59 protein-coding genes and 1 pseudogene (1 of these 60 running past the window's edge) are annotated in these 57,671 nt (G+C 36.0%); 20 read left to right on the forward strand and 40 right to left on the reverse strand.

Translation table 11 applies throughout. From position 1 onward, the window contains the following. Positions 1-104 precede the first annotated feature (104 nt). Positions 105-533, forward strand: a complete 429-nt coding sequence (locus LRP83_RS18020; RefSeq protein WP_230498097.1) for a VOC family protein — start codon at positions 105-107, stop codon at positions 531-533. A gap of 48 nt (positions 534-581) precedes the next feature. Here LRP83_RS18020 and LRP83_RS18025 read toward each other — a convergent pair whose 3' ends face one another. Together LRP83_RS18025 and LRP83_RS18030 are read right to left on the reverse strand one after the other, a co-directional pair. Continuing rightward, on the reverse strand, positions 582-941 hold the full coding sequence (locus LRP83_RS18025; protein ID WP_230498098.1) for an ArsR/SmtB family transcription factor: 360 nt from the start codon (positions 939-941) through the stop codon (positions 582-584). A 14-nt stretch (positions 942-955) separates the two neighbouring features. Next, the gene (locus LRP83_RS18030) at positions 956-2,725 is read right to left on the reverse strand and encodes a SulP family inorganic anion transporter (protein WP_230498099.1); all 1,770 of its coding nucleotides are present in this window, start codon (positions 2,723-2,725) and stop codon (positions 956-958) included. Positions 2,726-2,918: 193 nt separating this feature from the next. Here LRP83_RS18030 and LRP83_RS18035 point away from each other — a divergent pair, with 193 nt between their 5' ends. Further along, positions 2,919-3,206, forward strand: a complete 288-nt coding sequence (locus tag LRP83_RS18035; RefSeq protein WP_230498100.1) for a DUF6509 family protein — start codon at positions 2,919-2,921, stop codon at positions 3,204-3,206. 69 nt (positions 3,207-3,275) lie between these two features. Here LRP83_RS18035 and LRP83_RS18040 read toward each other — a convergent pair whose 3' ends face one another. The 4 genes from LRP83_RS18040 to ku all read right to left on the reverse strand — a co-directional run bounded on the left by LRP83_RS18040 (position 3,276) and on the right by ku (position 7,860). Beyond that, positions 3,276-4,163: an NAD-dependent epimerase/dehydratase family protein gene (locus LRP83_RS18040; RefSeq protein ID WP_230498101.1), complete on the reverse strand. Its 888-nt coding sequence runs from the start codon at positions 4,161-4,163 to the stop codon at positions 3,276-3,278. Between the two features lie 110 nt (positions 4,164-4,273). Next, the gene (locus LRP83_RS18045; RefSeq protein ID WP_230498102.1) at positions 4,274-5,218 is read right to left on the reverse strand and encodes a nucleoside hydrolase; all 945 of its coding nucleotides are present in this window, start codon (positions 5,216-5,218) and stop codon (positions 4,274-4,276) included. Positions 5,219-5,367: 149 nt separating this feature from the next. Continuing rightward, positions 5,368-6,858 (reverse strand): glycerol kinase GlpK, encoded by a 1,491-nt coding sequence (gene glpK, locus LRP83_RS18050; RefSeq protein ID WP_230498103.1) that lies wholly within the window; start codon positions 6,856-6,858, stop codon positions 5,368-5,370. A gap of 105 nt (positions 6,859-6,963) precedes the next feature. After that, complete coding sequence (gene ku, locus LRP83_RS18055; protein ID WP_230498155.1) at positions 6,964-7,860, reverse strand: non-homologous end joining protein Ku; 897 nt, start codon at positions 7,858-7,860, stop codon at positions 6,964-6,966. 320 nt (positions 7,861-8,180) lie between these two features. On the opposite strand from ku, the gene LRP83_RS18060 reads away from it, so the two are divergent. Beyond that, positions 8,181-10,019 (forward strand): DNA ligase D, encoded by a 1,839-nt coding sequence (locus LRP83_RS18060; RefSeq protein ID WP_230498104.1) that lies wholly within the window; start codon positions 8,181-8,183, stop codon positions 10,017-10,019. A gap of 34 nt (positions 10,020-10,053) precedes the next feature. Here LRP83_RS18060 and dapF read toward each other — a convergent pair whose 3' ends face one another. From dapF to LRP83_RS18090, 6 genes are all read right to left on the reverse strand, one after another. Continuing rightward, positions 10,054-11,028, reverse strand: a complete 975-nt coding sequence (gene dapF / locus LRP83_RS18065) for a diaminopimelate epimerase (RefSeq protein WP_230498105.1) — start codon at positions 11,026-11,028, stop codon at positions 10,054-10,056. An 89-nt stretch (positions 11,029-11,117) separates the two neighbouring features. Next, positions 11,118-11,867, reverse strand: coding sequence for a hypothetical protein (locus LRP83_RS18070; protein ID WP_230498106.1), 750 nt, complete (start codon positions 11,865-11,867; stop codon positions 11,118-11,120). A gap of 128 nt (positions 11,868-11,995) precedes the next feature. Then, positions 11,996-12,775: an ABC transporter permease gene (locus LRP83_RS18075; protein ID WP_230498107.1), complete on the reverse strand. Its 780-nt coding sequence runs from the start codon at positions 12,773-12,775 to the stop codon at positions 11,996-11,998. Next, entirely contained in the window at positions 12,772-13,680 is a 909-nt protein-coding gene (locus LRP83_RS18080) for an ABC transporter ATP-binding protein (RefSeq protein WP_230498108.1), read from the reverse strand. Before LRP83_RS18080 ends, LRP83_RS18075 begins: the two co-directional genes overlap by 4 nt. Further along, positions 13,680-13,880 (reverse strand): PLD nuclease N-terminal domain-containing protein, encoded by a 201-nt coding sequence (locus LRP83_RS18085; protein ID WP_230498109.1) that lies wholly within the window; start codon positions 13,878-13,880, stop codon positions 13,680-13,682. Before LRP83_RS18085 ends, LRP83_RS18080 begins: the two co-directional genes overlap by 1 nt. A 110-nt stretch (positions 13,881-13,990) precedes the next feature. After that, positions 13,991-14,311 carry a DUF4870 domain-containing protein gene (locus tag LRP83_RS18090; RefSeq protein WP_230498110.1) on the reverse strand — a complete coding sequence of 107 codons (321 nt, stop codon included), beginning with the start codon at positions 14,309-14,311 and terminating at the stop codon, positions 13,991-13,993. 192 nt (positions 14,312-14,503) lie between these two features. Between LRP83_RS18090 and LRP83_RS18095 the strand changes: the two genes are divergently transcribed. The 3 genes from LRP83_RS18095 to LRP83_RS18105 all read left to right on the forward strand — a co-directional run bounded on the left by LRP83_RS18095 (position 14,504) and on the right by LRP83_RS18105 (position 17,490). Continuing rightward, the gene (locus LRP83_RS18095; RefSeq protein WP_230498156.1) at positions 14,504-15,283 is read left to right on the forward strand and encodes an undecaprenyl-diphosphate phosphatase; all 780 of its coding nucleotides are present in this window, start codon (positions 14,504-14,506) and stop codon (positions 15,281-15,283) included. A gap of 152 nt (positions 15,284-15,435) precedes the next feature. After that, positions 15,436-16,563, forward strand: a complete 1,128-nt coding sequence (locus LRP83_RS18100; RefSeq protein ID WP_230498111.1) for an amidohydrolase — start codon at positions 15,436-15,438, stop codon at positions 16,561-16,563. A gap of 366 nt (positions 16,564-16,929) precedes the next feature. Further along, complete coding sequence (locus tag LRP83_RS18105) at positions 16,930-17,490, forward strand: GNAT family N-acetyltransferase (RefSeq protein ID WP_230498112.1); 561 nt, start codon at positions 16,930-16,932, stop codon at positions 17,488-17,490. A 53-nt stretch (positions 17,491-17,543) separates the two neighbouring features. On the opposite strand, the gene LRP83_RS18110 is transcribed toward LRP83_RS18105, so the two are convergent. After that, complete coding sequence (locus LRP83_RS18110; protein ID WP_230498113.1) at positions 17,544-17,702, reverse strand: hypothetical protein; 159 nt, start codon at positions 17,700-17,702, stop codon at positions 17,544-17,546. Between the two features lie 284 nt (positions 17,703-17,986). On the opposite strand from LRP83_RS18110, the gene LRP83_RS18115 reads away from it, so the two are divergent. Beyond that, a complete protein-coding gene (locus tag LRP83_RS18115; protein ID WP_230498114.1) occupies positions 17,987-18,433 on the forward strand; it encodes an Hsp20/alpha crystallin family protein in 447 nt (148 codons plus the stop codon). A 33-nt stretch (positions 18,434-18,466) separates the two neighbouring features. Here LRP83_RS18115 and yoyC read toward each other — a convergent pair whose 3' ends face one another. Beyond that, positions 18,467-18,733: a protein YoyC gene (gene yoyC, locus LRP83_RS18120; protein ID WP_230498115.1), complete on the reverse strand. Its 267-nt coding sequence runs from the start codon at positions 18,731-18,733 to the stop codon at positions 18,467-18,469. A gap of 96 nt (positions 18,734-18,829) precedes the next feature. On the opposite strand from yoyC, the gene LRP83_RS18125 reads away from it, so the two are divergent. Beyond that, positions 18,830-19,069 (forward strand): DNA alkylation repair protein, encoded by a 240-nt coding sequence (locus LRP83_RS18125; protein WP_230498116.1) that lies wholly within the window; start codon positions 18,830-18,832, stop codon positions 19,067-19,069. A gap of 49 nt (positions 19,070-19,118) precedes the next feature. Here LRP83_RS18125 and LRP83_RS18130 read toward each other — a convergent pair whose 3' ends face one another. Together LRP83_RS18130 and LRP83_RS18135 are read right to left on the reverse strand one after the other, a co-directional pair. Further along, positions 19,119-19,916, reverse strand: a complete 798-nt coding sequence (locus tag LRP83_RS18130) for a hypothetical protein (protein ID WP_230498117.1) — start codon at positions 19,914-19,916, stop codon at positions 19,119-19,121. 86 nt (positions 19,917-20,002) lie between these two features. Then, the gene (locus LRP83_RS18135) at positions 20,003-20,917 is read right to left on the reverse strand and encodes a CobW family GTP-binding protein (protein ID WP_230498118.1); all 915 of its coding nucleotides are present in this window, start codon (positions 20,915-20,917) and stop codon (positions 20,003-20,005) included. A 154-nt stretch (positions 20,918-21,071) separates the two neighbouring features. Here LRP83_RS18135 and LRP83_RS18140 point away from each other — a divergent pair, with 154 nt between their 5' ends. Continuing rightward, positions 21,072-21,782, forward strand: a complete 711-nt coding sequence (locus LRP83_RS18140) for an AlbA family DNA-binding domain-containing protein (RefSeq protein WP_230498119.1) — start codon at positions 21,072-21,074, stop codon at positions 21,780-21,782. Between the two features lie 5 nt (positions 21,783-21,787). Here LRP83_RS18140 and LRP83_RS18145 read toward each other — a convergent pair whose 3' ends face one another. The 4 genes from LRP83_RS18145 to deoD all read right to left on the reverse strand — a co-directional run bounded on the left by LRP83_RS18145 (position 21,788) and on the right by deoD (position 26,161). Then, complete coding sequence (locus tag LRP83_RS18145) at positions 21,788-22,603, reverse strand: hypothetical protein (protein WP_230498120.1); 816 nt, start codon at positions 22,601-22,603, stop codon at positions 21,788-21,790. 137 nt (positions 22,604-22,740) lie between these two features. After that, a complete protein-coding gene (locus LRP83_RS18150) occupies positions 22,741-24,174 on the reverse strand; it encodes a lmo1851 family serine protease (RefSeq protein ID WP_230498157.1) in 1,434 nt (477 codons plus the stop codon). 261 nt (positions 24,175-24,435) lie between these two features. After that, complete coding sequence (locus tag LRP83_RS18155; protein ID WP_230498121.1) at positions 24,436-25,284, reverse strand: M15 family metallopeptidase; 849 nt, start codon at positions 25,282-25,284, stop codon at positions 24,436-24,438. Between the two features lie 175 nt (positions 25,285-25,459). Then, positions 25,460-26,161, reverse strand: coding sequence for a purine-nucleoside phosphorylase (gene deoD / locus LRP83_RS18160; RefSeq protein ID WP_230498122.1), 702 nt, complete (start codon positions 26,159-26,161; stop codon positions 25,460-25,462). Positions 26,162-26,308: 147 nt separating this feature from the next. On the opposite strand from deoD, the gene LRP83_RS23235 reads away from it, so the two are divergent. Continuing rightward, a complete protein-coding gene (locus LRP83_RS23235; protein ID WP_290369579.1) occupies positions 26,309-26,434 on the forward strand; it encodes a hypothetical protein in 126 nt (41 codons plus the stop codon). Between the two features lie 15 nt (positions 26,435-26,449). Then, on the forward strand, positions 26,450-26,575 hold the full coding sequence (locus LRP83_RS23240) for a hypothetical protein (RefSeq protein WP_290369580.1): 126 nt from the start codon (positions 26,450-26,452) through the stop codon (positions 26,573-26,575). 48 nt (positions 26,576-26,623) lie between these two features. Here the strand turns inward: LRP83_RS23240 and LRP83_RS18165 are convergent, their stop codons facing one another. The 4 genes from LRP83_RS18165 to LRP83_RS18180 all read right to left on the reverse strand — a co-directional run bounded on the left by LRP83_RS18165 (position 26,624) and on the right by LRP83_RS18180 (position 30,238). Next, the gene (locus tag LRP83_RS18165) at positions 26,624-26,932 is read right to left on the reverse strand and encodes a YodL domain-containing protein (protein WP_230498123.1); all 309 of its coding nucleotides are present in this window, start codon (positions 26,930-26,932) and stop codon (positions 26,624-26,626) included. A 787-nt stretch (positions 26,933-27,719) separates the two neighbouring features. Continuing rightward, a complete protein-coding gene (locus tag LRP83_RS18170) occupies positions 27,720-28,697 on the reverse strand; it encodes a ring-cleaving dioxygenase (RefSeq protein WP_230498124.1) in 978 nt (325 codons plus the stop codon). A 73-nt stretch (positions 28,698-28,770) separates the two neighbouring features. Beyond that, positions 28,771-29,715, reverse strand: a complete 945-nt coding sequence (locus LRP83_RS18175) for a ring-cleaving dioxygenase (RefSeq protein ID WP_230498125.1) — start codon at positions 29,713-29,715, stop codon at positions 28,771-28,773. 85 nt (positions 29,716-29,800) lie between these two features. Then, positions 29,801-30,238: a MarR family winged helix-turn-helix transcriptional regulator gene (locus LRP83_RS18180; protein ID WP_230498126.1), complete on the reverse strand. Its 438-nt coding sequence runs from the start codon at positions 30,236-30,238 to the stop codon at positions 29,801-29,803. A 637-nt stretch (positions 30,239-30,875) separates the two neighbouring features. Here LRP83_RS18180 and LRP83_RS18185 point away from each other — a divergent pair. Together LRP83_RS18185 and LRP83_RS18190 are read left to right on the forward strand one after the other, a co-directional pair. Further along, positions 30,876-31,742 carry an SPFH domain-containing protein gene (locus tag LRP83_RS18185; protein ID WP_230498127.1) on the forward strand — a complete coding sequence of 289 codons (867 nt, stop codon included), beginning with the start codon at positions 30,876-30,878 and terminating at the stop codon, positions 31,740-31,742. A gap of 12 nt (positions 31,743-31,754) precedes the next feature. After that, positions 31,755-31,913, forward strand: coding sequence for a type II toxin-antitoxin system antitoxin (locus LRP83_RS18190; RefSeq protein ID WP_230498128.1), 159 nt, complete (start codon positions 31,755-31,757; stop codon positions 31,911-31,913). Between the two features lie 226 nt (positions 31,914-32,139). On the opposite strand, the pseudogene LRP83_RS18195 reads toward LRP83_RS18190, so the two are convergent. Further along, a pseudogene (locus LRP83_RS18195) lies at positions 32,140-33,046 on the reverse strand (VOC family protein). A 353-nt stretch (positions 33,047-33,399) separates the two neighbouring features. Between LRP83_RS18195 and LRP83_RS18200 the strand changes: the two are divergent. The 3 genes from LRP83_RS18200 (at position 33,400) to hlpB (ending at position 37,037) form a co-directional block, all read left to right on the forward strand. After that, entirely contained in the window at positions 33,400-33,972 is a 573-nt protein-coding gene (locus LRP83_RS18200) for a TetR/AcrR family transcriptional regulator (protein WP_230498129.1), read from the forward strand. A gap of 122 nt (positions 33,973-34,094) precedes the next feature. After that, complete coding sequence (locus LRP83_RS18205; protein ID WP_230498130.1) at positions 34,095-36,203, forward strand: MMPL family transporter; 2,109 nt, start codon at positions 34,095-34,097, stop codon at positions 36,201-36,203. A gap of 549 nt (positions 36,204-36,752) precedes the next feature. Continuing rightward, a complete protein-coding gene (hlpB, locus tag LRP83_RS18210; RefSeq protein ID WP_230498131.1) occupies positions 36,753-37,037 on the forward strand; it encodes an HNH nuclease-like protein HlpB in 285 nt (94 codons plus the stop codon). Positions 37,038-37,107: 70 nt separating this feature from the next. Here the strand turns inward: hlpB and LRP83_RS18215 are convergent, their stop codons facing one another. The 4 genes from LRP83_RS18215 to LRP83_RS18230 all read right to left on the reverse strand — a co-directional run bounded on the left by LRP83_RS18215 (position 37,108) and on the right by LRP83_RS18230 (position 40,608). Beyond that, entirely contained in the window at positions 37,108-37,332 is a 225-nt protein-coding gene (locus LRP83_RS18215) for a hypothetical protein (protein ID WP_230498132.1), read from the reverse strand. 116 nt (positions 37,333-37,448) lie between these two features. Continuing rightward, positions 37,449-38,528: a metallophosphoesterase gene (locus tag LRP83_RS18220; RefSeq protein WP_230498133.1), complete on the reverse strand. Its 1,080-nt coding sequence runs from the start codon at positions 38,526-38,528 to the stop codon at positions 37,449-37,451. Positions 38,529-38,589: 61 nt separating this feature from the next. Then, positions 38,590-39,735, reverse strand: coding sequence for a glycosyltransferase family 2 protein (locus tag LRP83_RS18225; protein WP_230498134.1), 1,146 nt, complete (start codon positions 39,733-39,735; stop codon positions 38,590-38,592). A 216-nt stretch (positions 39,736-39,951) separates the two neighbouring features. Then, complete coding sequence (locus LRP83_RS18230) at positions 39,952-40,608, reverse strand: hypothetical protein (protein ID WP_230498135.1); 657 nt, start codon at positions 40,606-40,608, stop codon at positions 39,952-39,954. A gap of 272 nt (positions 40,609-40,880) precedes the next feature. On the opposite strand from LRP83_RS18230, the gene LRP83_RS18235 reads away from it, so the two are divergent. The 3 genes from LRP83_RS18235 to LRP83_RS18245 all read left to right on the forward strand — a co-directional run bounded on the left by LRP83_RS18235 (position 40,881) and on the right by LRP83_RS18245 (position 42,745). Beyond that, complete coding sequence (locus LRP83_RS18235; RefSeq protein ID WP_230498136.1) at positions 40,881-41,564, forward strand: DsbA family protein; 684 nt, start codon at positions 40,881-40,883, stop codon at positions 41,562-41,564. Next, entirely contained in the window at positions 41,565-41,981 is a 417-nt protein-coding gene (locus tag LRP83_RS18240; RefSeq protein WP_230498137.1) for a disulfide oxidoreductase, read from the forward strand. Between the two features lie 266 nt (positions 41,982-42,247). Next, entirely contained in the window at positions 42,248-42,745 is a 498-nt protein-coding gene (locus tag LRP83_RS18245) for a staygreen family protein (RefSeq protein WP_230498138.1), read from the forward strand. 165 nt (positions 42,746-42,910) lie between these two features. On the opposite strand, the gene proC is transcribed toward LRP83_RS18245, so the two are convergent. The 3 genes from proC to LRP83_RS18260 form a co-directional block, all read right to left on the reverse strand. Then, on the reverse strand, positions 42,911-43,723 hold the full coding sequence (proC, locus tag LRP83_RS18250) for a pyrroline-5-carboxylate reductase (RefSeq protein WP_230498139.1): 813 nt from the start codon (positions 43,721-43,723) through the stop codon (positions 42,911-42,913). 704 nt (positions 43,724-44,427) lie between these two features. Beyond that, the gene (locus LRP83_RS18255; protein WP_230498140.1) at positions 44,428-45,183 is read right to left on the reverse strand and encodes a hypothetical protein; all 756 of its coding nucleotides are present in this window, start codon (positions 45,181-45,183) and stop codon (positions 44,428-44,430) included. Between the two features lie 224 nt (positions 45,184-45,407). Next, positions 45,408-47,486: a sigma-70 family RNA polymerase sigma factor gene (locus tag LRP83_RS18260; RefSeq protein ID WP_230498141.1), complete on the reverse strand. Its 2,079-nt coding sequence runs from the start codon at positions 47,484-47,486 to the stop codon at positions 45,408-45,410. A gap of 284 nt (positions 47,487-47,770) precedes the next feature. On the opposite strand from LRP83_RS18260, the gene LRP83_RS18265 reads away from it, so the two are divergent. Further along, positions 47,771-48,655, forward strand: a complete 885-nt coding sequence (locus LRP83_RS18265) for a hypothetical protein (RefSeq protein WP_230498142.1) — start codon at positions 47,771-47,773, stop codon at positions 48,653-48,655. A 190-nt stretch (positions 48,656-48,845) separates the two neighbouring features. On the opposite strand, the gene LRP83_RS18270 is transcribed toward LRP83_RS18265, so the two are convergent. The 8 genes from LRP83_RS18270 to LRP83_RS18305 form a co-directional block, all read right to left on the reverse strand. Beyond that, complete coding sequence (locus LRP83_RS18270) at positions 48,846-50,153, reverse strand: hypothetical protein (protein WP_230498143.1); 1,308 nt, start codon at positions 50,151-50,153, stop codon at positions 48,846-48,848. A 34-nt stretch (positions 50,154-50,187) separates the two neighbouring features. Continuing rightward, positions 50,188-51,111, reverse strand: a complete 924-nt coding sequence (locus LRP83_RS18275) for an ABC transporter ATP-binding protein (protein WP_230498158.1) — start codon at positions 51,109-51,111, stop codon at positions 50,188-50,190. Positions 51,112-51,174: 63 nt separating this feature from the next. Next, positions 51,175-52,140: an ABC transporter ATP-binding protein gene (locus LRP83_RS18280; protein WP_230498144.1), complete on the reverse strand. Its 966-nt coding sequence runs from the start codon at positions 52,138-52,140 to the stop codon at positions 51,175-51,177. Between the two features lie 11 nt (positions 52,141-52,151). Further along, on the reverse strand, positions 52,152-53,000 hold the full coding sequence (locus LRP83_RS18285) for an ABC transporter permease (protein WP_230498159.1): 849 nt from the start codon (positions 52,998-53,000) through the stop codon (positions 52,152-52,154). A gap of 71 nt (positions 53,001-53,071) precedes the next feature. Further along, positions 53,072-53,986 (reverse strand): ABC transporter permease, encoded by a 915-nt coding sequence (locus tag LRP83_RS18290; RefSeq protein WP_230498145.1) that lies wholly within the window; start codon positions 53,984-53,986, stop codon positions 53,072-53,074. Between the two features lie 55 nt (positions 53,987-54,041). Further along, complete coding sequence (locus LRP83_RS18295; protein WP_354002357.1) at positions 54,042-55,589, reverse strand: ABC transporter substrate-binding protein; 1,548 nt, start codon at positions 55,587-55,589, stop codon at positions 54,042-54,044. Between the two features lie 3 nt (positions 55,590-55,592). Then, complete coding sequence (locus LRP83_RS18300) at positions 55,593-56,822, reverse strand: M20 metallopeptidase family protein (protein WP_230498146.1); 1,230 nt, start codon at positions 56,820-56,822, stop codon at positions 55,593-55,595. After that, positions 56,809-57,671, reverse strand: the 3' portion of a protein-coding gene (locus LRP83_RS18305; RefSeq protein WP_230498147.1) for a M20/M25/M40 family metallo-hydrolase. 529 nt of this gene lie beyond the right edge of the window; 863 of the gene's 1,392 nt are visible here — the last part of the coding sequence; its start codon lies off the right edge, out of view; it ends in the stop codon at positions 56,809-56,811. The genes LRP83_RS18300 and LRP83_RS18305 overlap by 14 nt, the downstream gene beginning before the upstream one ends.

Raw genomic sequence — 57,671 nt, forward strand, 5'->3', positions numbered from 1 at the left:
TATATATATTTTGAAATATTTTTAATTAAAATTGGTAAATGATATAATAAATATATTAATCATTTACCAATGGTTAGCATTTTTATTACATAGGAGTGAAACAAATGGCAGTTGATGTTTATCTTAATTTTAATGGGAACACTCGAGAAGCAGTAGAGTTTTACGCAGAGGTATTTGGAACAGAAAAACCACAAATTATGACCTTTGGAGAAACACCACAAGATCCAAATTATCCTCTTCCAGAGGAAGCTAAAAACTTGGTTATGCATACACGACTTAACATAAGCGGTAGTAATGTAATGTTTTCTGATGTTTTCCCAGGTATGCCTTTTGTTCAAGGAAACAACATCACTCTTGCATTAATTAGTACAGATATGGATGAAATGAAATCTTGGTTCAGTAAGTTGCAAGAAGGCGGCACAATTGTAATGGAACTTCAAGAAACTTTCTGGAGTAAGTTATATGGACAAGTAACAGATAAATTTGGAATTATGTGGCAGTTCAATTATGGCATGGGAGAATCTGCAATGTAATAAGACATAAAAGGAAAGGAGCATTTCTATAGAAGTGCTCCTTTCCTTTTATACTTTACTTTTTTCTTCAATATCTTTAGAAAAGTCATCACTAAACTTGTCTAACATGGAAGCCGTATCAATTAGATGATTGTTAAATATTTGTTTTGCGATACTTAAAAGATCAATGATCATCGAATCTCTAAGAGTATACGTGACGCGATTCCCATCTTTTGTTCCAGAAACAATATTCTTATTTCGTAAAATACTTAATTGTTGCGAAACAGCTGAGCCCTCTGAACCTATAATGGTTTGAAGTTCATTTACATTTTTATCCCCTTCAGCTAGTAATTCGAGGATTCTTATTCGTAAAGGATGAGCAAGCGCCTTGAAAAAATCAGCTTTAAATTGTTGAAGTTCTAAATTCATTCTTTTCTCCTTTCTTAGGAATTAACCTTAACCTTGTAAAGTGAATTCATATCATTTTTGACAATCTGGTGTGCACTTGATAATCTAGTACATTCTTGAAAAGCAAAATGCTTACAACCAAGACATTTATTTGTTTCAAGTTTGGATAATGCGTAATTAATGGCATCTCCAGTATGTTCGAAAATATTAGATTCTCCTATATCCTCATACAGACCAGTTTTTAACAGAGTATTTTTAGGTTGCTCCTGAAGACCTGATAGCAATATTGTACCATTTTGCTTATGGAAATGAATAACAATACTCTTTAAATAGGATTCACCTGTTGTATCCATGTAAGGAACTTTGCTCATCCTCAGTACTAATACCTTTGGGTGATGATTGATTGTACTCATAATGGTATTTTCAAACATCTGTGCTGCGCCAAAAAATAGAGCTCCCTCCACTGTAAAAATACTAATTTGTGGACAATCATGTCCCTCTTTTACAGCATTAGAAGTCACTTTATGATTTTTAACTAAAGGATCAGGTAAAACTTTGCTAACCGAATGGATGTCACTCATCCTCTTAACAAACAGTATAGCTGATAATACCAATCCCACCTCAACAGCCAATGTTAGGTTCGTAAATACAGTTAAGAGAAAAGTAATAGCAAGAATAATAGAATCACTAGTTCTAGTCTTTAGGACATGGGCAAAATGTTTCCTTTCACTCATATTCCAAGCAACAATCATCAAAACGGGAGCCATGCTTGCTAATGGAATATTTGAAGCAAATGGTGCTAAAAGCAATAATATTAATAGTACGACTAAACCGTGAATAATTCCGGACATCGGAGAGGTTGCACCGTTTTTAATATTGGTCGCAGTTCTTGCAATCGCCCCTGTAGCAGGTATACCCCCAAATAAAGGAGTTACCATATTAGCAATTCCTTGCCCTAAAAGCTCTTTATTACTGTTATGTTTGCTTCCAGTCATTCCATCTGCGACTACAGCAGAAAGCAACGATTCTATACCTCCTAAAATAGCAATGACGAAGGCAGGGCGAAGTAACTGCTGCAATTTATCCAATGTAATGTCAGGAAAATGAAAACTTGGTAAATCACTTTGTATACGGCCATAAGTCGATCCAATTGTTGCTACTTTGTCAGGAAAAAGGAAGGTAGCAATTAAACTAGAAACAATCAAGCCTATTAACGGACCCGGAACTTTTGGAAAGTATTTTGGTGTTAGTAAAATACAAATCAAACAAATAATCGAAACTATCACACTGTAGATGTTAATGGTATTCAAGTGAGTAACGATTTCTTTAATGTTTAGTATGAAATCCTCGTGTTTCTCGATTCCAGATAATCCTAAAAAACTAGCAATTTGTCCTGTAAAAATAATAACAGCAATTCCAGCTGTAAATCCTATTGTAACAGGACGAGGGATGTATTTGATTAATGAACCGAGTTTAAATACACCCATAAGGAATAACATGACCCCTGCCATAAAGCCAGCAAGCAATAAATTCTCATACCCATATGTCATTACAATTCCAAGCAAAACGGGAACGAAAGCACCAGTTGGACCACCAATTTGGTATTTGGATCCTCCAAATAAAGAGATTAATATCCCAGCGATAATGGTTGTATAGATGCCATATTCAGGTTTAACTCCCGAAGCTATGGCAAAGGCCATACCAAGTGGAATGGCAATGATCCCCACAATTAATCCAGAAAATAAATCCTTTTTAAAATTTTGGAATGAATAATGACTGAAATCATTAAATAAAATTCTTCTCAATGTTAACCCTTCTTCTCAATTGTTGTATATTTGAATTTTTGAATATACAGAGTATAAAAGATAATTCCTCCTATGTCTACAGTTTTAATACAAAAGATTTTAAATAGACACATTTGAAATCGTTACTAATTTTAGGTATGATGTAGGATAGACTATAATACCTATAACAATTTGTTTTTGAAAGGAATATACAATGAATCTCACTTTACATTCAATTGAACAATTAGAAGACCCATTTGGAATTTTAGCTGGAGACCGATATGAAATTTTCTTTCATTTAGAAGTCGATGAAGAAGATGAACTTTATCATGAAGGTGGATTATTACTAAAGGTTTTATATGTAGTAGAGGAAAATGCTTCAAGAGTGGCTCAGTATCACATTTTCGAAAAGGATACGAATAACTTCATTGAAGTTGGTCTTGATGATGATGAAGAAGTTTTAGTCAAAGAAATGTGTGAAAAGGAAATCGAATTACTATAAAGGGACATTGTTGTCCCTTTTATTTTGAAAAAAAACGGCTCAACCAATTATTAGTTGAGCCGTTTTTTCTTACTTATTCTTTACATAATAAGTAATCAATTCATCAATCATTTCATTCAAGTCTGAAAATTTGAAGCCTAAACTTAATGCCTTTTCTGTATTCGTTTCAAAGGTACCAGGCATACCGTATGGTGATGCATTTTCTTTCGTAAGTTCCTTCTCAATAATCGCTGATTTTTCAGCTACTCTTTCAATTTTTGTAATGATTTCCTCTAATGACATACTTCCTTTTGACCCTGGATTAATCGGTCCAGTAAAGGAGCTTTGAGCAATACCAAATAAAAACTGTGCTGCTTCATCCGCCAGAATAAAGCTGAATCCAACCTTCATATCAGGGATTCCGATTGGTTCACCTTTTAATACTTTATCAACATGAAACTTAAGTCTTTCCGTATAATCATCTTTACTTACAACCATTGGGAATCTAACCGCAACAACTTCAAGATCCGCTTGAGCAAATAACACAGCTTCTGCTGCCCGTTTTGCTTCTTGGTATCCATATATACCTGGATATTCCATTCTTGTTTTATATTCAAATTGAAAATGATATGGATTAAAATCTTCTTCTTTATGGTCTAAACCAAAATCGTATACAGCTTGTGTTGAAGTGAAAATATAACGTTTCACATTACCATTTAATGCTTCAACTGTGTCCTTTACTTCCTGTGGTGAATAACACGTTTGATCAAAGACAACATCCCAGCTCTTATCTTTAAACGCCTCAATTTGAGATTCTCGACTCATACGGTCAATGATTAAGCGGTTTACCCTATTACCAAATTCATCTTTTTCTTTTCCTCTAGTTGCAATAGTTACTTCTATATCTTTATCTAAAAGAAGCTGTACTAGTTTTTTTCCAAAATATTTTGTCCCACCTAAAATTAATACTCGATTCAAAATGTTTTTCCCCCTTATTTTCGCTCCTTTAAGTTTCGCCATCTCTGAATTAAAGTCCTTTAAAAATGAAAAAAATTTCTCGTCGAAACAATAAATCTGTTTTTCCTTATTTACCGGCCTTGAAAAGTCCTAATAAAATCTTCCCTAAACCGATTTAAATCTATTTTCATGCCAATCCAATCCTTTTTATTCTCCGCGACTTCCTCAGGATTTGGACGAAAATCGGCCATTGATTTCCCCCTGGATTGACCAAATTGCTCAATTCGGACTTGTTTTGGCAAATATTGAACAGCCCCAGGATTAGTCAAAGCAAATAATGGGACTACATCATGAATCGGTGCCCCTTGAATCCCTGGGACTAACTCCTTATAAGCATCAAAATAGTAGTCAAAAGCTGGCTTGATTAAATTTTTAAATGGAGATTGACTGTTCTTGGCTAAGAAGTCAATATCCTCAGGTTTTATTAATGCGCTATTTGTAATATTTAATGGATGTATAAAGACATTATGTCCCTTCTCAATAACCAAATCTGCTGCAATCGGGTCAGCAAAAAAATTGGCCTCCGCCTCAGCTGTTACATTTCCTGGTACTAGAAATGCGCCGCCCATTATATAAAAAGCCACAACATCTTTTAAAGCATTCGCTCCATATACGATAAATGGTAATGCAAGGTCAGTTTGCCTTCCTACTCCGACTATAATTAAATTATTTTTATATTGATTTACAATTTCTATAATTTTATCAATATCATACACTTTTAATCCTTCAAAGTCGGCTGGTGGTTGAATTGGACCTAATCCTTTTTCTCCATGAATGTCTGGATAATAACGTGTCAGTTCTCCAGAAAGTGGACCTGCAACACCAGCAATAATCGGGATATCCTCCCGACCAGCTAACTTTAATAAATAAGCTGTATTATGTAGAGATTGTTCCTTTGATATATTTCCATAGCCACTGACGACGCCAACAACGTTTAGTTTTGGATTTAATAACGCATACATTAAAGCTAAAGAGTCATCTACACCAGAATCAACAAACATGAGAATGTTATACACTTTACATTCATCTCCTTGGAATGGAATTATTCATCTCTCTATGTAATACTTATTCAAGATTCTGATTCAAATTAATGAGAAGTGTTAATATTTTCTTTTCAGCAAAAAAAAATCATGATTAGCTTGATCATGATTTTGTGGTTTAAACATTATTTAAATGCCATTGCTGCAAACACAGCCTTTTTCCAACCATTGTATAAACCGTCTCTCATAGGTTCATTCATAGTTGGTTCAAAGGTATGGTCTATGGACCACTGAGTTGATATTTCTTCTTGGTCCTTCCAATATCCTACAGCCAGACCAGCTAAATAAGCTGCACCCAGCGCTGTAGTTTCTTTAATTGTCGGTCTTTCCACAGGGACATTTAAAATATCCGATTGAAAGGACATTAAAAAGTTGTTACTAACCGCCCCTCCATCTACACGTAATGTTTTTAATTGTATTCCTGAATCAGATTCCATTGCCGATAAAACGTCTTTCGTTTGATAGGCTAATGATTCAAGTGTAGCACGAATAAAATGTTCCTTTGACGTTCCGCGTGTTAATCCAAACGCAGCTCCGCGAACCTCACTATCCCAATAAGGAGTTCCCAATCCAACAAATGCTGGAACAATGTATACCCCTTCAGTAGAATTTACTTTAGAAGCATATACTTCACTATCCTTTGCCGTCTTCAACATCCTTAGTCCGTCTCTGAGCCACTGAATTGCCGAGCCCGCAACAAAAATGCTGCCTTCTAATGCATATTCTACTTTACCATTTAACCCCCAAGCTATTGTTGTGAGTAACCCTTGCTCGGAACGGACTGCTTTATCTCCTGTATTCATCAGCATGAAGCATCCTGTGCCATATGTATTTTTGGCCATCCCTTCCCGAAAACACGCTTGGCCAAACAAGGCTGCCTGCTGGTCTCCTGCTACTCCTGCTATCGGTATTTTTTGACCAAAGAAAAGATTTTCTTCTGTGTATCCATATACTTCAGAAGACGGTTTTACATCTGGTAACATAGCTTTAGGAACAGTAAGAATCTCTAGTAGCGCATCATCCCATTTTAAATCATGAATATTAAACATAAGTGTTCGTGAGGCATTAGAATAGTCAGTTATATGGACTTTTCCACCTGAGAGCTTCCATATAAGCCAAGTATCGATCGTGCCGAATAAAAGCTCACCTTTTTCTGCCCTTTCTCTTGCACCCTTTACATGGTCTAATATCCATTTTACTTTTGTACCAGAAAAATAAGCATCGATTAATAAACCTGTTTTATCACTAAAAACATCATTATAGCCATTTGCTTTTAATTCTTCACAGATTGCACTTGTTTGACGAGATTGCCAAACAATGGCATGGTAGACTGGCTCTGAGGTTTCTTTATTCCATACAACAGTTGTTTCACGTTGATTTGTAATACCAATTCCAGCAATTTGTTCCGGCTTGATACCTGATTCCGAAAAACAAGCAGCGATGACTGACAAAACTGAGCCCCATATTTCATTCGCATTATGCTCAACCCAACCTGGATTCGGAAATATTTGCGTAAACTCTTTTTGCGATGAATGAACTAATTGACCTTCATGATTAAAGATGATCGCTCTTGAACTGGTTGTACCTTGATCGATTGATAAAATATATTTCCCCATTTGTCAACCTCTCTTCTTTCTTCTTCTTATAAAAAATATATCACAAGTTAGAGATATATTCTGAAAACTTTTAAACCGATTTCCAAATGGAAATCGGTTTAAAAATTATGCTTCCTTTTTTATCCGTGGCATAGTCGTTTTCTTTCTTGGTTTGGCAACAGCAGCCTTTGCAGTGGTCGTTTTTGCGGTTGATGGCTTTGTACTAGCTGTTGGTTTTAATGCTGGTATTGGTTTTGTTCTGTCAATAGACGCCTGTAAAGCTGCCATTAAATCTGTAACATTTGAAGCTGGTGCTTTTTCAGTTGCAGTAACCGTTTCTTGCCCAGTTCTCTTTGATTCAATTAATTCTAATAATGCAGTTCGATATTCATCCGTATATTTTGTTGGCTCAAATTCAGTGGTTAATTGATCAATTAACATAATCGCAGTAGCCAGCTCTTTTTCTGTTACTTTGTCTTCGTTAGGAACATTCGGTACATCTCCTGCTTGGCGTACTTCATCCGGATAATGGATAGTTTCCATCACAAGCGTATTTTCATATACACGAATCACGGCTAATTGTTCCTTTGCTCGGATGATAATTTTAGCTAGGCCAACCTTTTCTGACTCTTGTAATGCTTTTCTCAATAATGAATAGGCTTTTCCGCCACCTTCACTTGGAGACATATAGTAGCTTTTTTGAAAATAAATGGGGTCAATCTCGGATATCTTAACAAAATCGATTATTTCAACGGCCTTATCTTCATTCTCTTTACGTAACTTTTCTAATTCTTCCTCATCTAATACAACGTATTTTCCTTTTGTATATTCATATGCCTTTACAATATCTTCAGGTTTAACTTCCACATCGCATGACGAGCAGATTTTTTCATATTTAATTGGAGAATGACACTCCTTGTGTAATGTTCGTAATTTTATGTCTTTATCTTCAGTTGCTGCATGAAGTTTAATCGGAATATTTACAAGCCCAAAGCTTATACTACCCTTCCACATTGTATGCATAATCATCCCATCCTTTATCTTTAATGTTTGCAAATGAAGCTGACTCATTCGTAAAAATGATTGGTAAAGGTTGTTTTCGCAAATATGGTTGCTTTTCGAACACAGTCTTTTTCACGCATCAAATATGGATTTCGTGCTCTTTTCCTTGTTCAAAAAAAATCCACACTTAATAATTTTGGAAATAGAGCCGTAAAAATCCAAATGCCGATTTTTACTTTTTTATAAATAGCAATAAGTTTACGAAAAGAGCCTTGGTAAATGAGTAATTGCCGTTCATTAAAGGCAAATTAATAATAATCATTTTGGAAGGAAAGAACGCTATGAAACCAATGCTTCCAACTTTACAATTCGACCCTCCAAAAGGGAACGGCTGGTATTATGAAACAAAATTTGATGGATTTCGTTGTTTTTGTTTCATTACTAAATCAGAAATTTCGCTAATGAGTCGTAATGAAAATACTTTATTGCCCCAGTTTCCAGAAATTCAACAATTCATATTGTCTATTAAAGATAAACTTGCGCCTTATTTACCACTGATCTTAGACGGAGAAATTGTCATATTAGAAAATCAATTTAAATCTGATTTTGGTGCTGTTCAAGTAAGAGGGAGAATGCGTTCAGAGCAGAAAATTAAAGAAGAATATGTAAAAAGGCCAAGTAAATTTTTAGTCTTTGATTTACTCTCCTTTAAAGGAGAGGATACTTCAAGTAAGTCATATTTGGATCGGAAAAATATATTATTCGACCTATTTACAAAGCTCCAACTTCCCCTGAAGCCAAACACTGAAACAGACGAAAATATCCAGTTAGTAAACTATTATCAAGACTTCGATGAATTATGGTCTCAAATTATTCTTTACGACGGGGAAGGAATAGTTGCTAAAAACGTATCAAGTATTTGGGAAGAAGGAAAAAGAAGTACTTCATGGATCAAATATAAGAATTGGAAAATGGTCTCGTGCTTTGTGACGGCGTATGATAAAGAAAATGGTTACTTTCATGTGGCGGTCTATCAAGGGGAAGATATATATCCTATTGGGTTAGTACTATTTGGGTTTAAGCCCGAAGAAAAACAGACATTAGCGCAAATTGTTAAACAAAACAAAACGGCCGAGGATAACAAATTTGTATATGCACCACCTGGCATCTGTTTAGAAATAAAATATTTAGAATGGTATGAAGGGCAGCTTCGAGAGCCACATTTTTATCAATTCAGATTTGATTTATCACCTGAAGATTGTACCTATGACAAATTTTACTTTCAACAAAAAAATATACCTGTAGGAGTGGAAGTCACTCATCCAGATAAGCCGTTATGGAAAAATCCACTAATTAGTAAAATGGAATATCTTTTTTATTTACGTGAAATCTCACCTTACTTGCTCCCTTTTGTAAGGAATCGCACCTTAACCGTTATCCGTTATCCACACGGTTTATTTGGCGAACCCTTTTATCAAAAAAATTGTCCCGATTATGCGCCAAATTTTGTTAATACAATTAAAGTAGAGGATATAAATTATATCCTTTGTAATAATCTAAAAACACTTTTATGGTTAGGAAATCAATTAGCCATTGAATTACATGTTCCCTTTCAAACAATACAAAGTAACGGTCCTAGTGAAATCGTCTTTGATTTAGATCCACCTTCCAAAGATGAATTTCCATTAGCAATTAAAGCGTCTATTTATATTAAAGAAATTCTTGACCAGCTCAAATTAACTGGGTTCATAAAAACTTCAGGTAGTAAAGGTTTACAAATACATATTCCTCTACCAGAAAATGAATTCAGCTATGATGATACACGTTTATTTACATCGTTCATTGCTGATTTTTTAGTATCTAAGGAGCCCGAGTCCTTTACCATTGAACGATTAAAGAAAAATCGAGGAAATCGATTATACATAGACTATGTTCAACATGCAGAAGGGAAAACCATTATTGCACCCTATTCTGCAAGAGGGAGAGAATGGGCTTCGGTCGCTGCCCCTTTATACTGGGATGAAGTTGACGAAAAATTAAAAATCGAGCAATTCACGATCCAAAACATGGTTGAAAGAGTGAAACGCCTCGGTTCCCCTTTTCAAGATTATTTTAAAATAAAAGAGAATCAACCCTTTGAACCTGTACTTCAATTTTTAAAACAAAATAAAAAACGATAAATAAATGGCCATCAATAAAGATGGCCATTAAATTTTATTTTTTTAAATATTCCTGTGCATATTGCTGTAATTTTGTGTAGTTGTAGTTTTCGTCCTCAAAAGTATGTTTATTTGTCATCTGGAACGATTTCAATTGATCATCAATCGTAACCGTCGCTTTAAAAACATTTGTTGCATTACCAATTAAATCGATTTGGTAAGATTGTTCATTTTGATGAACAACACAATTCACCATTCCACCATCATTATAGACATGAATTTTATCTTCAACTTCATTTAAACCTAATAAACAAGTGACTAAGCTTGAAGCTGACATTGCGGTACCACAGGCATTAGTAAAACCAACTCCACGTTCGTAAGTGCGTACATAGATATGGCCCTTTTCAATTGCTTTAACAAAGCTTACATTCACACCATCTGGAAATAAATCATTGGGCCCATTAACATAATCACTCAGTTTCTTTTGTACAGGTAATTGCGCTTCTAAATCCTCCACTACTGTAATTAAATGGGGATTAGGGACTGCTACAGCTGTAAAAAGTAACTCATTGGATAATGGTTCTATTTTTTCGTTGATTAGGTTCTCCTTTTTCAAGTTAAGTGGTAAATCTGCAAGTTGAAAAGATACCGGAGAAATTTCTACCTGATACGTATGCACCTTTGGAAAAATGTCTTCTTGTTTCTTTACAGACAAATTTGCCTTCATCGTTTCAATAACGGCTGCTTCCACTTCTAGTTGCTCACAAACATAGCGAGCAACTGTACGCAGACCATTTCCGCACATCGAAGCTTCAGATCCGTCTGAATTAAATACTCTCATACGTGCATCTGCTCGTTCACTTTTCATCGTAAATAGAATTCCGTCTGCACCTATCCCTGTTTCACGGTGACATAACAGAAGCGCTAACTCTTTTCTTTGTTCCTCTGTAATGTGATATTCCTGAGTAATTTCATCTATTAAAATAAAATCATTATTTGAACCATGAACCTTCAAAATCTCAATTTGCAACACGATTAACCCCCAAACAAAATAGTACCTTTAGATTGACATATTTTATCATATTTATCAATCATAAACCGTATACAGTTTGGAGAATATTATTTAAAAAACTTTTTAACAAGAAGGGAAATAAATATTAATTTTTCAGGATCAGAAAGGGCTGGATTGATGGTTACATAAGGTGTATTGGGATTCAAAAAAATTTTCTGATTTGTTATTGGCATCCAACCTTTCCTAACACGTAATAGAACCTCGCCTTGCCCATTTTTGACTTGTTCGTCCAAAAAAAGTTTTTTACTTCTCAATTCCCCTATCTCTTCCCCTGTTATCATACTGAAAAAACCGTTAGAAAATCCCCCAAAATATCCCTTGTCACTCCTGTGGACATCGATTGTTTCACTTTTCCAATAAGTGGCTAATATGTTTTCATTAGAATCTATTAAAACGAACTCCTTTGGATGGAGCATGTTTCCTTTATTGATTGAGAAACTATGTTTTTTTTCACTTAACATCCCTAAAAAAGCCCCATTTGGATGAAGAAACACAAGCGCTTTCTCCTCCTTATCAAAATATAATAATACTTGCTGACATGATAATAGGTCAGGAAGACTTGGTGCTACCTTCTCAATTTTATTAGATAAAGAAAGATATCTCTTATAATTCAGAAGATAATTTTGAAACAAAAAAAGGCTATAAATTAGAAACGGTAATACTAGTACCATAAAATTTTTACCAGGAATAACAACTATTATTGAAATAACAAATACTGAAGCTGGAATAAGAGCAAACAAACTTGAATTTAGAAATAATTGGGCTTGTCTTAAATATATTTTTTGTATATCCATCATTTTCTCCTTAAAATAATACGAGATATACTATTCTATTAATTTTTAATACCATTCATGATAAAAAAGCTAGAAATTATCATTAAAAATAGAAAAAGAACAACCATATAGTTGCTCTTTCACATTACATTTTATACAGCTAATTCTTTTTTACGGAAAATAAAAACGCTTGTAAATAGTAAAACGATCATAATAAGAACAGTTAGGACGATCGAAGCAATCGTATTTTCAGGTAATCCATCCTGCATAAGTGACTGACTTGCATAACTCATTAATCGTGCTGGGCTCCATGCAAGCCATTCAGTAAGAATACCACTAACCATATTTAAGATAATAATAGTAGCAAGAGAGATAAATCCTACTAATCCAGGTGTCTTTAAAAAAGCATTATAAAAAATCGTAATCGTGATGACTAAAGAAAGCCAAATGCCATAAAGAACAAACGAAAGAAGAAAATCTGAAAAAGGGATAAACTCAAATAATAATCCCGTATAATACCAGGATGCTAGAAGTCCTAAAAATAAGGATATCCACATTAACAAAAGGGATGATAGCCATTTTGACATGACAAAGTAATGATGGGATACTGGTTTTACTAATATCATGGCAGCTACACCACTTTTACGCTCTCCAGCTATAATCCCCATAGAGGCTAGGACAAGAATTAGTATCCCTAACATATCAATATTTGCAAGGCTCATTGAAATCACTTCTTCTGCACTTGGTACAGGTAATTGTATGACTGCCCCTTCTGGTAAATCTCCCATAGTGTCTAGTATTTTCGGTAAATAATTCTGAGTAATTGGATCCATTACGCCAAGTAGAATAAACGTTAATGGCATCCAAATCCATTTGAAATTCCGCCATGATTCGAGTAACTCTTTTTTTAAAAGCACAACAAATTGACTCATTTTTGTACGACCTCCATAAACAAATCTTCTAAAGTTAACCGACTAATCTCAAATTTTGTAAGAGGCCAGTTATTTGTAGAAGCATGTTGAAATATGGTTTGTTTCGCTTCATCTAAATTTACTACTGTAATACTGGCTTTATTTCCTTCCACGTTCATAGAACTAATTAATCCACTTTCTGTGATTGAATTAAGATACTTTTCTGGCTTCTCTTTAAATTCAAGATCAATTTTAGACTTTTGATGTCTATTTCTTAAACTCTCAAGCGTTCCTGACTCTACTAATTGGCCATTATGTAAAAATAATAATTCATCACAAACCTCTTCTGCATCATTTAAGATGTGAGTAGAAAATAGTATGGTCATTTGTTTTTTTAATTTCTCTAGTAGCTCGAGTACTTCTCTTCTCCCAAAGGGATCGAGAGCAGATACAGGTTCATCTAACATAAGTAAAAGCGGATCATGTATGATAGCCTGTGCGATTCCAAGCCTCTGCTTCATCCCACCTGAATACTTTCCTACTTTTCGGTTTTTAGCTTCACTTATTCCAACTAACTCTAATAACTGTAATGATTTTTCTTTGGATTTCTTTTTAGATAAACCGCCTAATTCTCCGACATACATTAGAAATTCAAATCCGGTCATCCAGTCATAAAATACAGGATATTGTGGAAGATATCCGATGTATTTTCGAATATCCTCCCCTTTTGTTCCATTTCGAAATGTGATGGTTCCTGTAGTTGGTTCCATCAATCCTGAAAGCATTCGAAGTGTAGTCGTTTTCCCAGCCCCATTTGGTCCTAATAACGCAATACAGTTTCCTTCCTGTAAGCTGAAATCTATCCCCTTAATAATCTCTAAACCGTTAAAACTCTTTCTTAATCCATTGACACTAATAATGGACATTAATTATTTCTCCTTCCAATTACAAAGTACAGAATGGGTCCGATAATATTGACAACTAAAATGATGATAGCCCAAAGCCATTTAGGACCGTTCGTTTTTTCAATTTTAACTAAATCTATAATTGCTACTAACAGTAAAATGAGTTGAATAATAAAGAATGGAGCAATAATTGCCCAATTCAGATTCTCGATAATTTCCATAATCGTCTCCCCCAATTTTTTTATCGTCTATTAAAATATTTTTTTTAAAAAAAGGTACAATTCACTCAAAAAAAATCTCCTCAATATTGTGAAGATGGTTATTTTCAAGATTATAGTATCCTAAAAACAAATGGAATACGGTATTCTTTGCCTTCGTACGCCTTAATAGCTGCAATAATTGTAAATATAAATGCTAGAACGCCAATGATCGCAAGCATGATAAAACCAATGAAAACAATGGTTAATATAAAGCTAATAATCGAGTAAATACAGTATGAAATAAAAAAGTTCAAATATTCTCTCCCATGATAATCAATAAAATTCGAATCATTTTTCTTAACTACCCATATAACTAGTGGGCCAATTAAAGCTGTAAAAAAGCTTACGACATAAATAGCAGCGGCTATTAGACGGTCTTCATTACTTATCATTATATTCACCTCCTTTACCAGTTTTTTCCCCATACATATTATTACTACGCATAAATTTCATAAAAGTTTCATATTTTATATATCTTTTTACCTACTTATTTCACCATGACAAATTTGTTCTTGTTTGGACCTTTGTGAATACAATTTATTAGACAAGTTGTCAGATTAAACATAGAGGGTGATGCAAGTATGATGTCAAAACTTGAAGCATTTATTTTAGGAATTATTCAAGGGTTAACCGAATTTATCCCCATATCGAGTACGGGGCATTTATTTATAGGACGATCCCTGTTTGGCTTAAAGGAAGCAGGATTATTTCTCGATACTATGCTCCACATTGGGACATTAATTGCGGTACTAGTTATTTACAAGCATGAATTATGGACAATCATTAAGAAGCCTTTTGGAAAGCTTAGTATGTTACTTGTAATTGGAACACTTCCTGCTGTCTTTGTAGGTCTACTATTTAGTAATATGTTTGAATCAATTTCTCAGACAGGTATCACACTTGGCTGGGAATTTATCTTTACAGGTATTATTTTATGGATGGCGGAAAGCGTGAAAAAAGGCAGAAAGAAAATGGAAAACCTTGGATATATAGATGCTCTGTTTATCGGAAGTTTTCAAGCATTAGCAATCTTACCAGCCGTATCAAGGTCCGGGTTGACAATCGCAGCTGGATTATTTCGTAAACTTGATCGGGAAACAGCAGCTTATTTTTCATTTTTACTATCTATTCCAGCTATAGCTGGAGGAATTGTATTTGAATTTGGTGATATTCTGAGTGGCAATGTGGAAGCTGTTTCTTTTGGTAGCTTGTTTGTTGCGACCTTATCTTCTGCCCTATTTGGATATTTTGCCATCGTTTGGATGATTGGATATCTTAAACGAAAATCACTAAAAATATTTGCCTATTACGTATGGATTCTAGGCTTCACCATATTAACCCTACAATTCATGAATATCCTGTAACGCATTAACGCATCGGGGGACAGTCCCCCGATGCGTTAATGCGTTAAATTACCAATTAATTAAACAAAAAAATATTAGCTTCTGTCTTAGTAAGTTGATAAAATATTACAATATGTTTGATTAATTGAAATTTATTTATGGAAGGTATGGCTATGACAAAAATATTATTAAAGAATGCAACTGTGTATCCTATTACTTCTTCTGTTATTAATAATGGTGATGTTCTAATCGAAGATGGGAAGATAGCGAATGTAGGTGTTAACTTACTCCCCGATGAGGAAACTCAGGTGATAGATTGTCAAAATAAGCATTTACTCCCAGGCTTTATTGAAGTCCACTCTCATTTAGGTCTATATGATGAAGGAACGGGCTGGGCAGGAAATGATGCGAATGAAACGAAAGAAGAACTTAGTCCTCATATCCGAGCCATTGATGGTGTCTACCCTTTAGACCCAGCCTTTGGGGATGCCATTCAATTCGGAATTACTACAGCACACGTAATGCCTGGTAGTGCGAACGTGATTGGTGGGACGACCTCTGTCATAAAAACAGCAGGAAGAAATATCAAAAAAATGACGATTCAAGAAACGGCTGGACTCAAAATTGCCCTAGGCGAAAACCCAAAAAGAATTCATAGTCATGGCAATAGTGAATCGATGACTAGGATGGGAATTATGGGAATGCTACGCGAAGCTTTTTATACAGCTATTCATGCAGATAACCCTGAATCACTACGAATTGAACCAATAGTAAAAGCCATTAAAAGAGAAATACCTGTAAGAATCCATGCCCATCGAGCAGATGACATCATTACTGCCCTCCGTTTTGCTGAAGAATTTAATTTAGATTTGAGAATTGAACATTGTACAGAAGGTCATCTAGTAGCTGATGAATTATCTGGATTGGGATTAAAGGTATCAGTAGGACCAACCTTAACAAGAAGATCTAAAGTGGAGCTAAAAAACAAAACATGGCGGACGTATCAAGAATTAACAAGACATGGCGTAGAAGTTTCAATCACAACTGATCATCCATATACGCCAATCCAGTATCTAAATGTTTGTGCTGCCATAGCAGTAAGAGAAGGGCTATCGGAAGAAAAAGCATTAGAGGGGCTGACGATCCTACCTGCAAGAAATCTAAGGATTGATAATACTCTAGGAAGCATAGAAATTGGTAAAGAGGCAGATCTAGTATTATGGAGCCACCATCCGTTTCATTTTCTTGCAAAAACAAAATGGACAATGATGGGTGGAGAAATTATTTATGAGGCCCTTTAAAGCTAGAATATACGTCCATTTGCAACCAATTAAGACAATGGAATAACATGATCAATACCTCTCCGAACAACGTAAAAAAATTGTAATAATTTGACGTAAAAAATTAATAAATTTCCTATTTATTTTTACTTTTTTTTTTAGTATGATACGTAAAGTGAACAAATTTTTTAAGTTAACAAACGTTAATACTAAATAATTTAAAAATTAAATGACTAGGGAAGGCAAATGGTGCGCCACCAGTATAACTGGTTCTAGTGGGTTCGATTCCCACCCCGAAATTTTTTATCAACACAAAAAATTTCGAGGGTGGAACTTATCTTGTGCAATAGGATAGGTGTGGACTGCCCTCAATTGGAGGGGATAAACATGCTCAAGAAACGTGATCTTTTTGAATGCCACGAATTATTTGATTTAATGTCGCACCCAGAAGTCTTTCCTTATGTGCGTCATAAAGCACATTCATATGAAGAATTTCTTTTTATGACAAAGCAAATTATTGAAGCAGAAGAATGTGGTGAGTTAATTTCACGAACAATTCTTGATGAATGGGGTACTCCAATTGGGACGATTAATTTATTTGACATTGGTGAAAACGCTGGATTTTTAGGCACTTGGCTTGGAAAGCCTTATCACGGAAAAGGTTATAATAATCTGGCTAAAGATGCATTTTTCCAAGAATTATTTTATGAACTTGGAATCGAAACCATTTTTATGCGAATTCGTAAGGTGAACATTCGCTCTTTAAAAGCTGCTGAGAAACTTCCTTATGTTGTAAAAGCAAATGAAACTCGTAAATTAATTTATGACCAATTGAACCCAAATGAAGATATTTATGATTTATATGAAATTTCTAAAGATCAGTATACATTACATGTGATGCGTACAGGTTTACCTCAAACCGAGTCTGTTCAGTTACTCGAAGCTTAATGTTGAAACATTTAGGACCCGAATTTATATTCGGGTCCCTTTATTTCCTTTAATTAGTCAGTGACATTTTGCTCTATATTCTCCTCAACATCATTCATCCCGATTTGTAGCATAAGATCGTCAACTTCCTCATTGGTAAGCGTTTCATATCGACCATCATGATAAAAGACTTGAGTTTGATTCGGATTGATTCGATTTAGTCTAAAGTACATCGATAAAAGCCCCCTTGTCATTTTTTTTTATTTTTCACAAAAGTAAGCTTTTTCATTCCTTTTTATCAAATTGTTCACAAAATTGAGAAACAAAATCACAAGATTGTTATTTAGTTTACATAATATTTTTATCGTATAGTTTAGAATTATGAATCGGCTTGTTACTATATTTAATATAGAACCCTAGTGCCTATATCTGCATAGAATGAGGTAGAAAAATAAGGCTCACTCTTGAAAGGATGTTGAAGATGTTACCATGGAACTTTTTCCCTTTTAATAAAAAAATGAATAACCAAATGGGCCAATTCGATCAAAATGAAATCGATAAGTTTGTCAAACAAATGATGGGACAAATGATGCCTGCCCAAATGCAAGGAATGATGAGTAACCACGACTGGATGAAACCATCTCAAAGTCAACCTAGAGAACAAGAATCTAGTCCATCAGGTGAATCACTTTCTTATTCAGTTTTTGATACACATAACGATGTATTTGTGCGAATCTCCATTAAGGAGGAATCCTGGTTAAAACAACTAAAATTGTATCATACCTCTAATCAATTAATGGTCGAACAAATTCCAAATGCTAATGATAAGCATACGATTACTCTTCCATCTATTGTTAGAAAAAAAGGGACAACAACTAGTTATAAAGATAATGTGCTTGAAGTTAAAATCCCTAAAAATATAGATATGCAATACTCAGAAATTGAGATTACAGAACAAACATAGATGTGAAAAATACAGCTCCTTTAAAAAAGGAGCTTAATTTTCTTCCATCATATTCTTATGTAAATATATCAAATCGATTTTTGATTGACTTGGTATTGGTGCTTCAATAATTCTTTTAGTTGCTAAATAGAATTTTTCATATTTATTTCTCCTAATTCGCGGATGTGAATTTTCATCATTAATTTCTCTCTTAATTGCCTCTAGTAAAATTTGGTCACTATCTTGCCCTTCTATTTGTAATAAACGATTGTTCCAAATTAACCGGTAATCTTGAAGTAACTGATCATATGAATTCTCCAAAAGATTCACTCCTTCTATTTTCTAATAATATTTATACATAAAATTCTTCATATCTGCAAAAAATAGGTAAAAATATTAAATGTGAGGAGAATAATTATGACGGCACCTTATCGATGCCCTAATTGTAAAACAAATCGTAGTCGATTTAATCTTATTAAGCAAGAAGCCCAATCTGTTAAAATAGACCCCCATACAGGAGATATCATTCAAGAATATTCAAGTACAACTCTTGAACCCTTCCACTTACCATATAATGGTCCATCTATTAAAGTACAGTGTGCAACTTGTGGTTTAATTGAAGATGAACTTACGTTTGTTAAATTTGGTGAGCGTTAATAAAATTTTTACAACATGAAAAAACACCTTTATTGGTGTTTTTCGTGTGTTACTTTAGATATTTATTTCCATCAATAAAGTGAATACTATCTATTTTCCATGAACCTATAGAAGAAAAACGGATTAAATGAACCTCTCCTCTAAAAGCTTTTCCACCTTCATTTTCTATGAGCCAATCAATTTCTATGGGGACAGATATATATAATTCATCAGTGATATCCTCAGCTGGTAACATGAAAATCCGACTAATTCTTACGTTCACCACCTTAGAAAGAATCGGACCCCATTTCATTTTTTGTAGTGAAGCCAAATTTAATATACTTTGGTCCTGCTGCTTAAATCCTGCAACATATGCATTGACAAGTTCATATGGATCAGCTTTTGCTAAATGATTTTCTAATTTCCCAGCAGCTTTTAGTACCATAAGTTTGTGTGATAAATCCATTTCATTCGTTTTATGAGTCGTGCTCCCATAAAAATGAATACAGAAATGACCAGGAAAATCATTGGGGAGTGACCCAGCCCCGTGGGGCATACCATGCATGGAGGCTGCAATCCAATTATCCTTATATTGAACGATAATCGCTCTTCGTTTCCAACTCCATTTTCCACTATAAATTTTTTTCATAATGGCCGTATCCGCTTTGGTCAAAGGTTGAACATCAGCATGATTACTCCCAGCACGCCTTTGAACCTTAAAGCTGAGCCCTGTTTCAGTATCCAAAACCGTAAATTTAGTATACTTTGGGATGAGCTTATTTGCCTGTTCCCAAGGTAACGCTTCAATTGTTAATCCTATTTCTTCTGCACTAGATCGTAAAGGTGAAAGGAAAAGAATCAAAACCATTAAAATTGAACAAATACATTTCATTTTTTATCACTCAACTTTAGCACTCGATTTTTTCTATTTTCTCCTTTTACTTTTTAATTCATTCAGGCTTCTAGTTCTTTAAGTGTTTCTTCAACTTCTTTCCAGTCTATTTTTTCCCCAATAAAAACAAGATTTAATGGATAATTCATTTCTTCTTTCATGTAAATTGGCATCCCATAAGAATATTGAAATAGATAAGGATAATCACCTTCTCTAAACTTTATGTAACCCTTCATTCGATAAATCGTATCGGGTAAGGCACGTAAAAAGTCTTCAAATTTGTCCATATCGACTGATTTCTTAAAGGTATATACATACGTACTTAAGCGCAAATCCGTCGTTACGTTAGCCTTCTTCACTTCTTGTTTAGGCTTACTATTCAAACCTCTAATTTCCTCAATAGCCACTTTCGAATAGGTAGTTAATAAACAACTTGCATTAGGATTAATCCCTTGAACTTCGAACGTTAACTTTGATTGGTCGGAATCCGTTAACATATCTGCTTTGTTTATAATGATAAAATCAGCATGCTTGACTTGTTCTAGCAATAATTGTTGTAATTGCGGAGATAAGCTATGACGCGCTAACCATCTTTCACCATCAATAATGGTAACCACACCCTTGATGATAAACTGGTCAGCAAGATTTGGTGATAAAACCGCATCCAAAACTTCTACAGGATGAGCAACACCAGTTGTTTCAATATAAATAACCTCTGGTTTTTCCTTCCAGAGTAGTGATTGTAATTGCGCTTCTAACTTATCTTGAATCGAACAACAAATACAGCCTCCAAGTAGTTCTTTAAGAGCTACATCCTCCTCCACGATATTTGAATCAATAGATACCTTTCCTAACTCATTCATCATGACAGCAACTTTTCGATTCTTTTTCTTCTCATCTTCTAATAACCTTTTAAGAAGTGTTGTTTTTCCACTACCTAAAAATCCTGATAATAAATATATTTCTGGTTTTGACATAAAAAAACTCCCTATCTCTATACAACTTTCAAAAAAATTGTAATTATTTCTAACCCTTGAAAAAATTCTACTGGAATAAAGACACTAATACAAATAACAAAACTTTTATTTATGCTTATAATGTATTACTATACCTGAAAGGAATAATTTCATCATGTTTTATGAAAATGTGGTACCATTTGTCTTACAAAGTTTCCTAAAGAACCCTTCCCATGAGAATTTAAAAGAAGTGTTACTTCATAACAGTGGCGAAACAGACTTTCTAGATTTCAAAATGAAATGGAGTGATTTTAGTAAGCTCGCAAAACACATTTTGGCAATAGCTAATTCTGGTGGTGGAAGTATTATTGTCGGTGTTTCACAGAATGAAGATGGTGCTGCCTCTTTAATAGGTGTAAAAGATGAACATTATATCGACAAAGCAGATATAGATAATAAGCTTCAGCATTTACTGCCAAAATACTTAAAATATCGAGTGGAAGACTTTTATTTTTCCACTAGTGAAAATGCTGCTTTAAACGGCAAGCTATTTCAGGTTTTACTTATCGAGTATGACCCTAAGTATGTTCCTTATACATCCATTTCAAATCGGAATGAGTTGAGGTATGGAGCAATTTATATACGTCAAGGTACTAAGTCATTAGAAGCGACAAATGAGAAATTAGTAGAAATGATTGTACGCAAAGTTCAAACAGGAGTCTCGGATTCAAATGAACTTTCTTTAAAGGAACATTTAAACCAACTGAAAAGTTTATATGAAGCATCAGATGAATTAGCGCATCTTGATTATCAAGATTTTATTAAGCATTTGATTCTAAACAAAAAAAAGAGAATCCAACAATATTTGGACCTCTCTTCAGATTAAATTAACTAGAAATGCTTCATCTCTTTTTCAATCGGCTTTATTACTTCTTGTTTTGGATTCATCGGCACTTCTAGTTTCTGTACTTCTTGAACAGGATTTTTCATCATATTAATACCCATTGTTAGCAGCTGATTCATCGTTAAATCTGTGTAAAAGTATTCATCTAAATCAGTCACAAATCCAAACAAAGCCAATGAAGCTTCAGGCTTCGATAGTTGTGAAGTAAAGGTATCAACAATCAGCTGATTTATTTCTTGATCATATTTTTGAGTTTGTTTTAGTGTTTTCATAATTTTAAAAAATTCTTCCGCTTTTACATGCTCTTTTTTGGATTGATTAACTAATTTCAAATCCTTTTTCATTTCATCAGATAATTGTAAAGCTATTCCATCAGGGAAAATCCTCGCAAATAATTCAATATATCCATTTTTTTCAACGGCAATGACATTATTGATAGGGAAACCAAAATGAGTTTCTAATTCATATTTAATTTGAGAATCCTTCGAAATAGTCTGTAAGTCCACTTGTTCAGTTGATAATACTTGCTCTATTTGCTCATTGGATAAAGTAGCAACTCCCATAGTCTGTGAACCGTCACTTATCTTGGCAATTACTGCTTTCCTTACATTTTTATTATCTAGAGTTAGCAAAAGAAAGTGGTGTCCCTCTTTTCCAAATGATGATGAAAGCACTTCATTTTGTGAAGATTCTACTTTTTCTCCTATTCCATCAGGTACTATATTTTCTGTTTTTACTTTGGAGCTCTCTTTATTACTCATAATGAATCCAGCCACTAAAATCAATAACACCCATTTCTTCACATACTATTCCCCCAACGATCATTTATATCATCATTCTGGAAAAGAACGGATAAAAATATACTAGTCTGGGGCAACATTCTTCAACTAATTGAAAAAAGAAAAGAACCATCCTAATGGACAGTTCTTCCACTTTGTGATTATCTTTTTAATTGCTTTGTAAGTACTTCAATCGCTTTTTGTAATTGAGGGTCATCTTTTTCTAATTTTTCTCGAATGCTTTCCATCAATTTCAGGGTGGTTTCCCCTGTTAGAATTCCATTAGCCTCTAGTTGATTATTCTTTTGAAATTGAATAACAGCCTTTTTCATTTGTTCATCGAATAAGCTATCGATTTTACCAGGATGATATTCCAGAGCTTCTAACATTTGCTCAGCTGTGTTGACTTCAGACGAGGACATAGACAACTTTAACTCCTTATCAGGGTCAATATAGGTTAGACTTGCATATTTAGGTAGAGACACTTTAAAATCTGGTTCAATGCCCTTTTGATGGATCCAGTTACCCTTAGGTGTTAACCATTTTGCTGTTGTGTATTTCATATTGGATCCATCTTGCAAGTCTTGTGCAGTCTGAACAGTCCCCTTACCAAAAGACTTTTCACCAATAAGAGGTACTTGGGCAGATTCTTTCACAGCAGCAGCAAGTATTTCTGATGCACTTGCACTACCTTTATCGATAATAACAACGAGAGGCAAGTCAGTATTATTACTATTTTTCGATTTATATTCCTTCACACTGCCGTTTCGATCCTCAACTTTAAATAGAATCTTTCCTTCTGGGACAAACAAGCTTGATATTCTAACGGCTTCATCAAGTAGACCACCAGGATTTTGACGTAAATCTAAGACAAGCCCCTTCATACCCTCTTTTTTAAGACTATTTAAGTTTTCCACTAACTCTTTAGATGTATTTTCTGAAAAACTTGTGATTGAAACCTTTGCAATTCCATCCTCAAGCATTTCCCCATAAACCGTTTGTAATGGGATTGTATCTCGAGTAATAGGGACTGTAATCGGTTCATCTACACCAGGCCTTTGAATTGTAAGTTCAACTTTTGAACCCTTTTTACCACGTATAAGTAGAACAGCTTCCGTTGTACTCATTCCTTGTAAGCTTTTATTATCTACCGTTAAAATGACATCATTTGGCTTTAAACCAGCCTTTTCTGCTGGAGAACCTTTAATTGGCGATACGATTGAAATATGCCCATCTTTTTCTTGTATTTCTGCACCAATTCCTTCAAATGAAGATGAAATACTATTATGAAAGCCTTCTGCTTCCTCCACATTCATATAATCGGAATAAGGATCATCTAATGCTTCTAGCATCCCATTAATAGCCCCATTAACTAAAGCCTCTTCATCTAGATCTTTGTAATAATTTTCTTTCAACGTATCATAGGCAGCATATAGTTTACTGAATTCATCTCGCTGTTGGTTGTAGAATTCATCCTCTTTTACATTGACAATATCGGCTGCTTTTTCATCACCAAATGCTAACACAAACGTCGTTATCCCTGCTGTCAAAAAGATAACAAAGAAAACAAGCATAAAAAAGTAAAAACTTTTCATTTTTACGACACCAGCACTCCTGACTGGTGCTTCAGGTTCTTGGTGATGCTGCTCTTCTTGCTCTTGATCTTGATTAGTTAATTTCCCATCGTCCAAACTCTTCACCACTTTCACAATAACCAAACTATAGTATAAATTCCCTTATGAACTAGAATACCATTTTACCCCTAAATGAACAAAGAAAAAATCAAACAAAAAATATCTTTAGCGCTGTAAAGGAGTGAGGGACAGTCCCCCACCCCTTTACTGCGTTAAAGGGAATTAGACTTTTTTAACGATTTGAAAGTATTCTTCTAGTGTCCATTTATTTTCATGGATGATTGTTGCTGCATTAATACCAATATAGCGGAAGTGCCATGCTTCGTATTGGTACCCTGTGATCGATTCTTTTCCTTTAGGATATCTTAAGATGAATCCAAATCGATGCGCGTTTTCTGTTAGCCATTTTCCTTCTTTGGAGTTACCAAACTCAGCTGTAAGTAGCATGTTTTCCGCTCGAGAAGATATATCCATAGCTAACCCCGTTTGGTGTTCACTTTGTCCTGGTACTGCTACCGCCTCTACTGCTTTATCTAATCCTACTTTATCGACCTCTGCATGAAATAGTGATTCTTGATAGTCATAAGAACGATAGCCAGAGACAGCAAAAAGCTCTATTCCGTTTCTAACTGCTTCTTTGAACATTTTTTCTAACGCAACTGCCGCTTCTTTCCTCATTAAACTCTTATCTATTTTTTGGTTTCCAAAAGAAAAGTTGACTTTCGGTCGAACTAAATCACTCGGTAAAAAAGTCTCGGGTAATCCAAATTGTTTATTGACTAATGCCATCGTATTATCTGGATTAAGAATAATCTTTTGACCGTTAACCTCTTTTATTTGATTAAAAAAGATATCATTTAGAGTAATCTCCTGTTTACTTTGACTATTCAAGTCATCATTTTTTTGTTCTATTGGATTTTCTTCGATAGGTTCCTCCACAGCTTGTCCGTTCTTATCATTTTGAACAATATTTTTGAGAAATGGCACTTTATCGAATATTGTTTCTGAACGCGCACATGCTGTAGTGAGGAATAAAGTACTCATGACTCCCAAAAGTATTAATTTTTTCATTTTTAAATCCACCTATCTTAATTAACTTTAATCTCTATTTAAAGCTATTTTCGTACAATATATCTTTTTTTACATTAAACGTCAAAAATTTCATTAAAACAATTTCAATTTTAGTGAAAAAGATGTAAAAGAGCATAAGCTTTTTAGTAGCTTATGCCCACTTTTTTGTTAAATATTATTTAATCGCTGCTTCAAGAGCAACCTCAATCATGCTATTAAAGGTTACTTGACGTTCTTCTGAAGTCGTCTCTTCACCTGTAAGAATATGGTCACTTACAGTTAAAACAGATAATGCTTTTCTACCAAATTTTGCAGCTAGAGTATATAACGCTGTTGTTTCCATTTCTATTGCAAGAATCCCATATTGTGCCCATTTTTCATGCTCAGCATTATCATTATAAAATTGATCTGCGGTAAATACATTCCCAACTTTTAAGTTTAACCCTTTTTCTAAACCTGCATCATATGCATTTTTTAATAACTCAAAATCAGCAGTAGGTGCAAAATCAACTCCACCGAATGTTAATCTGTTCATTTGGGAGTCTGTAGATGAAGTCATGGCTAAAATGACATCTCTTACTTTCACATCCTTTTGAATAGCACCACAAGTTCCTACACGGATTAACTGTTGAACATTATAGCTTTGCATTAACTCATTAATATAAATTGAAATAGAAGGAACGCCCATTCCAGTTCCTTGTACTGAAATTCTTTTACCTTTATATGTACCTGTATATCCGAACATGTTTCGGACTTCATTATAAAGTGTTGCCCCTTCTAGAAATGTTTCTGCGATATATTTCGCACGAAGTGGGTCACCAGGTAATAATACCGTTTCTGCTATTTCATTTTCTTTTGCTCCAATATGAATACTCATTTTTCTTCCTCCATTCGCCAAACAATTAGTTGTCAGACTTCCTACTTTAATAATATACCACAATCCATTAACCCAAAAAACAATCTCAGCATTTTTTTGTTCCTTATGGAAATGCTAACTATAGATTATCCAAAGGAGGGGTTCTACATGCCTAAACAGAAAATGAGTAAAAAACTTCAACAAGCTGTTCAACATGCAAATGAAACTAATCCAACTTCCCGCTCGGGAGGAAACCTACCAATGAATCGAGATAAAATGAAAAATCCTAAATAAGGAGGAATAAAAAAAATGGGTAAAAAACATCGTGCTCGCGTTAACGGACAAAAAAAGAATAACCATATTCCTGCTGAAGCGATTGTAGCAGAACATGAGGCACATGCAAAAGAACATAATGCAACTGGTAGAAAACGTTAAAAAAAACACCCCGAAGTGGCTACCGCTTCGAGGTGTTTTTTTATTTGATTATCGTACTTGAATTCGATTGATTTTCTTCCATCCACCTGTTTGTAACTGGTAATAATGCTTTCCAAACCAGCCTTCATCTATCATAATAATATCACCAGTTCGTATATAAGTTCCCTCATAATCAGCTGGGATTCGATCAGCCACATTAAACAATCTGAAGGTACGATCAAGGACATCATGATGACTATTGCCTATTAACGATGTTCTATACACCGCCTTATACCCCTTTTGTTGTAAAAATTGAGGTGCCTGAAAAATCGTTACGTCATAAGAATGATTCAATAATTTTAGTTTTGCTTTTAACAACAAGTACCACCCCTATTTTTGTAATTGTCTAACAACTAAATTAGAGATGAGACTTGTCGAATCCTTTATCAAATTTATTCTATTTTTGTCGGTAATCAAATATTTTTCGACAAACAACCAAGTTTTTAGTCAATTTCTCCTAAAACACTTCCAAAATAAGGAAAAGGATGCCCAAAAATAACAATTAACGGGTTCTCTTTTAGAGTACAAAATCATAAATACCAGTACAAATAATGGACTACAAAGCATGGTGATTTTCATCATGTTTTTGTGCTTCTGAATATTATCCGTGATATTTAAAAATCGTAATATTTGGAATTACACTAACAGTTTAAGATGGGCAATCAGATCAACCAACATCCACTCTGATTAATAGGCGGATAAATTCCGCTTATTTAGTCAAAAGCATTGAAAATGGCTTAAATAGACGGAGATATTCCGCCTATTGACAGGTAAAACATGAAAATGGGGGATTTTGCTTGGCATAAGCGGAAAAACTTCGCTTATTTAGCCCGAAACGTGCTCCATTCTGATTATAAGCGGAAAAACTCCGCTTATTTTGTCCGAAGCGTGCTCCATTCTAAATATTACCGGAAAATTTCCGTTTATTTTACTTTCGCTGGTTTTGGCTAGCTTTTGGTACAAATTGCTGATATTAACTAAATAAATATCCCCCCAATTAGTGCTACCTAAAAGTAACAACTATTCAGGGGGTTATTTAATACACAATTTATTTTTCCCGCTTCAGTCCTACAAGAATTTTTGCTTGAATCTTGTAAAATCAGCCTTATTCTTTGATGAATTCCCTTGTGCTTCTCACTGTATCAATAGGGCGAACTAATTTTTCTATTTGTTCACGTTTAGGCTCTAAGAATGGAGGTAAAGATAATTTTTCTCCAAGGGTTTCGTATGGTTCATCTCCCATAAAGCCAGGACCATCGGTAGCAAACTCAAATAAAATTTGTGGTGCAACTCTTGCGTATAGTGACTCAAAGAAATGACGATTTACATAACCGGACGTAGAGAATCCGAAACTACTCAATCGCTCCGTCCATTCATCTAATACCGTGCGATCCTCTACACGGAATGCCGCATGGTGTACCGTTCCATAACCTTGTCGAGCTTGAGGAAGAATCGCATTATATTCAACAATGACTGAGGCTCCATTTCCGCCTTCACCTACTTCAAATAAATGGAATGATTCTTCCTGAGCAGTCTCTTTAAATAATAGGACTTTTTCAAGCATTTCTTTAAAATAATCAAAGTTCGCAATTCGAACAAAAACAGGACCTAATCCAGTAATCGCATATTCCAGTGGTATCGGACCCTTTTGCCAAGGTGTACCTGATTCTACACCTTTATTAACTTCATCTGATATTAATTGATATTGTTGATCATCAAAATCAACGAAAGAGAGAGTTTTCTTGCCAAATTGCTCTTTAATTCCAGTATGCTGAACCTCTAAACGATCAAAACGTTTTACCCAATACTCTAATGCTGCATCAGTTGGTACACGGAAAGAGGTTTTTGAAATCTCGTTTGTCCCATGTACACCTTTTGGAATGCCTGGGAAGTCAAAGAACGTCATGTCTGTTCCCGCGCTACCTTTATCATCAGCAAAGAATAAATGATAGGTTTGAATGTCATCTTGATTGACTGTCTTTTTTACTAAACGCATTCCTAGAACATTTGTGAAAAAATCATAGTTCTTTTCTGCACTACTTGTAATAGCTGTTACGTGGTGTACCCCTTTTAAATAGTTCATTTTATTTTCCTCCTAGGAAATTCAAATTTAATAGTAGCTTGGTTTGATTGATATGATGCTAATCGTATGATAATTAATACTCCTCAATGGGTTTTAAATTTTCTTCAATTTCAGCTCTACGTTCTTCTAAAAATGGTGGTAAATCTAATTTTTCACCCAATGTTTCTATGTCTCCATCGATAGTAAAGCCTGGCCCATCGGTTGCAATTTCAAATAGAATCCCGTTTGATTCACGGAAATATAGGCTCTTAAAATAGAAGCGATCCACTATGCCAGATGAATGGAAGCCACGGGTTCGCACTTGCTCTTCCCAATAGGTAAGCTCCTCTTCGTTTTTTACCCGAATGGCTAAATGATGTATACTGCCACGACCTGGTTTTTCAGACGGACCGTCTAAATATTTCACGACGATTTCTCCAAAAACCTCTCCTTTAATGGATTGAAAAATCACTTCGTCATCTGTACGGCTTATCTCTGTATAGCCAAACATATCTGTAAGTGTGCTTGCTAGTCTATCAAGTCTTCGTACCGTTATTTCCACTGATCCCATGCCTTGAATTTGATGTTCGACAGGTACCTCCGATTTCTCCCATGTTTCCCAGTGCTCAACCTTCTCTCCGTTTGAAACAATCAGTACCAGGCGAAGCCCTTCAGGATCCTCAAATTTCAAGGCAGGATGATTGGAATAAGTAGTAATGTCACTATGCTTTACTCCATATTCCTCAAGTCTTGCTTTCCAATAATGCAAACTGTCCTCTGAAGGAACCAATAATCCGATTCTAGTAATGGCATTTGTACCACGATAAGTTTTCCCCACAAGTGGAATTTCAAAAAATGATAGTTCAGTTCCTGGGCTACCTGTTTTATCTCCATAAAACAAGTGATACATGGATGGGTCATCTTGATTCACCGTTACTTTTACACGACGTAAACCAAGCACATGTCGGTAAAAGTGATTATTTAGACTTGCGTTTTTTGTAATCATTGAAATGTGATGATGTCCTGGAATTTTAAACATAGATCATTCCTCCATTTTCAATTTACTAGTCAAGTGATAAGTAAAAAAATTAGTAGCCTAGCAATTATCACAAGTATTAGAGCTCTTAATTCTCTATTTTATTTTCAGTGTTTTTTTGTAATTTAGTCATAAGCATATATAGTGATTTCTGCTCTTCCTCTGTCAAACACTCATTGACAATAGACGTTTGGAAAGTAAGCTGGTGTTCAAAAACCTCATGCATTTTATCTTCCCCTTTTGTAGTAAGGGTAATCCATTTGGTTTTCCAGTCCTGCTTACGCTGTATATATCCCTCTTGCTCTAGTCGAGTGAGCATACGTGAAATTCCACCCTCCGACACAGTTACTTTAACAGCAAGTTGACTTTGCGTGATTGGCTGATAGGTAGAAATCTGATTTAATACATCAAACTGTGCAGCTGTAATACCAAACGGCTTTAAGAATTCATTCGATAATAGATTACTTTGATGCGTAAAACGAGCAATACGCAACCAGATAAGTGAACCAAGTGTATTTTTTCTCAATAGGATTCACATCCTTTCGTTACTATCACTTTACATCTCAAGTGAATAAAACGCAAGAGAAATATCTCGAATTAAGGATATTTTTTAGTTTTTAGTCAGATGACCCACCTTAAGGTTTGGGAGACTAGAGTGGGTCCGCTCCTATCAGTTGGGAGATCAAATAATCAGCCCATCCGATTAATAGACGGAAAAATTTCTCTTAATTAGAAAATAACATTAAAAATAGCTTTAATAGACGGAGAGATTCCGTCTATTGGATCGAAAAACATAAAAATGGAGGATTATGCTTGGCTTAGCCGGAAAACCTACCCTTATTTAGCCCGAAACATGCTCTATTCTGAATCTTACCGGAAAAGCTCCGTCTATTTTTACGTTAGCTGTACCTTATTTATCCGAGCTCCCGATTGCAACTATTTTATGTTAAAAATAATACCCTTTATTAAATTTATCGAATTAATAACAACCTTTTAACTAACAGCATCATAAACCTTTTATATCAATAAAGAATAGCATGCTAAATCAATTACGTTTTAACATCTTTGCCCATTTTTGGAGAATTTGATTCCCTTTTTGATAACAAGGTGATATCATATTGGTATCAAAACAATTTCATTCAGAATGGGAGTGTGATCATTGTATGAGAGAAAAAGAGATTTTCAAGATGAATGGTTTTTTAGGGGCTGGGGTTGTTCTCCTTTTAGGGTTGGCTGCTGTATATTTGTTTAGACAATTTGTCCTTTATGAAAATCCAGCTACAATTATTGGATTTGTAGTTCTTGCTCTTATCATTGTTGTTTTGCTAAGTGGGTTTACGATTATTCAGCCAAACCAAGCCAAGGTGTTCACCTTATTTGGCTCCTATTTAGGCGTAATTAAAAAGGAAGGCTTTTGGTTCTCTGTCCCGTTATCATTACGCAAAAATGTCTCACTACGAGTATTAAACTTTAACAGCGATAAACTAAAGGTTAATGATCTTGAAGGAAATCCGATTGAAATTGCAGCAGTTGTGGTTTATAAGGTGGTTGATTCTGCAAAGGCTGTGTTTGATGTAGAAGATTATCGAGGTTTCGTTCATACCCAAAGCGAGACGGGAGTACGACACATTGCGAGTCAGTATCCCTATGATAATTTTAATAATGATTATGAAATTTCCTTGCGTCAGCATTCCGATGAAGTGGGCGATGAGCTGACAAAGGACTTGCAGAAACGCCTACATGTGGCTGGTGTTGAAATTATTGAGGCACGAATCATGCATTTGGCTTATTCGAGCGAAATTGCTTCGTCCATGTTACAGCGTCAACAGGCTAAAGCTGTTCTTGCTGCTAGAAAGGTGATTGTCGATGGCGCGGTTTTAATGGTAAAATCGGCAATAGAGCAATTAAGCATTGAAGGTGTCGTCGATTTAGACGATGAAAAGAAGGCCCAAATGGTAAATAATCTAATGGTTGCGCTTGTATCTGATAAAGGAAATCAACCGATTGTTAATACGGGTAGTATTTATTAAGGTCGTGATGGTGTGGCTGAAAAAAAGAAATTTTTACTTAGAATTGACCAGAAAACCTATGATGCCCTTGAAAAATGGGCCAGTGACGAACTACGGAGTGTAAATGCCCAAATTGAGGTTCTTTTAAAAAAGGCTATTAAGGATGCTGGAAGACGGTCAAATGATGAGTAGTTGCTACGGCTCATAAAGTATTGCTATCGATTTTCCATGTTGAATGAACACTCTTAAAATATTGACGCGATTTCCAAACATAGTTACTGTTTCTTTCATTAGACGTTAATGGCTCAGTCCTACTCGGACTGAGCCATTTTATGTGAGCTTGTAAATGTATTATCCAAATCTAATCCATTACCCAATTTTTGAAGTCATCTCGAATATAAAAATTGGTTTATTCTCATTATCCCAAATATGCTTTCTTTAGTTCCACAAGATCAAATTTCTTCATTTTAAGAAAAGCATTCGTTACGCGCTTAAGCTGCTCCGGTGTGCCCTTGCTCATCATCTCGTCCATTTCACTTGGAACAATTTGCCAGGATACACCAAACTTATCTTTCAGCCAACCACATTGCTCGGCTTCTGGAACTGCAGAGAGCTTTTCCCAGTAGTAATCAATCTCTTCTTGTGTGTCGCAATAGACCACAAATGAGATTGCTTCGTTAAAACTGAATTTGTGCTTATGTGCACTATCCATTGCGGCAAACCACTGATTTTCAAGCATAAAATCTGAGAACATGATTGTTCCTTCTTTGTCAGGTTCCATGCCTTTAGAGTAGCGAGTTATAAGTCCCTGCTTTGCATTCTTAAATACAGATAAATAATAAGTAATTGCTTCTTCCGCATTTATCGCCCACAAATAAAAGTGATGGCACTAATGACGGCCGATCTTCACCTTCTAGATTGGTAAGGTTTAATTGCCAGGACAATCCAAACTTATCTTGAATCCAGCCATACCTCTCACTTGAAGGATACCTATCAAGTGGCATTAACACTGTGCCACCTTCGGACAATTTGTTCCAAACCTCATTTAATTTTTCACTCGCGTCTTTTTCTCGCGAACGGTCAAAATTAACTATGAAAGATACCGAAGGATTGACCTTGAAATACGGTCCCGCGCTGATTGCCATGAATTTCTGACCACAAAGTTCAAAAGTGACAATATCGGAATCTCCTGATGGTGTGTCGCGGATCGTTGTTACATCTGTAATTTTTGAGTCTGGGAAAATGGAAGCGTAAAACTCGGCAGCTTCCTCTACCTCCTTGTCATACCATAAATGCGGTACGATTTTTTGATTTGTATTTGACAAAGCTATTCCTCCCCCATTTTTTTCGAATAAATATTTCGAAAAGAAATAAGTTTATAGATCCATTTTATCCATGAAATTAGTGCTCGAACCATCGTCCCTCTGTACTATTTCATTATAGCTTTTTTCAAACAAACGTTTGATTGAATTTAAGATAAGTATTTCATTTTAAATGGTTCAATTAACCCATACAAATATCTACATTTTCCGCGCTTTATACTGATATAATATCCAGCTAGGGATTATTGACCGATATCCCTTTTGCCAATGACACTTTAAGCTCCTATCATTAAACCCTCATTAAGGTATTTCTCTTTTCCAACTAGTTGGTCTATAATGACTTTGGGGGTGAGGATATGGCTCGGGAACGAAAATTTTCGACCGATGAATTATTTCAAGCTACTAAGCTTTTATTATTGAAACATGGTTATGAGGGATTTACCTTCAGTTTGTTGGCTGATTATTTACATGTCTCCCGTGGGGCTATTTATAAATATTATGAGAACAAAGAAGAGTTAATTTCTGAGTTCATGCTTTATGAAATGAATGAGTTCCTCCTTGATATAAAGGGGATTGAACAGATTGATGGCTTTCAAGACCAACTAGATTTCCTAATAAGAATTATGTTCAAGAATGAAAAAATTCAGCAATTAATTGAAATGGGTAAAGAAATTCCGAAAAGTACCAACGAAAAGGCTCGAGTAAATAAAGAAAAATTAGATATGCTCCATCTTCAGATGTATCATAATTTACAAGGATTCGTCCTCAAAGGTAAAGAGGAAAAGAAACTAAATGCCTCCATTCCAGACGGACTGATACTAGGGTACATTTTCCAGTCTGTGGCTATACCTAATCATTTTGACATACCACAAACAGAATGGGTCGATTCGATTAAGGAAATGATCTGTCATGGAATTCTCAAAAGATAGTAATTGACACTTCTGTTACTTTTAATAGATAATTAATTTTGACTAACATGTCAATTTATTTTCCCCTAAAGTGACACTTGTGTTACTTTGTTTCACCAATAAACAAAAAGGAGACGTCAAGAATGAGAAATCTCTTACAATCAATTACTGACTGGGTTTCAACGAAAAAAGGCATGTGGATTACTTTAGCAGTATGGTTAGTTGTCACCGTTGGCCTTTCGCTTTTTGCTCCAAATGCAAAGGATTATGAGGTTTCGAGAATTGTTTCCCTTCCGGAAGACGCACAATCCGTGATTGCTCAAAACAAGGTTGATGAGTATTTTAAAGATACAAATGGAACACCCGGTATATTGGTTTTCCAATCGAAGGAAGGAAGTCTTGAGCCAACAACTCTTGTGGACATATACAATCGAATAGAAGAAGCAAAGATCCCAGGAGTTGAGCAGGTTATACCTTTAGCATCCTTACCGCCTCAAGCGATACAAGGATTTTTCTCTGAAGATCAAACGACAGCATTAATTCCAATCATCTTTGACGCCGCTTTAGAGACAAAAGAAATTGGTGAATCTAAGAACCAAATTATTGAAATAGTGGAAGAGGGCTCTGATGTTACATTATACGTTACAGGTCCCGCTGGTATTGCAACAGATTCACTTGATTTATTTTCAAGGGCAGATCTTGTCTTAATATTTTCAACTGTTGGATTAATTTTGCTCTTATTAATTGTTATTTATCGTTCACCGCTTTTAGCCTTTATCCCGCTTTTGGCAGCTGTGTTTGTTTATCAAGTCGTCATGCAGCTTCTTGGAATATTGGGTAAATCCGGTCTTGCATTAAGTAACCAAACGATATCGATTATGTCGATCCTTTTATTTGCCGCCGTTATTGATTATTCACTTTTTGTTTTTTCCCGTTTCCGTGAAGAACTGAAAAATTATGAGAGCAAGTTTGATGCGATGAAAGAAGCCATGAGGGAAACAGGTTTGCCTGTCTTCTTTTCAGGAGGTACCGTTCTAGCTGCTATGCTTGTTCTCTTCTTTGCAGAGTTAGGCGATTATCGTAACTTTGCACCAACCTTTGCTACTACCATGGTCGTTATTATGATTGCCTCGGTTACACTTGTGCCAGCTTTATTTACTTTATTTGGTCGTAAATCGTTTTGGCCAAAGGTACCTAAAGTCGGAAGTGAAAAAGTTAAGGACAGCTCTTTCTGGAGTAAAATCGGAAAATTCGTTGTTAAAAAACCAGGTCTTGCTGTTGCTGTTGTTAGTGCGATACTGCTGTTATCTGCAGCCAATATGTTTAATTTAAAATACGAATTTGATACGATGAAATCATTCCCTGAAGATATGCCTTCACGCCAAGGCTATGAGATCATTGAGGAAAAGTTCGACAAAGGTGATCTTGCCCCAACAACGGTCGTGTTTGAGGCGAAGGATTCCTTAACGAAGGAAGAACAAGAGTCATTGAGAGCTCAATTACTTGAGGAGCCGTTGGTGAATGACGTTCGATTAAATAGCTCAGCCGACAATGACAGGGTATTATCGTACACCCTTACTTTTAAAGAAGGACCATACGATGTGAAAACCATTGATGCCTTGGAAGAAATGATCAAGCGTTCCGAGGATATTGTCGATGGTGCTAATTTAGATGGCGACCTTTATTTTGCTGGAGAAACAGCAAGTAAAGTTGATGACCGCCAAGCCAATAATAAGGATGTCATCGTGATTGTCCTTCTTGAGACTTTATTAATTTTTGTGATGTTGGTCGTCCTAACAAAGTCCTTCAAAATGCCAATTTATATGATGGGAACGATTTTAATTTCATTCCTTGCTGCATTAGGTTTAGGCATGTTTTTATCCAATTTATTCTTTGATATCGATACGATTGCTAACAGAGTGCCTCTCTATGCATTCGTCTTCCTAGTTGCCCTAGGAATTGACTACAATATTATTCTAATCTCAAGATACCAGGAAGAGAGAAGAAAGCATTCTGTTAAAAAGGCAGTAGAAATTGCGGTAGCAAACACGGGTGGCGTCATTTCATCAGCTGGGCTCATTTTAGCAGCAACCTTTGCTGTATTAATGACTCAACCGGTTCAATTGCTATTTGTCTTCGGCTTTATTGTGGCAGTCGGCATTCTATTAGATACATTCTTAATTCGTGGCGTTTTGTTGCCGGGGTTAATTGTATTTTTTGAAAAGGATAAAGCAGTGAGTAAGAATAAGTAAAAAGAACCGATATAACCTATTAAGCATGGTGATTAGCAATTTAATCATCATGCTTTTGTGCTTCTGAATATTATCCGTGATATTTCAAAGTCGTAATAATTGGAATTACACTAACAGTTTAAGATGGGAGCATCAGATAAACACCAAATCTGTTAAATAGACGGAAAAATTCCGCTTATTTAGTCAAAAGCATTGAAAATAGCTAAAATAGACGGAGATATTCCGCCTATTGACAGGTAAAACATGAAAATGGGGGATTTTGCTTGGCTTAAGCGGAAAAACTCCTCTTATTTAGCCCGAAACTTGCTCCATTCTGAAAATAGCCGGAAAAACTCCGCTTATTTCTTTCGCTTGTTACTAAATAAGAAGAAAAAGGCTTCTTTCTCAAGGATGCATCTATTTTGTGAACAAAAATCTGCCATTCCTATCAAATTTAATGACTGTTCTTTACAGCTGGTTTTGTCCTCAATAGTAATCAACAGAATTATCATAAGTCTTGAATAATTAAGTTAAATCTACATAACCTACAATTATTTAGGGGGCAACAAAATGGGAACATGTGAGCTTTGCGGGCGAGAGAATGTTGAAACCACCATCCATCATCTACTGCCTAAAGAAATGGGTGGAACCTTCGGAGCTACGGCCACTCTTTGTATTCCTTGTCACAAACAAATCCATGCCCTTTACACTAATCATGAAATTGCTGCCCGACTAACGACCATCGACGATTTAAAAAGTGATAATCAACTATCCCGTTTTCTTAAGTGGATTCGTAAGCAACCTTCAACGAAAATAATGAAAATTAAAAAGTCTAATGAACGAAAAAGAAAGTAAGCGCGGATAACTACCACCTAGTGTAGCGAACATTCCAGCCACATCTTTGGAGTATGATTTTCGGTCCTCTTTAATATAAATTAAACGCAAATCCACAGGAACACCGCTGTTTTCCAAATAGCAAATGATATGAGGCGGGAAATTCTTGGTTGACCCGTTGAACCTCTATCGCAAATTCTTCACTGTCATTTGGTACTCGTGAAAAAGAAGTAATAGGATTCGGGCTAATAAAAGGTTCAAAACAACATGTAGAGGTATCAGGGGAATTTGATTCTGATTCAGCTATTTCTCTCATGGTCATACCACCTATAAATTAATTTCAAGGATTGTATGATAATTTGATTTCATTTGGAACCCTTCTAGTATACATGGGTCAAGGGGTAACTGAACTATACCCCTCTGTCCCATCCACTACATCCTAGGAATCCATCCTATTTCTCCGGAAAACTTTTTAACGAGGATATACCCTTCACATTCATTATCTACAATCAAGACTTTTTCGCCCTGGGTTACGGATAAGAATGTTGTGCTAAGGTCATCTTTGCAGCGGACATTTTCTTCTTCCATTACTAGGTATTCATTTTTAATCCATTGTTGGATTCCTAGTTTCGTATTTTCACAGAGGGTGAAGTAGTCATCTCTACTAATCACTTTCATATCGTAATTAGGATATGTAACTGTACCAACTCTTCCAGTTAGATCTTGATGGTCTTTTGGTATGACCATTTCCACTGTCAATTCGTCTACATAGGTAAAGGTATACGTACCATTTTCAAAAATTAGAGCATTTAGTTGCCCGTCTTGTTTAATCTGATTTCCCCCATCAATGGAAATAATTTTTTTATGTAGGTCAATGATTGGATTGTTGGAACTCACTTGCGCTGAGCGATAATTAACAACTGGCCAGTGGCCAACAATTACCGGTTTAGTGGCATGGTGATTTTTTTCTAAAAACTCTTGACCATATAAAGCATATTTTTCATCAGTGTCCTGCCAATTTTGAATGTCCTCCACTCCAGCGTGAATGACGATAAAATCCTCTGTTTCATAAGCAACCGGAAGTGATTCTAACCAGTTTAATACCTCTTGAAAGTTTTCTCGATAAAAACTACCTAACTCTTGTAAATTGTCAAAATCATCAATTGATTTTTGATACTTGTTTAGCATTTCATTTAAAATGGAGTTCTTTCTTTGCTTGATATAAGGAATAATCCCTTCAACTCCATTAAATACATAACGAAACACGACATCACAATTTCCTTTTGTTATGTAAATACGATTGGATTGCTCTGACATATTACGCACATACTCAACTACCTCAAGACTATTTGGCCCCTTTTCACAAAGGTCACCATCGATAAACAAATAATCGTCCTCTGTATAATTTACTTTCTTTAATAATTTCTTAAACAAAGATAAATGAGCATGGATATCTGAAACGACAATTACACGTTTCGACTTATCTAGCTGCAATTTTCGTATATTAATCATTATTATCTCCTGAATAGTTAATTAATTTGAATTATATTATACTCTTTCCATCCCTGCTGCGCTATTGATGCTGTTTTCCCCTTAACTCTTTCAATGAGTAGAAGGTACCTCTCCACTCTATGCCGCCTTTGATATAGGTTAAGGCTACAGCCCGAATGGTTGAGTAAAGGAAAATGGTTGTCGTGATTGGGTAAACAACCAGTTTCCACAGAGAATAACTGCTCATTTTTACAATGGTTACTCCATATAAGGCTAGAAAAATTATTAGGAAGATAGCACTCAATAGTTGAACCGCGTAGTCTGTCGAAAATAGAGTAAAAATCGGCAAAAAATGAGAGATAAGAATAGTGGTTATCGCAAACACCGTGACAGCAAGAGAATAGTTGAACCCAGCAAAGGTATTTTTCTCTAAACCTTTAATTGCCTCCTTTAAAGAAGGATACCATTCCACCCATAGTTGATTAACTCCCGAGAGAAAACGCTGTTTGTAACCGTTTTGTTTTATGACTTGTCCTAGCTTTAAATCATCATCGGGGCGGTTTTTAATCCCTTCATGTGTTCCAATTTGCTCGTAAACATCCCTTTTGATAAGATTAAATGCTCCGATTCCCATACCACCTTTTCTTGAATGGTCATGGTTAGCGGTCCATGGCCGTTTGAACACACTAAATCCATAAAGAAAATAGCTGATAAATGCTTGAAGCCAGAATCCTTTAGCCTGAAGGTCGGGAGCAATGGTCACATGATCCACCGTTTGAGCCTTCATATAGGTAAGAGCCTTACTAATAGTGTCTTTTTCGAAGTGAATGTCGGCATCGGCAAATAATAAAAACGACCCGGAAGCCACTTGATACCCTTTGTATAGGGCATGGTTCTTTCCAAGCCAACCACTTGGTAATGTTTCAATATGTATCGGAACCATTCGTTCATGTCGCCTTGCTAACTTGTTGATTATCAAGCCGGTTGCATCTGTGGAACGATCGTTTACCACAATCAATTCTAGCTCGCTATGAGTTTGGTTCAGTAGTGATAACATCGTCATCTCTACCGACTTTTCCTCATTCCTCGCTGCTATAATAACCGAGACTTTCTCATCATTTGCTAGGGGTTCGACAGCAGATAATGGTAGAACAGTTTGAATTCCTCTCCATGTATCAAGAAAAATGATTATTCCAATGATCATCATGATACTTAATATCCAAATCATGTCTACGCCCTCCTATCATCGATTCCGGGTTCTTACTTTATATTACCACAAAAAAAAAGCGGCCCACCCTAAATGGCAAATGGCCATTCAGTTAACCGCCCTACAATCCCTAAACATGCACCCAAAAAATTTCTTCTTTGTGCAATGGTGGTAGTTTTAACTGCTAAAATCATCAAAGAATCATCGGTCACCTACCTCAAGCATCTTTAAGGTGATTTAATATTTAAAAACACCAAGTCTCGTCCAGTGACGAGTAGCGTTTTCAACTCTTACGGGATAACCGAAGGCATTCGTTAACTTGTCTAATAAATCCTGACTAAAACTCAATGTCGCTCCTGGTGGTTGAGTGATTGGACCGGGTTGTATGTGCTCAATGAAAATTGACCCAAATTTATTTTCAGTTTCATCTGTTTCCGTCCAAACCCCCCACCCCTTCTCAGGGCGAATGATATAAGGAGATATCAGATTAGTAAGCTGTTCTTGTGTTAATTTATTCATTGGATTAGATGGAGGATGTTCTGCCATTTGCGTTTTCACTGCCATCATACACTCCTTTAATGATTGTTGACAGGCTGCTAGCTGGTTTCGTAGTTGATAATAATCCGTTGTCACCGTCAGAGTTTGCTTTTCATCATCCCAATTTACTACCGCACCCACTTTTGAAAACTGTGCAATAGGTACATAAACATACGGGTACTCGGCACCCACAGGTTGGTAATTTAATGCTTGATACGGCAATTTATTGATATCCTGGTAATTAACATAAATTGGCCGATCAATCGTATAGGCTGTAACAGGCTTGTATTGCCGGTAATCATAGCCTACTTGAGATTGATAGCCGTTTCTTTGCTGGAAATTCGGTAAATAATACATTGCAGAAACTCCTTATCATAATTGATGTTAATGGCAATACAATGTATTCACTGAATGAAATTCGGTTACTGCTGATCAAAACCATAGTACTAGACTTCCATTTTATATCCTTCATCCTTTTTTTCATCTCTTACTACTCACTGCTTATATGTATCTACTAGTAATTCATTTACCAAAACGAAGTTCGTTTATTCTTCACACATACTAGAATCATTAACATGTATAATATACTTGATAATATTTATAACTAAAAAACTACGTTGAGGTGGACCATGTCTAAAAAAGCTAGTAATCCTATGAAACTAATTGTATCGGTTACAATTGTCGTATTTATTTTACTAACTGCTATTATTGTTTTAACAAACAATAAAAACAAAGAAAGTGGTGATGTCACATTAACGAAGCAGGTACCAATTGAAAACCAACCAACAATAGGTGATACTACCTCTCCAGTCTCTGTTGTAGAATTTGGAGACTATAAATGCCCTGCTTGTAAACAATGGAGTGCATACATTTTTCCACAGCTTAAGGAAGACTATATCGATACAGGCAAAATCAGCTTTACATACATTAATGTACTCTTTCACGGAGATGAGTCGGTGCTAGGCTCTCTAGCAGGAGAAGCGATTTGGAATCAAGATCCTGAAGCATTTTGGGACTTTAGTAAAGCGCTTTATCAAGCACAACCAGAAAATCAAAGTCATGATGAACCTTGGTTAACCTTTGAAAAGGTAATGGAAGTGGCCCAAAATTCGGTCCCGAAACTAAACCTAGAGAAGCTCGAACAAGATCTAACTAACAAGACTTATGAAGATGATGTTCTTATTGATGATAAGCTAGTATCAGAATTCAAAGTGGAATTAACTCCTAGTATTGTCATTAATGGAACGATGGTTGAAGATCCCTATGACTATGAATATATAAAAGAACTCATTGAAAGGGGCTTGGAAAAATAAATGTCCCTCAATCGGTCCTCTTTATTCCTATACTTTGCATGGCTTGTAGCCGTTATTGCCACATTAGGAAGCTTGTATTTCAGTGAAATTCGCCTATTTCAGCCTTGCGTACTTTGCTGGTATCAGCGGATTGCGATGTATCCATTATCATTAATTTTAGGAATTGCTGCATTTACAGGTGAGATCAAAATCACAAAATATGTATTACCGATTTCGATTATTGGCGGATTGATCTCTCTATACCATTATTTACTTGAAAAGGTTCCAGGATTCGCAACCATCAAGCCTTGCTCACAAGGTATACCATGTGATGTGGCTTGGATCAACTGGTTCGGTTTTATTACGATTCCATTTCTTGCTTTGACAGCGTTTGTTCTGATTACTGTGTTTTTACTAATCGGAAGAAACAGTAAATAATATTTATGCAGGGTTGTATTTGATCATTTAAATAGAGCCACCGTGTCGAATAGCAAACAAGCCCAAAATACACAGTTTTGAATCGTATATTTTGGGCTTGTAAAAGTATTCCTCATTTGATAAAATCCACCATTATTGCATTAAACACATATCCTCCATAGGCACCAATACAGTCATATAGTTATTTACCCACATAAAGTAATACATATAAATTTTTGTTTTCCTGGGATTCAAACACATTGACTATAAATATAGGAGGATTATATATGTCCGTTTTTAATCCACAAAAATTATCCGTAAAACTTATTCCACCTACCACTTTCTCTCAACCAGTTGAAGGAAGGAAATATACTCTCACACATTCAGATATTACAGCTGAATTATTTTTAGATATTGGATATGTGTACAACTATAAATCCATTGACCCCAAAATGCGTGATGAAGTATTAGCAACATGGAAAAAAGATTCACATGGTCGTTTATATTTAGTAGGAAAAGCGTATGTAGATGGTGGGGAGTTCAGTCAAAAAGTCGCAGACACTCGTTTTAAAATATTCACAAAAGAAATGGCTACTGCACTTAATGGAATTGTCTATGGTGACCGTCCTTTTTATGTACACTATCCATTCCTCGTCGATGCGCCCATCTTTATCCATTACTTATCCACTTATCCGCAATATAGGCAGGTTGCTTTTTATGGTACACCACGCCAATATTTGAACCATTCAATCAAACAACCCGACTTTCCTCACCACCAAACTTAACCCAATCCATGTCCCTTCAATTCCAACCGTGTACTAATTTAGAGTTTTTGGTATCGCTTAAAGAGATAGTTATAAAAACAGAAAACAGGGACGTATCTTCTGCTCCCCATTAGTGTAAGAAGCTCGTGATACGTCCCATGCATGATGAAAGAAAGAAACTTGTTCTCAGTTTTTCTTTGATAATTGTTTGGTTTTTTTTGTACACTCGTCCATTGCTGTTAAAATAGCTGAACGAAACTTTCCTTGTTCAAGCGCGGCAACGGCTTCGATGGTTGCCCCACCAGGCGTACAAACATCATCCTTTAATTCCCCTGGGTGTCTTTCGGTTTCAAGAACCATCTTTGCGGCTCCCAAAACAGCCTGTGCCGCAAGTTTATAGGCTTGCTTTCTTGGTATCCCTTGTTTTACTCCCCCATCAGCTAATGCTTCAATAAACAAATATACATAAGCAGGTGAGGAAGCGCTAATGGCAGGAATAGAATCCATCAACTCTTCAACTATTACTTCCGTTCTTCCAAAGCTATTAAAGAGGAGCAGCACTTTTTCCAAGTCATCTTGGTTCACTTGTTGATTATGGCAAATTGCACTCATTCCTTCTCCAACCAAGGAAGGTGTATTCGGCATCGCTCTTATTACCTTCATTTTTGTTTGAAAGAAGCTTTCTATGTATTCTAGACTGATTCCTGCGGCTATTGTAATCATCACTTTTTGTTCATCCACTTCCTCTGCTATTTCATTTAAAATAGCATTATGGATGTTAGGTTTTATTGCTAAAATCAAAATATCTGCATGTTTAGCAACTTCTATATTATTTCTAGATACTAAAATAGCATATTTCTCTTTAACAGAGCGTAAAGTTTCGTCCGTTACCGCACTTGCCATAATCGCCCCTGGTTGTACAATCTTAGACTTTATCATACCTTCAATCATAGCTTGAGCCATTTTTCCACAGCCAATAAATCCAACTTTCTGATCCATAACATTCACCTTCCCTTTATCAAAACCTTTTCCTTCACAGCCACATTCCCATAATATTTGCTATCCGTGGATCTGTCATACCAAATTACATATCCCCTTATTATATCTCCTTCAAGCTAATAGTAGAAATTTCATCCCCCTTAACAATCTTTACAATAAATGGAGGTTTTTCGGTGGACTTGTATGTTCTATATTAACTTGTGACATCGATTATCTAATGTCGTCAATCGAGGAAAATATGAATACAAAGATATAACAGTAAATTGACATCAGAAAAGGTATACGAATCTGAGATATAAAAAATAAGCGGAGATTTTCCGGTTAAACTGCGTAATAGAACATGGTTCCGGGGATATAAGCGGAGGTTTTCCGATCAAGCAATGCAAAATGCCCCATTTTGACGTTTTTTGAGTAAATAGTCGGAATCCTTCCGTCTATTTAAGCTATTTTCAGTGCTATTTCGTAATTAAGGGAAATTTCTCCGCTTATTTATCGAAACCATGCTCATTTCCTCATCCCTTGATGGTTCACTCATTATTAAAATTTATGGGTGTCAAAAATGGCGTGCCAAATCTGTTGTCAGATTGCACGCCTTTTTCATTGCCATTTATAAGATATGCGCCTCAAAACGGAACGGTTTATTACTAAACTTAGTTGTCAAAAAATAACTTGCTACCATCATTTCCATCGGAAGATTCAATTGGTTATCTAAATGGTTCTGTAGATGCAGTTCCATGATTCTCTAAGGCTACAAAACTCTCAATTTGCAGCATAGCGGTAAGTACGTAGATGAAGGCTTCATGCATAGGAGAAGTTTTTAAGTGCTTGTCGTAGTAGTATTGTAAGTGGTTAGCTATTTCTTGCCTTGCCCCAAAATCAAAATGATAGAAATCAATAATTGGGAAAAAGGATCCGCCGCCTAAAGGGATTAATGTGCCAAAGGTTATTTCTCCTTGGTTAGTTGGGGGTGCAAGTGGATCACATACAATGATTTCTACAGTTTCTTCAGTTAATAGATCAATGGCAATCAAGACTCTTTCATTAAATTTATAGCCTATAAAGTAAAATCTAGATACTGCCTTATCACATTCCCTAAGCCAAGAAATGAGAATTGGTTTTTTTCTCAGCGATTGATAGTTTTCAGCTATATAATCCTCTATAATACTTGTCCCCTTATTTTGGTTAGATTCATAAAAAAGCCGCCACCAAAATAAGTTTTGCATCAAACCATTCCATTTTTCTTCCCTCACATGAAGATCAGCCACGATTTCCTCCAGAATGGAGATGTTTTCTTCATAATACAGATCCAGCGCATAAATCATGAAATCTCTAAATACCTCACCTACCATTTCATCTCTAAGTTCCTCAGAAACTGGATAGTCCAAACGAAATATTTTTGAGTTTGTGGCCGTCTGTACAAAATCAATTACGTTTTCATCAGTTCCATTTCTTTTAATCAAAACAGTCTCCCCCTTCTGTAACCTCACAAATCATTTTGAGATGGGTCATACGAGAATACGTTACCATAAAACGTATATGTATAGACGCAAATGGAAAGGGGGGTTTTTACAAAATTGTTACAGTTTGCTAAAACACCTGTTTATAGGAACTGCCCACTTGTCCTAGAACTTATATGATTAACTAATATTTTCCATGCCCGCTAAGAGTATTTCTCTTTCACGTATTATTCCAACGAAATTTTTATAACATCATCCAAATATCTTGTTGCATTATATCCATAAATCTCTAGTCTTTTAGGTATTGCTTTTTCTTCAGCGTTATTACTTTGTAACTTCATGCTCTGAACAGTAATGAAATAACGTGGCCCCTCGAGTTTTTCAAATTCGACTGGGTTTTCATTCATATCGTATTTAATCCCATTTTTATCAACTAGCACTCCCTCAGTATTCATCTCCATTGTGCTAAATTCACTTTCAACCTCACCACCTACAATATTCAAATGAAGCATCTCATATTCTCGATCCTCAATATCATGATTGCTTATGACAATAGTGGTAGGCTGTCCAATTTCCACCTTGTCGATGGATATTATACTCCCAGCATATTCAAAGGTTTGTGGATATCCTCTAGAAGCATCCAGCTCGATCGTTTTTTGGTCTTCAAACGTTAAATGAACAGAATCGAATTGAACATTAATCTCTTTTGGCTTTTCTCCAAATAGTGGGTCAAATCGGTTTTGGAAAGTATACCAATTCATGTCTTGTTGTGAATCTACAAAAGATCTACCATAAATATCAGCTTTCAGTTTTTTATTGTTCACTTCTAGATTGTCAAAATTAAGAACATCTATCCGTTTCCCTGTCTGATCAGTATTGATACTATACTGCAGAATCGTCACTGTTGGAGCAATGGTTAGCTTATCAAATCGAACCGGAATCCCCTCAATTTTTGTTTCTTCATCCAAGGCATATTCGGTGGAAGGCTGTTTGGTTACAGGAATCTCAAAGTTCCAGTCCCCTGTTTCATATGCATTATCCCCGTAAGGGTCAAAACCATTCGGTTCAGAGGAAGCACGAATCAATTTCTGAAGCTTTGTAATCTTGAGTTTGATTGTTCCATTATCCGTTTTGAGTGGAGGCAGACTCATCTTTCCTTTATACACGTTGTTTACTTTGTTATTTACATCCGATTCAAGTTCAGGAGGATAATACATTGGATATGATTCACGGTTCATAATTTCATGTTCGTTCTCGATATAAAGCCCATTATGATAATCCATCCAATATTGATTGTCATCTTCTGTATCTTCTATTTCATAAAAAACAAGCGTCTGAACATCATCAGCAATCGCGGTCTTGATTTTAATTTTCACTCCATCACTTTCGGCCTCCAGGTTCAGGTTTTCACCCAGATCCTGTTGAAGAAATGCACGTATTTCCAAATCTTCTTCTGTCCATGTATAGTACAGGTTGGTAAAAGCCCCTGTAAAAAATCCGATACCCATTATGAATGTGAAAACACTTGCAATAACCAATCCCATTCTTTTATATTTCTTAATCTTTAGTTGTCGAAGCTTTTCCTTTTCTGCCAGCCTATCTTTAACCCTCTCCATAAAACCTGTTGGCACAGACAAATCTTCCATCCTATCTGTAAGATTTAACATGGTTAACATAACATCTTGAAAGGTAGCCAGATCCTCCTGACAGTTTTGACAATGATAAATATGTACCTCTAAATCAATCTTTTTCGACCTATCTAGTGTTCTTTCTAAGTAATCGATGTAATCCTTATGATACTCCTGACAGCCATTAAAGGTAGAGCCGTACCTCATTTCACTTCTAAGCGACTGGATTCCAGAAAACAAGAGCTCATTAATCTTTTCCACTGAAACTTGAAGAATATGTGCGGATTCCGCCTGAGAGAGACCTTGTACGTAAGTAAGGACCATCGCATCCTTCTCGTGCTCTTTCAATTGATCAAGTGCTTTAAATAAATTCTGACGTGCTTCACTATCCTCTGAAGCTTGTAAACTGCTATCTTTAGAAAGCTCCTTGCAGGTATGTATAAAAATGGATGTAACACCCGTTTTGAATGATGCTTCATTTTGTCTTTTTGGTAATTCCTTATGGACTTTTATAATCGAACGGTAAAAAAGCTCCTCCATTTGCTGCTGAGTACTAAGATAGGACCAACCGAGTATATAGAGCGATTGTTTATGCTGTTCGAACCAATCAACGATAGATTCCACACCATTTTCTCTGATTGTTTCACTTGAATTGGGATCTTTTTTTTCTAGGTTCATATTGTCTTTTCCCCCTTTCACTTCCCTATGTACCTATTGTATTACATTATATGGCGTGAGGTTATGACAAAAGACAATTTCGGGACAGTCCGACCACCAAGCCTTAAAGTCTTTTGGAGCGTATACTTCTTTATCTGTCACAAAATAGTCAATTACTTCTTCTCCTACTATGTAAACAAAAAAGTATAATTGGGATAGCGACTTCATATCTCCTCAACTTCATCTTCAATAGCTTTTTATTTCCATTTTTACAATACTTTATTTTGAAAGGGTTGGTTTGTTTTATGCCGAGGATATCTTTATTATGTTCTTGCGGAAGTGGCAGGAAGAAAGCGGATTGTTGTAAGAAAAAGCTGCATATTGGTACGAAAATGGTTCAGTTTCCTAGTCCGAGAGACCAGCAAGTGTTCTTAAAGAATCTAGCGATTAGTTCCGAATTCGATATGCGGCATCGTGGTTTGCTAGAGTTTTATGGAAATGATTTAATTGCCTATAAACAGGAAAAACCTCTGGATCAGGCACGGAACGAATTCTTGCGAATATTTGCGAATTACCTAACTACCATTCTAGAAAATCAGTGTCCCCCCTCTTGGAAAGCTTGCCAACCACGTTTTTGGGAAGAATTTATCAGCAATTGCATTCCTCATCTTATGAAAATCACTCCTGAAGAAAATGAAGTCGAAACCCTTTTATATCAGTTGAAAAAGTTTGTCAGTTGGCTTGATAAACGAGTCTGCACTTCTGTCTTCAAAGTCATTGAAGTCTACTCTGAGGAAGCTATAGCAGATTTAAAAGTTTGTGAACGTTTACTTAATCACCACCCCAATCTTCACCTCAGGGATTGTGACCCTCAAAAAGAGTTTGAAAAGGCTTTAAAAAAGCAATCCTCAAAAATGGATACCATTCATGGCTGCTTTGAAATTTCCGGGCTTACTGATAACACCGTTACTTTGAAGGATAGTAAAACTAACAAAGTATATGATATTCAAAATCTGCCTAGTAAATTAGTTATTCCTGGCTTTTTTGTTACCGGAGAAATTAGAAAGGAAAGCAACGGGAAAGAGTCCATCGTAATCGACAGTGTATATCCTCCGAAGGCGAAGACATACATGAGGAAATTCTACATTAACAGAATTATTACAATCAAAAACTACCATATCCTGAACTGACTTTACGTACTATTCTGCAAAGCTTTTAATCACTAAAGTGTTGGTCTAGACATCTACACAGCATTATCAGGTTCTTTAAGCAAAGTATTATCCCACTTGGATTACAAGTGGGGCTTTTTAATATTCGTCTTTGTTAAATTTAGTTACTGTTCGTAGAAGAATCATCTCCTTTATATTTCTAACAACCGTTTTAATGTTGCTCAATTTTTTCCGATACAATTTGATAGATTTTTTTCGGTCGACCTCGTTTACCTGAAGATTCCTCACCGACGACTTCCACTAAACCCATCTTTTCTAAATCGGTTAAAATCCTCCGTGTATTTCGGTCAGTGTTTTTTAATAAATTGGTAATCAACTCACTTCCGAATTGTCCAATTCGTTTTAGCTGAATGAAGTTATATATTTTGGAAGGAATAATTGTTGAGTAGTCATTTTCCTCTAATACCTCTTGCCAAAATTCAGGTAGACTTCGGTTATCCATAGATTGTTCTTGTTCACCAGAATAATCGATTAATTTCTTTTCTTCATTTACATATAGGATTTGAGACCCCTTATGAAGTTTACCTTTTTCACAGGCAATGATCGCATGCTTTTTCGCCTCAACTACTGTATAACCAGAGCCAATTCCTACATTTATGCGGAGCTCTGAAGCAACTTCTATTCCTCGAACAGTTTGAATAAAGGATTGATCATCCATTGACAATTCAAAATCACCTTGGGTTGTGTAAATGTATAGGCGCCCATTTTCTTCCCTTAATGTTGCGTTTAATTTCTCAGCTAACTCTACTAATTCCAATTCGAATTCTAAGCGTAGTCTCCGTTTTTCATAAATTGAATACTTTCCATCCTGTTCCCAAACATCAAATCCTAAAATAAATACTTTTGATTTTTCATAAACTTGTGTACTGGCACGACTTACCAAAAAGTTTAATACGGTTTGGATAGAAAATTGTGCTGGAACTAGGCGATAACAAGGTATTCCTCGTTTTTGCAGTTCCAGATAAACCCAATATAACCATGTGAAGGCAACTTCAGTTTCCCCCTTTTCATAGTGAGAAACATGAAAATCAACAATTTCTTGGTGTGGCACATAGTTATTATAAGGGTACAATTTTATTGATAGGTCTTGAATGGAAAACTCATCTAAAACAAGCTGTACGGTTTTCTCATCAACCGTATCTAAGCTCACTTTTTGGACGAATCCACCTTGATCTTGGATGGCATGCACATAGGTGCCTAAAAAACTAATACCGTGTAAAGGTGGAAAACTTGCCTCTTCAGGTGTAATTAGTTCATGTTCAATCGCATAAAAATAAGGGGTTTGACCGGAGAAAATCCACTGATCTACTTTATAGCGATTTTGTCCTAAAATCGTAGACAACTCTTCATAGTTTGTATATTCAAAACCGACTAATTCGATTCGTGAATCTCTACTTGCAACTTCAATTATTTTTTGCAAAGTATCAGCTGCGCCAATGGCCCCAATTTTTATTTTCATGGTATTCTTAACTCCTTAATCTCTTATAACCTTTTTATAGTAAAGGATGGTGACAGGCAACGAAATGCTTCGGCATGATTTCACGGTATTCTGGATCTTCCTGGCGGCATCGGTCTGTCGCGTACGGACAACGCGGATGAAAATGACAACCACTTGGAGGATTACTTGGGTTTGGAATTTCCCCTTCAATCAATTGATGTTCTTTCCTAAGTTTTGGATCAGGAATCGGCACCGAATCTAATAATGCTTGTGTATAAGGGTGCAATGGTTTTTCAAAAATCTCATCCCGATCCGATAGCTCCACCATACGCCCTAAATACATAACACCAATTCGGTCACTAATATGACGAACTGCTGGTAAACCATGTGCAATAAAGACATAGGTTAAGCCTAATTCACGTTGTAACTTTTTTAACAAATTCAAGATTTGCGCTTGAATGGATACATCTAGTGCAGAAACCGCTTCATCACAAACAATCACTTTCGGCTTTAGTGCCAATGCACGTGCTATGCCAATCCGTTGGCGCTGCCCCCCACTGAATTCATGCGGAAATCGTTTTAATTGATGCTCACCAAGTCCTACCAATTTCATAAGTTCAATAACTTCTTCTCTTAGTTTCTTCCCACTTGCTAATTTATGAACAACCAATGGTTCACCGATAAGTTCTTCCACAGTCATCCTTGGATTCAACGATGAATAGGGATCTTGGAATATGACTTGCAAATCGCGACGTGCTTTGCGAAGTTCTTCCTGTGACAACACAGCTAAGTCTCTATTTTGGAAATAAATATTTCCCTCTGTCGCATCAAGAAGTCCTAAAATGAGCTGACCCGTTGTTGATTTACCACAACCACTTTCACCAACTATTCCTAGTGTTTCTCCTTGATAGACATCAAAATTCAGTCCATCCACCGCTCGTACTTTTGTCGTATTCTTCTTTATTATACCTTTGGTCATGACAAAATGCTTTTTCAAATTTTTAATTTCTAATATTGCTGTTTGTTCCAAGCGAATCACCTCCTAAACTTTTATACATCTGACAGCATGCTGTTCATTCATCTGTTTAAGCTCTGGTCGAATTTTCGTACATTCGGCACTGGCAAGTGGACATCTTGGATGAAACTTACAGCCCGCTGGCATATCGGCTGGATTAGGTACAGTTCCTTCTATTGAATACAAGTCGTCTACCACATCATGCACTTTTGGAATCGATGCCATTAATCCTTTTGTATAAGGATGCATTGGATTTTCAAAAAGTTCATAGACAGGTGCTTCCTCTACTACTTCCCCTGCGTACATAACAATGACACGGTCAGCAATTTCAGCTACTACACCTAAATCATGGGTGATAATCATGATACTTGTATTAGAATTCTTTTTTAAATTGCGCATCAGCGTTAAAATTTGTGCTTGTATCGTAACATCCAGTGCCGTTGTTGGCTCATCTGCAATTAACAAACTTGGATTACAGGATAAGGCGATGGCAATCATCACGCGTTGTCGCATCCCACCAGACAATTGATGCGGGAATCGTGTCATCACTTTTTCTGCATCCGGTATTCCAACTAGCTGCAGCATTTCAATACCACGTTGATGCGCTTGTTCTTTTTTCATTTTAAAATGAAGAATAATCGTTTCTCTTAATTGAAAACCAATTGTAAAAACAGGATTTAAGGCGGTCATTGGTTCTTGGAAAATCATCGAGATTTCCTTTCCACGTAGTCCTCTATATTCCTTTTTTGATAGTTTTCTTAAATCCTTATCTTTAAACGTCATTTCACCTTCATATACTTCACCGTTCGAAGGAAGAATGCCCATTAATGCTAAAGACGTAACACTTTTACCACTTCCTGATTCTCCAACGATGGCAAGTGTTTCACCTTCTAGGATGGAGAAAGTAACGCCATTAACGGTGGAAACATAACCATTCTCTGTTTTGAAACGAACCTTTAAATCTTCAACTTCCATTAGTTTAGTAGCAGCCATAACACTCACCTCTAATCTTTCATTTTAGGATCCAATTCATCTCGTAACCAGTCACCTAAGAAAATCACACCTAAAACGGTAATCGTAATCGCTAAGCCAGGGAAGGTCGCAACCCACCAGCTTGTAGCTATATATTGTCGTCCATCACTTAACATAAGTCCCCAAGATACGTCAGGTGGTTGAATTCCTAATCCTAGGAAACTTAAACTTGCTTCTAAGATAATGATTGTTGCTACATTTAACGTTGCAATGACGATAAAGGATGAAATAACGTTTGGCAAAATATATTTTGTAATGATTCGGAAGTCTTTTGCTCCGATAGCTTTAGCCGATCTTACATAATCTCGTTCTTTTACACTTAATGTTTCAGACCGGACCATCCTCGCATACGTTACCCATGACGTACCACCTAGTACTAGAATAAGAGTAGGGATACTAGGACCAAGTACAGCTAGGACAATTAACATAAATAAAATGGTTGGAATCGCTAGGATTGAATCTACTGTTCTCATAATAATAAAATCGAAAATTTTTCCATAATAGCCGGCGATAAGTCCTAAAATCATGCCAATCGCTCCTGCAACAATAACCGCGGCAATTCCTACCATTAATGAAATTCGCGAACCGTAAATAATTCGGCTTAAGATATCTCGACCTAAATTATCCGTTCCTAATAAATATTCAGTCGTTCCACCTTCCATCCAAAAGGGAGGAAGTAACCGGCTTACGACATTTGTTTTGGCAGGGTCAAAGGGAGCCAATACCGGTGCAAAAACGGCCATTAGCGTTACGAAAAATACAATAATGATGCCCAGCATTCCTGTTTTACTTTTTAACAATCGGAAAGCTTGCTTTTTCATGCGCTTCGTCACAGGATTGGGATTCGAAGTGACTTTTTCCTCAATAACGACATTCATCCACTTCAACCTCCTTAATTGTATTTAATACGTGGATCGAGCAATCGATAAAGTAAATCTGCGAGTAAATTGCTTAGTATAACAAAAAAGGCAATTAAAAACGTTGCTGCTTGAACAACGGCCATATCACGTAAATTCACTGCCTGTACGAGTAATTGTCCCATACCTGGCCATGCAAATACGGTCTCTGTAATAAGCGTTCCACCAATAAGAGTAGAGGTTTGTAACGCCATAATCGTGACAACGGGAATTAATGCATTTCTGAATGCATGGATATTCACGACAACTGCTTCTCTCAGTCCTTTACTTCTGGCTGTTCTTACAAAATCCTGACCAAGTATTTCAAGCATGCTCGAGCGAATTAGTCGTGTCATTTCTGCCGCAATCCCAGTACCTAACGTGATGGCAGGTAACACTAAATGCATTAAAGAATCTCGACCAGAAACAGGGAAGATTTGAAAAACAACTGATAATAATAGAATTAACATGATTCCTAACCAAAAGCTTGGCATCGCTTTTCCGAGCACCGCTCCGCCTGTAATAAACAAATCAAGAAAGGTATTTCGTTTCATAGCGGAGAGAATTCCTAATGGAATCGCTATTAAAATCGCTACTATCATTGATGCAATCGCTAGTTCTAATGTTGCTGGTAATCTTTCTAGAATAATAGCTAAAGCATCTGTGTTATATCGTAAGGATTCACCAAAATCTCCACGAACAACATCACTCATATAATGAAGATATTGCATATATAAAGGGTCATTAAATCCTAACGATTCTCTTAATGATTCTCTTTCTGCATCCGTGGCTGTTTCAGGAAGCAATAATGACACTGGATCACCAGTTACTCGTACTAATACGAATACGATTAAAGAAATAAGAATGAAGACAGGAATGGTCTTTAGTAAATTTTGAATTAAGTACTTCATATGTCATCGCCTCCCTAGGTAAATAAAAAAGGGGGATTAAACCTCCCCCCCTTTCTTATTTCAATGTAATTTCATCAACATAGAACATTTCATCTAATCGTGGGGTAAAGTTAATCCGTTCATTGATTCCATAAATTGAATCTAATTGATATAAATAGATTTGCGGACGATCTTCTGCAATTAGTTCTTGTGCTTGTTGGTATTGTTGAACACGTTCTTCTGGATTCATATTCTTTTCAGCTGCTACTAATAAGCTTTCCGTTTCAGGATTATCGTAATCTGTTTCTCCTGCAGCATTTTCTTTCTTCAAACGGTCAAGTGCTAGTGATGCATCAAACATGGAGTTTCCGTAGGCGATAAAGAATAAATCATTAAAAGATTTTTCCGCATAACGTGTTGCGAATGTGCTCCATTCTAACAATTCAAGTTCTACTGTAATTCCTACCTCGGCAAGCATGGCAACCATTAATTCTGCTGATTCTTTATCCTTCAAGTAACGTCCATTTGGAGATTGCATCTTTAATGTTAGGCCATCTGCATATCCTGCTTCAGCAATTAATTCACGAGCACGGTCTTGATCATAAAGGGAAACACCATAAAGACTTTCATTTGCTCCCACGTTACCTGGCGTGACACGTGTTCTTGTTACTGTACCTGCTCCATCTAATAATGAATCGACAATCGCTTGTTTATCGATGGCTAAATCAATGGCTTCACGAATACGTGGATCTGCCGTTGGACCATCGCCTTTTGTACGAGCACCAAGCATCATGACGCGTTGAGTTGGAGATTTAACAATTCCCACACCGTCTGTTGACTCAATACGTTCAATATCTGTAGGAGGAATATTTACCGCGATATCAACCCCACCTGTTAAAAGTTCAGATACGCGTGTTGAATCTTCTGGAATACTACGGAATATGACCTCATCCCATTTTGGAGCATCACCAAAATAATTATCATTCTTCACAAGTACTACACGATCATCTTTCTTCCATTCTTTAAACTTGTAAGGACCAGTTCCAACCGGGCTTTCTAAAAATACTTCCCAGCCTTCAGTTTCGATATAATTTTTTGGTAGAATACTAGAACCTAAGCGTGATAAACGGTTTAAAAATGCTGGTTCTGGGTTTTCTGTAATAATATCGAACTCTAAATCACTTTTCACAACTACTTCTTTAATTTGTTTATAGTTACCGTGTTCGAGTAATGTATCATCCTTTGCCACACGATCTAATGTAAATTTCACATCTTCTGCCGTTAGTGGGTCACCATTATGGAAGGTTACCCCTTCCTTCAATTTAAATGACCAAGTAAGTTCATCGACAGTTTCAAAGCTTTCCGCTAAATCACTTACTAAACCATCAGGAGTATTTCTCACTAAATAGTTGAACATATTTACGTGAATTGCTTCTGAGCTTGTTGTGTTGTGATCATGAATATCAAATGTCACCATATCTGTACCGTTTGCAACAATTAATGTTTTTGAATCACTGTTTTCCACTGGTTCACCTTTTGTTTCCGATGAAGTACCGCTTTTACTGCTACACGCTGAAAGAACTAATGCTAGAATGATTAATACCGTCATAAAGGACTTTTTCACTGTTTATTTCCCCTCTTCTTCATTTAAATATCGCTGAGTTAGAACACTAAATACTGTCATGCCAAATCGAATCGCCTCTTCATCCACATTAAATTTAGGATGATGATTGCCATATGCCGTATCGTCACTCGATTTTGTTCCTAGTCTAAAGAAAACAGATGGAACTAGTTGTGAGAAATAGGCGAAATCTTCTCCACCCATTGATGGATTAACCCATTTAAATGATTCTTTTCCAAATAAATCTACGACAAGCTCGCTTAAAGCTACTCTTGCTGCTGCATCTGATTTGATAGATGGTGTCACTTTTTGATAATCTAAATACGCTTTTCCACCGTATGCTTCGGCAATTTGCGTTGCAATTTTTTCCATTGATTGGGGCACTTGGTCGCGAACACTCGGATCTAATGTGCGTACTGTTCCATTCATCGTCACGGTATTCGGAAGGATGGTTCCTTTTGTACCGCCTTGAATTTGACCGACACTTAGCACAACTGGTTTTAAAGGATCAACCTGACGACTCGCAATTTGTTGCAGTGCTACTAGCACCTGAGCAGAAATCATAACAGCATCAACTGCTAAATGTGGATGAGCGGCATGTCCACCCTTTCCTTCAACGACTAGTTCAAAAATATCAACGGCACCACAAGTGTATTCGGCGTTTGTTAAGGAAAATTCACCTACATTTAAAGTCGGGTTGACATGTAAACCCGCCATGAAGTCCACTTTTGGATTTTCCATCACACCGTCATCAATCATCGCTTTAGCACCTTGTCCAATTTCTTCAGCTGGTTGGAAAATGAATTTCAATGTTCCTTTTTCTAAACCAATTTCACTAAATACTTTTGCCACACCTAACAAGTTTGCTGTGTGTACATCATGGCCACAAGTATGGGCAATGCCGTCATTTAAGCTTTTATAGGAAGCTGAAATTTCATCTGGCATTGGTAATGCGTCCATGTCTGCGCGTAAACCCATTACTTTACCGGGTTGTTTTCCATTCAATAAACCAACAACACCTGTACCCCCAACATGCTCTTGGACTTCGTATCCCCACTGACGTAAGTAGCTCGCTACAATGGAAGCGGTACGTTTTTCTTCAAATGCCAATTCTGGATGCTTTCTGAAATCTCTGCGAATGGCAATGATTTCATCGAGATTTCGAATAATGGCTTCATTAATTTTTGGATAGTTGGCTTCTACTTTAGAAAAAGCATCCTTATTAGTTAGTTGCATAATTGGAATCTACACCTTCACTTTGTAATTTATTTGCAAATCTCTCTACTACATCAGCCACAAGCTCAATATGTTCATAGAAATCTATTAATCTAATATTTTCGTTTGGCGCATGATTGTTAGAAGCAAAGTTACCGACTCCAAATGAAACAGATGGAATACCATAACGCTGACACAGATCATACATTGGGCCAGTGCCAGGTGTATTAGGGACAATATTTGGAGGTACATCCGTATTCTCGGTAATGGTTTCAATGACCGCTTTTGCCAAAAGTTCATTCGGATGTGTTCTGGCTGCAAATTCTGTTCCAAACACCTTCATCTCAATATCTTTAAATCCTTTTTCATCTAGATGGTTTCGTAATAACTGAAGAATTTTATTAGGATCCTGTCCAGGGACTAATCGGAAATCTAATTTTGCAAATGCTTTATGTGGTAAAACCGTTTTAGAGCCTTCGCCTTTGTATCCAGAATCAATTCCACAAATATTACAAGTAGGTTCAAACAAATGCTTTCTCTTCAAATCTATTCCAGATAGATTATTAACGAATCTTGAGATTTCTAGATACTCTTTGTTTGCTTTTTCATCATATAAATATTGGGAAAGAGCGCTCATTTCTTCTTCTGTAGGCGGAATCACATCATCATAAAAGCCTGGAATTAATATTCGGTCATTTTGATCCTTTAAGGTCGATAATGCCCAAACAAGTCTCCATGCAGGACTTTCAATGATTGTTGCATTCGCAGAATGAAGGTCAGTGTTCGCTACTTCAACAGAAAGTTCAACATATACCATTCCTTTAACACCAAGGCTTACTTGTAGACGATCATCGGCATCCCGATATCCAA

The organism is Pseudoneobacillus rhizosphaerae, assembly GCF_917563885.1.
GTDB lineage: Bacteria > Bacillota > Bacilli > Bacillales > Cytobacillaceae > Pseudoneobacillus > Pseudoneobacillus rhizosphaerae.

What these genes read in the sequence shown, in the direction of transcription:
- LRP83_RS18215 (WP_230498132.1), bottom strand. Translation starts at nt 37,332, where the DNA reads ATGAGAGAAATAGCTGAATCAGAATCAAATTCCCCTGATACCTCTACA.
- LRP83_RS18260 (WP_230498141.1), bottom strand. Translation starts at nt 47,486, where the DNA reads ATGAACCTAGAAAAAAAAGATCCCAATTCAAGTGAAACAATCAGAGAA.
- LRP83_RS18225 (WP_230498134.1), bottom strand. Translation starts at nt 39,735, where the DNA reads ATGATTTGGATATTAAGTATCATGATGATCATTGGAATAATCATTTTT.
- LRP83_RS18085 (WP_230498109.1), bottom strand. Translation starts at nt 13,880, where the DNA reads ATGGAAATTATCGAGAATCTGAATTGGGCAATTATTGCTCCATTCTTT.
- LRP83_RS18285 (WP_230498159.1), bottom strand. Translation starts at nt 53,000, where the DNA reads ATGAAAAAGCAAGCTTTCCGATTGTTAAAAAGTAAAACAGGAATGCTG.
- LRP83_RS18060 (WP_230498104.1), top strand. Translation starts at nt 8,181, where the DNA reads ATGAAACCAATGCTTCCAACTTTACAATTCGACCCTCCAAAAGGGAAC.
- LRP83_RS18220 (WP_230498133.1), bottom strand. Translation starts at nt 38,528, where the DNA reads ATGATTAATATACGAAAATTGCAGCTAGATAAGTCGAAACGTGTAATT.
- LRP83_RS18105 (WP_230498112.1), top strand. Translation starts at nt 16,930, where the DNA reads ATGCTCAAGAAACGTGATCTTTTTGAATGCCACGAATTATTTGATTTA.
- glpK (WP_230498103.1), bottom strand. Translation starts at nt 6,858, where the DNA reads ATGGGGAAATATATTTTATCAATCGATCAAGGTACAACCAGTTCAAGA.
- LRP83_RS18020 (WP_230498097.1), top strand. Translation starts at nt 105, where the DNA reads ATGGCAGTTGATGTTTATCTTAATTTTAATGGGAACACTCGAGAAGCA.
- LRP83_RS18230 (WP_230498135.1), bottom strand. Translation starts at nt 40,608, where the DNA reads ATGTATTATTTACCGAATTTCCAGCAAAGAAACGGCTATCAATCTCAA.
- LRP83_RS23240 (WP_290369580.1), top strand. Translation starts at nt 26,450, where the DNA reads ATGGGTAAAAAACATCGTGCTCGCGTTAACGGACAAAAAAAGAATAAC.
- LRP83_RS18095 (WP_230498156.1), top strand. Translation starts at nt 14,504, where the DNA reads ATGTCAAAACTTGAAGCATTTATTTTAGGAATTATTCAAGGGTTAACC.
- LRP83_RS18270 (WP_230498143.1), bottom strand. Translation starts at nt 50,153, where the DNA reads ATGAAAATAAAAATTGGGGCCATTGGCGCAGCTGATACTTTGCAAAAA.
- ku (WP_230498155.1), bottom strand. Translation starts at nt 7,860, where the DNA reads ATGCATACAATGTGGAAGGGTAGTATAAGCTTTGGGCTTGTAAATATT.
- hlpB (WP_230498131.1), top strand. Translation starts at nt 36,753, where the DNA reads ATGGGAACATGTGAGCTTTGCGGGCGAGAGAATGTTGAAACCACCATC.
- LRP83_RS23235 (WP_290369579.1), top strand. Translation starts at nt 26,309, where the DNA reads ATGCCTAAACAGAAAATGAGTAAAAAACTTCAACAAGCTGTTCAACAT.
- LRP83_RS18170 (WP_230498124.1), bottom strand. Translation starts at nt 28,697, where the DNA reads ATGAACTATTTAAAAGGGGTACACCACGTAACAGCTATTACAAGTAGT.
- LRP83_RS18110 (WP_230498113.1), bottom strand. Translation starts at nt 17,702, where the DNA reads ATGTACTTTAGACTAAATCGAATCAATCCGAATCAAACTCAAGTCTTT.
- LRP83_RS18150 (WP_230498157.1), bottom strand. Translation starts at nt 24,174, where the DNA reads ATGAAAAGTTTTTACTTTTTTATGCTTGTTTTCTTTGTTATCTTTTTG.
- LRP83_RS18090 (WP_230498110.1), bottom strand. Translation starts at nt 14,311, where the DNA reads ATGATAAGTAATGAAGACCGTCTAATAGCCGCTGCTATTTATGTCGTA.
- LRP83_RS18235 (WP_230498136.1), top strand. Translation starts at nt 40,881, where the DNA reads ATGTCTAAAAAAGCTAGTAATCCTATGAAACTAATTGTATCGGTTACA.
- LRP83_RS18125 (WP_230498116.1), top strand. Translation starts at nt 18,830, where the DNA reads ATGACGGCACCTTATCGATGCCCTAATTGTAAAACAAATCGTAGTCGA.
- LRP83_RS18280 (WP_230498144.1), bottom strand. Translation starts at nt 52,140, where the DNA reads ATGGCTGCTACTAAACTAATGGAAGTTGAAGATTTAAAGGTTCGTTTC.
- LRP83_RS18275 (WP_230498158.1), bottom strand. Translation starts at nt 51,111, where the DNA reads ATGACCAAAGGTATAATAAAGAAGAATACGACAAAAGTACGAGCGGTG.
- LRP83_RS18245 (WP_230498138.1), top strand. Translation starts at nt 42,248, where the DNA reads ATGTCCGTTTTTAATCCACAAAAATTATCCGTAAAACTTATTCCACCT.
- LRP83_RS18135 (WP_230498118.1), bottom strand. Translation starts at nt 20,917, where the DNA reads ATGTCAAAACCAGAAATATATTTATTATCAGGATTTTTAGGTAGTGGA.
- LRP83_RS18205 (WP_230498130.1), top strand. Translation starts at nt 34,095, where the DNA reads ATGAGAAATCTCTTACAATCAATTACTGACTGGGTTTCAACGAAAAAA.
- proC (WP_230498139.1), bottom strand. Translation starts at nt 43,723, where the DNA reads ATGGATCAGAAAGTTGGATTTATTGGCTGTGGAAAAATGGCTCAAGCT.
- LRP83_RS18130 (WP_230498117.1), bottom strand. Translation starts at nt 19,916, where the DNA reads ATGGTTTTGATTCTTTTCCTTTCACCTTTACGATCTAGTGCAGAAGAA.
- LRP83_RS18075 (WP_230498107.1), bottom strand. Translation starts at nt 12,775, where the DNA reads ATGAGTCAATTTGTTGTGCTTTTAAAAAAAGAGTTACTCGAATCATGG.
- LRP83_RS18200 (WP_230498129.1), top strand. Translation starts at nt 33,400, where the DNA reads ATGGCTCGGGAACGAAAATTTTCGACCGATGAATTATTTCAAGCTACT.
- deoD (WP_230498122.1), bottom strand. Translation starts at nt 26,161, where the DNA reads ATGAGTATTCATATTGGAGCAAAAGAAAATGAAATAGCAGAAACGGTA.
- LRP83_RS18175 (WP_230498125.1), bottom strand. Translation starts at nt 29,715, where the DNA reads ATGTTTAAAATTCCAGGACATCATCACATTTCAATGATTACAAAAAAC.
- LRP83_RS18115 (WP_230498114.1), top strand. Translation starts at nt 17,987, where the DNA reads ATGAATAACCAAATGGGCCAATTCGATCAAAATGAAATCGATAAGTTT.
- LRP83_RS18140 (WP_230498119.1), top strand. Translation starts at nt 21,072, where the DNA reads ATGTTTTATGAAAATGTGGTACCATTTGTCTTACAAAGTTTCCTAAAG.
- LRP83_RS18080 (WP_230498108.1), bottom strand. Translation starts at nt 13,680, where the DNA reads ATGTCCATTATTAGTGTCAATGGATTAAGAAAGAGTTTTAACGGTTTA.
- LRP83_RS18290 (WP_230498145.1), bottom strand. Translation starts at nt 53,986, where the DNA reads ATGAAGTACTTAATTCAAAATTTACTAAAGACCATTCCTGTCTTCATT.
- LRP83_RS18240 (WP_230498137.1), top strand. Translation starts at nt 41,565, where the DNA reads ATGTCCCTCAATCGGTCCTCTTTATTCCTATACTTTGCATGGCTTGTA.
- LRP83_RS18100 (WP_230498111.1), top strand. Translation starts at nt 15,436, where the DNA reads ATGACAAAAATATTATTAAAGAATGCAACTGTGTATCCTATTACTTCT.
- LRP83_RS18155 (WP_230498121.1), bottom strand. Translation starts at nt 25,284, where the DNA reads ATGAAAAAATTAATACTTTTGGGAGTCATGAGTACTTTATTCCTCACT.
- LRP83_RS18185 (WP_230498127.1), top strand. Translation starts at nt 30,876, where the DNA reads ATGAGAGAAAAAGAGATTTTCAAGATGAATGGTTTTTTAGGGGCTGGG.
- LRP83_RS18070 (WP_230498106.1), bottom strand. Translation starts at nt 11,867, where the DNA reads ATGATGGATATACAAAAAATATATTTAAGACAAGCCCAATTATTTCTA.
- LRP83_RS18300 (WP_230498146.1), bottom strand. Translation starts at nt 56,822, where the DNA reads ATGCAACTAACTAATAAGGATGCTTTTTCTAAAGTAGAAGCCAACTAT.
- LRP83_RS18265 (WP_230498142.1), top strand. Translation starts at nt 47,771, where the DNA reads ATGCCGAGGATATCTTTATTATGTTCTTGCGGAAGTGGCAGGAAGAAA.
- LRP83_RS18035 (WP_230498100.1), top strand. Translation starts at nt 2,919, where the DNA reads ATGAATCTCACTTTACATTCAATTGAACAATTAGAAGACCCATTTGGA.
- LRP83_RS18025 (WP_230498098.1), bottom strand. Translation starts at nt 941, where the DNA reads ATGAATTTAGAACTTCAACAATTTAAAGCTGATTTTTTCAAGGCGCTT.